Genomic DNA, 57671 nt, shown 5'->3' with positions numbered 1-57671 from the left:
TTTTTAAGACTTAACTTTGTCTGAATAAGTGGCGGAGCGGACGGGACTCGAACCCGCGACCCCCGGCGTGACAGGCCGGTATTCTAACCAACTGAACTACCGCTCCACTCAGGATTAACGTTCGTTCACAACGCTAACCTAAATTGGAAGCCTGGCGATGTCCTACTCTCACATGGGGAGGCCCCACACTACCATCGGCGCTATTACGTTTCACTACTGAGTTCGGCATGGGATCAGGTGGGTCCATAATGCTATGGTCGCCAAGCAAAATTCTTACAATCTCGGAAAATCTGACTATGTTCTCGCACTACATTCAAGTGCTCATGGAGTCCTATAAAACCCCTTGGGTGTTGTATGGTTAAGCCTCACGGGCAATTAGTACAGGTTAGCTCAACGCCTCACAGCGCTTACACACCCTGCCTATCAACGTTCTAGTCTTGAACAGCCCTTCAGGATACTTAAAGTATCAGGGATGACTCATCTTGAGGCTCGCTTCCCGCTTAGATGCTTTCAGCGGTTATCGATTCCGAACTTAGCTACCGGGCAATGCGTCTGGCGACACAACCCGAACACCAGCGGTTCGTCCACTCCGGTCCTCTCGTACTAGGAGCAGCCCCTCTCAATCATCCAGCGCCCACGGCAGATAGGGACCGAACTGTCTCACGACGTTCTAAACCCAGCTCGCGTACCACTTTAAATGGCGAACAGCCATACCCTTGGGACCGACTTCAGCCCCAGGATGTGATGAGCCGACATCGAGGTGCCAAACACCGCCGTCGATATGAACTCTTGGGCGGTATCAGCCTGTTATCCCCGGAGTACCTTTTATCCGTTGAGCGATGGCCCTTCCATTCAGAACCACCGGATCACTATGACCTGCTTTCGCACCTGCTCGAACCGTCATTCTCGCAGTCAAGCGGGCTTATGCCATTGCACTAACCTCACGATGTCCGACCGTGATTAGCCCACCTTCGTGCTCCTCCGTTACGCTTTGGGAGGAGACCGCCCCAGTCAAACTACCCACCAGGCACTGTCCTCACCCCGGATAACGGGGCCAAGTTAGAACATCAACACTACAAGGGTGGTATTTCAAGGACGGCTCCACAGATACTGGCGTACCTGCTTCGAAGCCTCCCACCTATCCTACACATGTAGGGTCAATGTTCAGTGCCAAGCTGTAGTAAAGGTTCACGGGGTCTTTCCGTCTAGCCGCGGGGACGCAGCATCTTCACTGCGATTTCAATTTCACTGAGTCTCGGGTGGAGACAGCGTGGCCATCATTACGCCATTCGTGCAGGTCGGAACTTACCCGACAAGGAATTTCGCTACCTTAGGACCGTTATAGTTACGGCCGCCGTTTACCGGGGCTTCGATCAAGAGCTTCGACCTAAGTCTAACCCCATCAATTAACCTTCCGGCACCGGGCAGGCGTCACACCGTATACGTCATCTTTCGATTTTGCACAGTGCTGTGTTTTTAATAAACAGTTGCAGCCACCTGGTATCTGCGACTGCCGGCAGCTCCAAGAGCAAGTCTCTTCACCGCCAGCAGCGTACCTTCTCCCGAAGTTACGGTACCATTTTGCCTAGTTCCTTCACCCGAGTTCTCTCAAGCGCCTTGGTATTCTCTACCTGATCACCTGTGTCGGTTTGGGGTACGATTCCTTACTATCTGAAGCTTAGAGGCTTTTCCCGGAAGCATGGCATCAATGACTTCACTGCCGTAGCAGCTCGACATCGGGTCTCAGCCTGATGTATTCCCGGATTTGCCTAAGAATACAGCCTACACCCTTGAACCAGGACAACCGTCGCCTGGCCCACCTAGCCTTCTCCGTCCCCCCATCGCAATAGTAAGAAGTACGGGAATATTAACCCGTTTCCCATCGACTACGCCTTTCGGCCTCGCCTTAGGGGTCGACTCACCCTGCCCCGATTAACGTTGGACAGGAACCCTTGATCTTCCGGCGAGGAGGTTTTTCACCCCCTTTATCGTTACTCATGTCAGCATTCGCACTTCTGATACGTCCAGCAAGCCTTACGACTCACCTTCAACCGCTTACAGAACGCTCCCCTACCCAATACGCTAATGCGCATTGCCGCAGCTTCGGTGTATAGCTTAGCCCCGTTAAATCTTCCGCGCAGGCCGACTCGACCAGTGAGCTATTACGCTTTCTTTAAATGATGGCTGCTTCTAAGCCAACATCCTGGCTGTCTGAGCCTTCCCACATCGTTTCCCACTTAGCTATAACTTTGGGACCTTAGCTGGCGGTCTGGGTTGTTTCCCTCTCCACGACGGACGTTAGCACCCGCCGTGTGTCTCCCGGATAGTACTTACTGGTATTCGGAGTTTGCAAAGGGTTGGTAAGTCGGGATGACCCCCTAGCCTTAACAGTGCTCTACCCCCAGTAGTATTCGTCCGAGGCGCTACCTAAATAGCTTTCGGGGAGAACCAGCTATCTCCAGGTTTGATTGGCCTTTCACCCCTAGCCACAAGTCATCCGCTAATTTTTCAACATTAGTCGGTTCGGTCCTCCAGTAAGTGTTACCTCACCTTCAACCTGCCCATGGCTAGATCACCTGGTTTCGGGTCTAATCCCAGCAACTGCACGCCCAGTTAAGACTCGGTTTCCCTACGGCTCCCCTATTCGGTTAACCTTGCTACTGAAATTAAGTCGCTGACCCATTATACAAAAGGTACGCAGTCACCCCGAAGGGCTCCTACTGCTTGTACGTACACGGTTTCAGGTTCTATTTCACTCCCCTCACAGGGGTTCTTTTCGCCTTTCCCTCACGGTACTGGTTCACTATCGGTCAGTCAGGAGTATTTAGCCTTGGAGGATGGTCCCCCCATGTTCAGACAGGATATCACGTGTCCCGTCCTACTCGATTTCACTCGTTATGCGCCGTCGGCTACGGGGCTGTCACCCTGTATCGCCAAGCTTTCCAGCTTGTTCACCTGACGCAAGACTAGCTTAAGGGCTAATCCGGTTTCGCTCGCCGCTACTGCCGGAATCTCGGTTGATTTCTGTTCCTCGGGGTACTTAGATGTTTCAGTTCCCCCGGTTCGCCTCACAACGCTATGTATTCACGTTGTGATACTTGCTTATGCAAGTGGGTTTCCCCATTCGGAAATCCGAGAGTATAGTGATTCTTACCATCTCCTCTCGGCTTATCGCAGGTTAGCACGTCCTTCATCGCCTCTGACTGCCAAGGCATCCACCGTGTACGCTTAGTCACTTAACCATACAACCCCAAGAGGTTTCGTATGGCAAACAACCAAGGTTTTTCCATCTGAGTATTGATGGAATAGTTTTGCCGGACTCTTACACAAGACACTTGAATGTGTATTGCTTGAGAACTCGTTCTTCTTTCGAAGAACAATAATTCAATTATGAATTACTAGTCAGCTTTCCAGATTGTTAAAGAGCATGTGTTTCCATCAGGAACCACTTTCTAAACACACTCAGAAGAATGTTTTTAGAGAGTGGTGGAGCTAAGCAGGATCGAACTGCTGACCTCCTGCGTGCAAGGCAGGCGCTCTCCCAGCTGAGCTATAGCCCCAACGAAATCCGATATCATCACCACTGCCTCTGGGAGAAGAAGTGGTGGGTCTGAGTGGACTTGAACCACCGACCTCACCCTTATCAGGGGTGCGCTCTAACCACCTGAGCTACAGACCCGATACCGTATGTCTTTTACTATTAACCAAGCAATCTGTGTGGACACTGCATCAAATGAGCAGTCTATCGTTAAGGAGGTGATCCAGCCCCAGGTTCCCCTAGGGCTACCTTGTTACGACTTCACCCCAGTCATGAACCACACCGTGGTAAACGCCCTCCCGAAGGTTAAGCTATCTACTTCTGGTGCAGCCCACTCCCATGGTGTGACGGGCGGTGTGTACAAGGCCCGGGAACGTATTCACCGTGGCATTCTGATCCACGATTACTAGCGATTCCGACTTCATGGAGTCGAGTTGCAGACTCCAATCCGGACTACGACATACTTTCTGGGATTCGCTCACCATCGCTGGCTGGCCGCCCTCTGTATATGCCATTGTAGCACGTGTGTAGCCCTACTCGTAAGGGCCATGATGACTTGACGTCGTCCCCACCTTCCTCCGGTTTATCACCGGCAGTCTCCCTGGAGTTCCCACCCGAAGTGCTGGCAAACAAGGATAAGGGTTGCGCTCGTTGCGGGACTTAACCCAACATTTCACAACACGAGCTGACGACAGCCATGCAGCACCTGTCTCACGGTTCCCGAAGGCACTCCTCTATCTCTAAAGGATTCCGTGGATGTCAAGAGTAGGTAAGGTTCTTCGCGTTGCATCGAATTAAACCACATGCTCCACCGCTTGTGCGGGCCCCCGTCAATTCATTTGAGTTTTAATCTTGCGACCGTACTCCCCAGGCGGTCTACTTAACGCGTTAGCTCCGAAAGCCAGAACTCAAGGTCCCAACCTCCAAGTAGACATCGTTTACGGCGTGGACTACCAGGGTATCTAATCCTGTTTGCTCCCCACGCTTTCGCATCTGAGCGTCAGTCTTTGTCCAGGGGGCCGCCTTCGCCACCGGTATTCCTTCAGATCTCTACGCATTTCACCGCTACACCTGAAATTCTACCCCCCTCTACAAGACTCTAGCCTGCCAGTTCAAAATGCTGTTCCGAGGTTAAGCCCCGGGCTTTCACATCTTGCTTAACAGACCGCCTGCATGCGCTTTACGCCCAGTAATTCCGATTAACGCTCGCACCCTCCGTATTACCGCGGCTGCTGGCACGGAGTTAGCCGGTGCTTCTTCTGCAGCTAACGTCAAAGATATACGCTATTAACGTACACCCCTTCCTCACTGCTGAAAGTACTTTACAACCCGAAGGCCTTCTTCATACACGCGGCATGGCTGCATCAGGGTTTCCCCCATTGTGCAATATTCCCCACTGCTGCCTCCCGTAGGAGTCTGGACCGTGTCTCAGTTCCAGTGTGGCTGATCATCCTCTCAGACCAGCTAGGGATCGTCGCCTTGGTGAGCCGTTACCCCACCAACTAGCTAATCCCACCTGGGCTAATCCTGACGCGAGAGGCCCGAAGGTCCCCCTCTTTGCTCCGAAGAGATTATGCGGTATTAGCTATCGTTTCCAATAGTTATCCCCCACATCAGGGCATATTCCCAGGCATTACTCACCCGTCCGCCGCTCGCCGCCCATAATTTCCACCGAAGCTTCTATTATGTCGCTGCCGCTCGACTTGCATGTGTTAGGCCTGCCGCCAGCGTTCAATCTGAGCCATGATCAAACTCTTCAATTCAAGTTTTGGCTCAATGAATACTGATTGTTCCAACCGAAGTTGAAACGAATTGACTGTGCCAAATAATAAGTAAACTTAGTATTTGTATTGGTCACTCAGTTCATTGATAAATCTTTTTGACTAATCATTTCACGAGTGCCCACACAGATTGCATGGTCAAATTGTTAAAGAACGTTGACTTTCAATGCCTTAGCACTGTGTGCATCAGCAAGTCAGGTGGCGTATAATACGCTTTTCTGATGTCCAGTCAAGATAAAATTTTCAACTTTTTCATTGCCTCAATGGAAAAGCAAAAACCCTATGTTGACTCCGCTCACATCCTGTCCGGTTTGAGCGAAAGAAAAGCCCGTTGTTGCCAACGGGCTTCCTGAAATCAAAGCCTGGCGATGTCCTACTCTCACATGGGGAGGCCCCACACTACCATCGGCGCTATTACGTTTCACTACTGAGTTCGGCATGGGATCAGGTGGGTCCATAATGCTATGGTCGCCAAGCAAAATTCTTACAATCTCGGAAAATCTGACTATGTTCTCGCACTACATTCAAGTGCTCATGGAGTCCTGTAAAACCCCTTGGGTGTTGTATGGTTAAGCCTCACGGGCAATTAGTACAGGTTAGCTCAACGCCTCACAGCGCTTACACACCCTGCCTATCAACGTTCTAGTCTTGAACAGCCCTTCAGGATACTTAAAGTATCAGGGATGACTCATCTTGAGGCTCGCTTCCCGCTTAGATGCTTTCAGCGGTTATCGATTCCGAACTTAGCTACCGGGCAATGCGTCTGGCGACACAACCCGAACACCAGCGGTTCGTCCACTCCGGTCCTCTCGTACTAGGAGCAGCCCCTCTCAATCATCCAGCGCCCACGGCAGATAGGGACCGAACTGTCTCACGACGTTCTAAACCCAGCTCGCGTACCACTTTAAATGGCGAACAGCCATACCCTTGGGACCGACTTCAGCCCCAGGATGTGATGAGCCGACATCGAGGTGCCAAACACCGCCGTCGATATGAACTCTTGGGCGGTATCAGCCTGTTATCCCCGGAGTACCTTTTATCCGTTGAGCGATGGCCCTTCCATTCAGAACCACCGGATCACTATGACCTGCTTTCGCACCTGCTCGAACCGTCATTCTCGCAGTCAAGCGGGCTTATGCCATTGCACTAACCTCACGATGTCCGACCGTGATTAGCCCACCTTCGTGCTCCTCCGTTACGCTTTGGGAGGAGACCGCCCCAGTCAAACTACCCACCAGGCACTGTCCTCACCCCGGATAACGGGGCCAAGTTAGAACATCAACACTACAAGGGTGGTATTTCAAGGACGGCTCCACAGATACTGGCGTACCTGCTTCGAAGCCTCCCACCTATCCTACACATGTAGGGTCAATGTTCAGTGCCAAGCTGTAGTAAAGGTTCACGGGGTCTTTCCGTCTAGCCGCGGGGACGCAGCATCTTCACTGCGATTTCAATTTCACTGAGTCTCGGGTGGAGACAGCGTGGCCATCATTACGCCATTCGTGCAGGTCGGAACTTACCCGACAAGGAATTTCGCTACCTTAGGACCGTTATAGTTACGGCCGCCGTTTACCGGGGCTTCGATCAAGAGCTTCGACCTAAGTCTAACCCCATCAATTAACCTTCCGGCACCGGGCAGGCGTCACACCGTATACGTCATCTTTCGATTTTGCACAGTGCTGTGTTTTTAATAAACAGTTGCAGCCACCTGGTATCTGCGACTGCCGGCAGCTCCAAGAGCGAGTCTCTTCACCGCCAGCAGCGTACCTTCTCCCGAAGTTACGGTACCATTTTGCCTAGTTCCTTCACCCGAGTTCTCTCAAGCGCCTTGGTATTCTCTACCTGATCACCTGTGTCGGTTTGGGGTACGATTCCTTACTATCTGAAGCTTAGAGGCTTTTCCCGGAAGCATGGCATCAATGACTTCACTGCCGTAGCAGCTCGACATCGGGTCTCAGCCTGATGTATTCCCGGATTTGCCTAAGAATACAGCCTACACCCTTGAACCAGGACAACCGTCGCCTGGCCCACCTAGCCTTCTCCGTCCCCCCATCGCAATAGTAAGAAGTACGGGAATATTAACCCGTTTCCCATCGACTACGCCTTTCGGCCTCGCCTTAGGGGTCGACTCACCCTGCCCCGATTAACGTTGGACAGGAACCCTTGATCTTCCGGCGAGGAGGTTTTTCACCCCCTTTATCGTTACTCATGTCAGCATTCGCACTTCTGATACGTCCAGCAAGCCTTACGACTCACCTTCAACCGCTTACAGAACGCTCCCCTACCCAATACGCTAATGCGCATTGCCGCAGCTTCGGTGTATAGCTTAGCCCCGTTAAATCTTCCGCGCAGGCCGACTCGACCAGTGAGCTATTACGCTTTCTTTAAATGATGGCTGCTTCTAAGCCAACATCCTGGCTGTCTGAGCCTTCCCACATCGTTTCCCACTTAGCTATAACTTTGGGACCTTAGCTGGCGGTCTGGGTTGTTTCCCTCTCCACGACGGACGTTAGCACCCGCCGTGTGTCTCCCGGATAGTACTTACTGGTATTCGGAGTTTGCAAAGGGTTGGTAAGTCGGGATGACCCCCTAGCCTTAACAGTGCTCTACCCCCAGTAGTATTCGTCCGAGGCGCTACCTAAATAGCTTTCGGGGAGAACCAGCTATCTCCAGGTTTGATTGGCCTTTCACCCCTAGCCACAAGTCATCCGCTAATTTTTCAACATTAGTCGGTTCGGTCCTCCAGTAAGTGTTACCTCACCTTCAACCTGCCCATGGCTAGATCACCTGGTTTCGGGTCTAATCCCAGCAACTGCACGCCCAGTTAAGACTCGGTTTCCCTACGGCTCCCCTATTCGGTTAACCTTGCTACTGAAATTAAGTCGCTGACCCATTATACAAAAGGTACGCAGTCACCCCGAAGGGCTCCTACTGCTTGTACGTACACGGTTTCAGGTTCTATTTCACTCCCCTCACAGGGGTTCTTTTCGCCTTTCCCTCACGGTACTGGTTCACTATCGGTCAGTCAGGAGTATTTAGCCTTGGAGGATGGTCCCCCCATGTTCAGACAGGATATCACGTGTCCCGTCCTACTCGATTTCACTCGTTATGCGCCGTCGGCTACGGGGCTGTCACCCTGTATCGCCAAGCTTTCCAGCTTGTTCACCTAACGCAAGACTAGCTTAAGGGCTAATCCGGTTTCGCTCGCCGCTACTGCCGGAATCTCGGTTGATTTCTGTTCCTCGGGGTACTTAGATGTTTCAGTTCCCCCGGTTCGCCTCACAACGCTATGTATTCACGTTGTGATACTTGCTTATGCAAGTGGGTTTCCCCATTCGGAAATCCGAGAGTATAGTGATTCTTACCATCTCCTCTCGGCTTATCGCAGGTTAGCACGTCCTTCATCGCCTCTGACTGCCAAGGCATCCACCGTGTACGCTTAGTCACTTAACCATACAACCCCAAGAGGTTTCGTATGGCAAACAACCAAGGTTTTCCATCTGAGTATTGATGGAATAGTTTTGCCGGACTCTTACACAAGACACTTGAATGTGTATTGCTTGAGAACTCGTTCTTCTTTCGAAGAACAATAATTCAATTATGAATTACTAGTCAGCTTTCCAGATTGTTAAAGAGCATAACGCAAAAGCGTTAATCAATAACTGACGTTATTCATTAGCACTCTTGCCGTTCTTTCACATATTAACCAGGCAATCTGTGTGGACACTGCATCAAATGAGCAGTCTATCGTTAAGGAGGTGATCCAGCCCCAGGTTCCCCTAGGGCTACCTTGTTACGACTTCACCCCAGTCATGAACCACACCGTGGTAAACGCCCTCCCGAAGGTTAAGCTATCTACTTCTGGTGCAGCCCACTCCCATGGTGTGACGGGCGGTGTGTACAAGGCCCGGGAACGTATTCACCGTGGCATTCTGATCCACGATTACTAGCGATTCCGACTTCATGGAGTCGAGTTGCAGACTCCAATCCGGACTACGACATACTTTCTGGGATTCGCTCACCATCGCTGGCTGGCCGCCCTCTGTATATGCCATTGTAGCACGTGTGTAGCCCTACTCGTAAGGGCCATGATGACTTGACGTCGTCCCCACCTTCCTCCGGTTTATCACCGGCAGTCTCCCTGGAGTTCCCACCCGAAGTGCTGGCAAACAAGGATAAGGGTTGCGCTCGTTGCGGGACTTAACCCAACATTTCACAACACGAGCTGACGACAGCCATGCAGCACCTGTCTCACGGTTCCCGAAGGCACTCCTCTATCTCTAAAGGATTCCGTGGATGTCAAGAGTAGGTAAGGTTCTTCGCGTTGCATCGAATTAAACCACATGCTCCACCGCTTGTGCGGGCCCCCGTCAATTCATTTGAGTTTTAATCTTGCGACCGTACTCCCCAGGCGGTCTACTTAACGCGTTAGCTCCGAAAGCCAGAACTCAAGGTCCCAACCTCCAAGTAGACATCGTTTACGGCGTGGACTACCAGGGTATCTAATCCTGTTTGCTCCCCACGCTTTCGCATCTGAGCGTCAGTCTTTGTCCAGGGGGCCGCCTTCGCCACCGGTATTCCTTCAGATCTCTACGCATTTCACCGCTACACCTGAAATTCTACCCCCCTCTACAAGACTCTAGCCTGCCAGTTCAAAATGCTGTTCCGAGGTTAAGCCCCGGGCTTTCACATCTTGCTTAACAGACCGCCTGCATGCGCTTTACGCCCAGTAATTCCGATTAACGCTCGCACCCTCCGTATTACCGCGGCTGCTGGCACGGAGTTAGCCGGTGCTTCTTCTGCAGCTAACGTCAAAGATATACGCTATTAACGCATACCCCTTCCTCACTGCTGAAAGTACTTTACAACCCGAAGGCCTTCTTCATACACGCGGCATGGCTGCATCAGGGTTTCCCCCATTGTGCAATATTCCCCACTGCTGCCTCCCGTAGGAGTCTGGACCGTGTCTCAGTTCCAGTGTGGCTGATCATCCTCTCAGACCAGCTAGGGATCGTCGCCTTGGTGAGCCGTTACCCCACCAACTAGCTAATCCCACCTGGGCTAATCCTGACGCGAGAGGCCCGAAGGTCCCCCTCTTTGCTCCGAAGAGATTATGCGGTATTAGCTATCGTTTCCAATAGTTATCCCCCACATCAGGGCATATTCCCAGGCATTACTCACCCGTCCGCCGCTCGCCGCCCATAATTTCCACCGAAGCTTCTATTATGTCGCTGCCGCTCGACTTGCATGTGTTAGGCCTGCCGCCAGCGTTCAATCTGAGCCATGATCAAACTCTTCAATTCAAGTTTTGGCTCAATGAATACTGATAAATTGACTGTGGATACTTAAAGTATCTTTGGCCACTCAGTTCATTGATAAATCTTTTTGACTAATCATTTTACGAGTGCCCACACAGATTGCATGGTCAAATTGTTAAAGAACAATGCTGACTCAGTAGCGACATTCGCTGTCGTGTTCCGTGTCAGTGGGGTCGCATTATAGAGACTTCGATCACGTTGGCAAGCGGTAATTTGAAATAAATTTGTCATTTTCGCACAACCGAACAATTAACGATCAATTACGGCACTTTTCGCTGCAAATCAGATCATTCCTTCGCTATTCTCATTTCAAATAAGAAAGAGAAGGCTGTCCTAATGTCATCAAATCCGCTGCGTTTCTATAAAGGAAGCGCCCCAGAAAAACCGGCCAGTGCTTATGTTGATGGCTCTTCCGTCTTAGTCGGGGCTATCACCCTGGGAGAAGATGCCAGTATTTGGCCTCTTGTTGCTGCCAGAGGTGATGTAAACAACATCACTATTGGTGCCCGAACCAACATTCAGGATGGAACTGTCCTACATGTCAGTCGCAAAACGATTGAGAATCCTGAAGGCCATCCCCTTATTATAGGCGAGGATGTGACTATCGGTCATAAAGCGATGCTTCATGGCTGCAGAGTAGGGAACCGGGTATTGGTGGGGATAGGGGTTATCATTCTTGATGGCGCAGTCATTGAAGATGATGTCATCATCGGTGCCGGTAGCTTGGTTCCACCAGGCAAACATCTGAAAAGTGGTTATCTTTATCTGGGCTGTCCAATTAAAAAAGCCCGCCCCTTAAGTGATAAAGAGCGGGCTTTTCTGCCGACATCAGCCGATAACTATGTCCGACTGAAAAATGAATATCTGGCCGAACTATAGTTCGGTCAGCCGATTTCAATATCGCCGTCTTGATTAAAGTCTTCGTCTTCAATCATCTCTTCAGCCAATTCTTCCAGATCAAAGCGATAAACAGAAAAGGCAGAAAGGATATCGGCTTCCTCTGTCAGAGGCTTATCCGCTTTCTTTTGCAGCCAGCCCAGGCTGACCCAACAGGTGATCAAAGCGCCGGCCTGCTGAGCAGGGAAGTTCACGGCTTGTCTGTTGCTATCCCAAAGTTGAATATCGGCAAATAAGATATCTTGATTCATATTTATTCCTGCATGATACGGCGCAGTTCTCGTTGTACTTGTTTGGCTCCCGGGCGCAACCCGCGCCACAACATAAAACTTTCTGCCGCCTGACCGACAAGCATACCGAGACCATCAAGTGTCATTACTGCACCCAAATCCTGAGCCCATTGATTAAAAGTCGTGGTCGCCGAATCATATACCATGTCATAACAGGTAACATTCGGCGTAATAAGCTGTTCTGATATACCAGGCAGCTGGCCACTCAGACTAGCTGAAGTCGAATTAATGATCACATCAAACACCGGCGCATCCAAATCATTTAACGCTGAAGCTTCCACCTGACCGTATGGGAAAAACAGCCCGGCTAATTGCTCAGCTTTAGACAAGGTTCGGTTAGTTATGGTCAACTGCGCAGGCTGCTGAGCCAACAACGGTAATATTACACCTCGAGCCGCACCGCCTGCACCAATCAATAAAATTCTTTTTCCCTTCAGTTCAACCTGATGCTGAATTAAATCCTGCACCAGACCTTCACCATCAGTGTTATCTCCGAGAATTACGCCATCATCAAGCTTTTTAAGGGTATTGACGGCACCAGCCAGTTTAGCGCGCTCAGTAAGTTGAGTCGCGTAGCGGAAAGCCTCTTCCTTGAAAGGAACGGTAATGTTACAACCACGCCCGCCCGAAGAGAAAAAATCATCCGCCGCGGCTTGAAAACCACCTAAAGGAACAAGCTGAGCTTCATAAGTCATCGTCTGAGACGTCTGGCGGGCAAACAAGGTATGGATTAAAGGAGATTTACTCTGGGCAATCGGGTTGCCGAAAACAACGTACTTATCCATGAGGCTATTCCAGATAACAAGAATTTCAAAAAGATAGGATCAATTCATCGACCCTATCACTGCCCTTTATTCAGCACAAATAGTTATCATCCGTTACCAGTCCCGAGGGTGAAGGTAATTATCATAAAGATCAGCTTCAGCACTGCCAGGTTCAGGCTGGTAACCATACTCCCAGCGAACTAACGGCGGCATCGACATCAAAATCGACTCAGTCCGGCCACCGCTTTGCAGACCAAACAGCGTCCCGCGATCATAAACCAGGTTGAATTCGACATAACGCCCGCGACGATAGAGCTGGAATTCTCGCTCTCTATCACCATACGGGGTAGGGTGACGCTTTTCGACAATCGGTAGGTAAGCATCCAAGTAACCATTGCCAACTGCTTTTATATAGCAGAAACACTTCTCAAATCCCCAGTCGTTGAGATCATCGAAAAATAAACCACCGACACCGCGGGTTTCATTACGATGAGGAAGGTAGAAGTACTTATCACACCACTCTTTATGCTGCTGATAAACATCATCGCCGTAAGGTGCACAAATGGCCTTAGCCGTATCGTGCCAATGCCGGCAATCCTCAGCAAACGGGTAGAACGGTGTAAGGTCAAAGCCACCACCGAACCACCAAACCGGTGCCTCGCCTTCTTTCTCGGCAATAAAGAAACGAACATTAGCATGCGAAGTCGGTGCATAGGGGTTATTCGGATGGATGACTAAAGAGACTCCCATGGCCTCAAAACTTCGCCCAGCCAGCTCCGGACGGTGCGCCGTCGCAGATGCCGGCATCTTAGTACCAAACACATGCGAGAAATTCACTCCGGCCTGCTCAAACACCCGCCCTTGGCGCAAAACACGACTGCGTCCGCCGCCACCCTGTTCACGTTCCCATTGGTCCTGTTCAAAAATCGCTTCACCGTCTTGCTGTTCAAGCGCCTGACAAATGCGATCCTGAAGTTCGAGTAGAAATGCCTTTACCGCTTGTTTGCTGACTTCTTGCATAATAGTTTTATCCTTGGCGGAACACTTTCCCTGTGATGGCATCGCGAATTTCAGACGGGTTATCACGACCACCGGTTTCACCCTGCAGGATCGCAGGTAAAAACTCGCCCAGTTGCTGTTTCACTTCTTCCGCAGTACGCCCCGGCTCCTGACCTGTTAAATTGGCGCTGGTCGAGGTTAACGGCTTACCAAACTGGCGGCACAACTCTTGAACCAGTGGATGGTCTGTCACCCGAACGGCAATCGTATCGAACTGACCGGTCAAAAATTTAGGCACGCCTGGTTTGGTCGGCATCACCCAGGTAACAGGTCCCGGCCAAGTCGCCCGGATCCGCTGCATTTGCTCATCAGTCAGTTGGCTGTCATCAACATAAGGTGCCAGCTGCTCAAAATCAGCCGCAATCAGGATCAAGCCTTTTTCAACCGGACGCTGCTTGAGCGCCAGAAGTTTCATAACCGCTTGCTCATTATCAGGATCACAGCCAACCCCAAACACAGCTTCAGTAGGATAGGCGATAACGTCACCTTGCTTCAGAGCAGCAACAACTTGCGATAGATTTTCCACTTTACCCTCAATTTATAATCATGGCAGATGCCAGATTTAACTATTTGTTTACCTATCATACAGAGTCAAGTGTCTTAACTCTACGCGGATAATACAATGAAACAAAACCACCAACGCAAACGTTTGCGTTGGTGGTTGAACGTCGTATAATGCACGCAACAAAACTCATGCCTTCATTTTATAAGCAACCCAAAGGAGATCGGGATGAAAGTCGGGATTATCATGGGCTCAAAGTCTGACTGGCCAACCATGCAACATGCCGCTGAAATGCTGGAACGCTTCAATATTCCTTATGAAACCAAAGTGGTGTCTGCTCACCGAACTCCTCATCTGCTGGCTGAATATGCCGAAAACGCCCAGTCTCGCGGCATAAAAGTAATCATCGCCGGAGCCGGCGGTGCCGCTCACCTACCGGGAATGACAGCGGCTTTTACCAGCCTGCCGGTATTGGGCGTTCCCGTACAATCTCGCGCCCTGAAAGGCATGGATTCATTACTCTCCATTGTTCAGATGCCCAAAGGCGTTGCTGTCGGCACCCTGGCGATCGGTGAAGCAGGGGCCGCCAATGCCGGACTACTGGCCGCCCAGATCATCGGCACCCAGGACAGTGAAGTAATGGCAGCTATCGACACTTTCCGCAAAGAGCAGACAGATACTGTTCTCAGCAACCCGAATCCGGCAGAGGATGCGAAATAATGAAAGTCTTAGTACTTGGAGCCGGGCAGCTGGCTCGAATGATGGCGCTGGCCGGTGCACCTCTGAATATCGAAGTACTGGCTTACGATGTCGGCTCGGGTCAGGTTGTCCATCCTCTGACCCAGCAACTGATGATGAAAGGACTGGATACTGCAGTGACCTATACCGATGTGATCACCGCAGAGTTTGAGCATATTCCCCACAACATTCTTGAGGTCTGCGAGGCCAGCGGCAAACTACAGCCAACAACCCAAGCAATTAAAGCCGGCGGTGACCGGCGGCTGGAAAAAAACCTACTTGATCGCGCCAGCGTTGCCAGTGCCCGCTATCAGATAATCAACAATCGCGATGATCTGGAACAGGCAGTCAATACTGTCGGCATTCCAATGGTACTCAAAGGTGCGCTGGGCGGATATGACGGAAAAGGGCAGTGGCGCTTCACTTCCGTCGAACAAGCAGATCAACTATGGCAAGAAATCAGCCCATTCCTTGCTGCAACCCCAGATCAGGCTATTGTGGCAGAGGAGTTTGTTTCTTTTGACCGTGAAGTCTCCCTGATCGGTGCCCGGGGCAAAGATGGTAGCATCGCCGTCTATCCACTGACGGAAAACATCCACCACAACGGGGTACTAAGCCTTTCAGTAGCCAGCAAAACAGACAGCCAGATACAATCACAAGCTGAAACCATGTTTAAAGCAGTAGCTGAAACCCTGAATTATGTGGGAGTCCTGGCTATCGAATTTTTCGATGTCGGCGGGAAATTGCTGGTTAACGAAATTGCTCCGCGAGTCCACAACTCAGGTCACTGGACCCAACAGGGTGCCGAAACCTGCCAGTTTGAAAACCACCTGCGGGCTGTATGCGGATTACCTTTAGGCAATACCACACTGCTGAGATCAACCGCCATGGTCAATATTCTGGGTGAGGACAATCTGGCAGATGAAATTCTGTCTCTGCCGCAGTGCCATGTTCACTGGTACGGCAAAGAAAAACGTCCGGGACGAAAAATGGGGCACATCAATGTCTGCGCCAATTCATTGGATGAATTAAATGCAAAACTGAGCGAGTTGGCGGTTTACCTCGATCCTGCAGCATTCCCGGTACTCTGTAAATAAACCATATAAACAAGGCCAGCATCTCTGCTGGCCTTGTTTTTCAATTCCACAACTTCGCACTAACGAAGTGTTATTCCTGATAAGCGTGACATTTTCTGTCGGCACACTGCTGTTTGGTACCACTGGCCAGCTTCTTTTCGATCAACAATCCAAAGCCACATGACTGGCATTCACCGACAATCGGCTTATTGTTAATGGCAAAACGACAAGACGGGTATTGATCACAGGCATAGAATACCTTGCCATAACGCGATTTTCTTTCGATCAAATGCCCCTTACCGCATTCCGGACAAGTCAGCTTGGTATCTTCCGCCTTTTTCTCCGGTGACTCAATGTGCTGGCAGTCAGGATACCCAGCACAACCGATAAACATACCGTATCGCCCCTGGCGTAGTAGCAGCTCACAACCACAGTCAGGACAAGGTTTACCGAGATATTTCACGATATGACCATCGTTCTGGCTGAGTGACTTAATGTAATCACAGGCAGGGTAGGCAGCACAGCCTAAAAACGGACCGCGTTTGCTGTTACGAATAACCAGCTCAGAGCCACACTTCGGACAGGTTTGCTCCTGATCCAAAGCATGCTCATGGGCTGAGAATAATTGCTCGTTAATTTTTCCGGACATACAACTCTTTCATTCGCATCCTCAAGGGATGCGATTAATGGATATAACCGTCTTCAGCGCCGTAAAGGAGCTCTTCCATCTGGCTGTAAGCACTTTCATTGCCCGGCGCATTAAACAGCACCATCAGGATAATCCATTTCAGATCATCGAGGTTAAAATCGGCAGTCTCAAGCTCCATTACGCGGTCAATCACCATTTCGCGCGTATCGGCACACAGAACATGGATTTGCTCAAGATAAGTCAGAAAGCCCCGGCAAGATGTATCAAGCCGTGCCATTTCCTGAGCTGTATATACACGAATAGAAGTGACGGCACTGTTATTCATGTACGGTGTGTCTTCAGTGTCTTGCAATGCAGCCAGCTTCTCTAACCATGTCAGAGCTTTATAGATATCTTCCTGATGAAAGCCAGCACGCAGCAATTCATCTGAAAGTTCGTCCTGATCCACCAACAGCTCAGCATCGCTGTGGATATAGGTTTCAAACAGGTACATTAAGATATCCATCATAACTAGCCCCTCCTCGTTCTGATATAGCCACCGGGCACTGCTCTGACTGCACCGCACAATTCCAGTTCCAATAGTTGCATCATAACTTGATGTACGGGCAGTTTACAGCGTTCAGCAACTACATCTACGGGTGTTGCTTCATTGCCTACGTTAGCCAACAGCATGGAAAATGGCAATTCTTCATTTTCAGGTTGTGGCAACGACGAGTTTAACTGGTTGTTTTTCACACACTCCGTTAAGACACCTACCTCATCAAATATATCGACCGGGCTTTCTACCAATTTAGCACCAGATTTAATTAATGCATTACAACCACGGCTTCCGGGGTAATGGATTGAGCCGGGCAAGGCAAAAACTTCACGCCCTTGTTCAAGCGCATAGCGGGCAGTAATAAGCGAACCACTTTTTTCCGCCGCCTCTATTACCAATACGCCAACAGACAAACCACTGATCACTCGATTACGCCGTGGAAAGTTCTGCGGCCTCGGCCTTTCATCCGGCCAGAACTCAGAAACGAGCGCGCCTTGTTCCACTATTTGCGAAGCCAGCTCCCGATGTCGGGCAGGGTAGATCTGATCTAACCCAGAGCCCAGCACCGCAATTGTCGCTCCGCCATTTTTCAACGCACCATAATGGGCCTGGCCATCAACTCCCAGCGCCAGCCCGCTGGTTACCACATAATTTGCCGCCACCAAAGAAGCCGCAAACTCATAAGCAGACTCGCGACCGTCAATACTGGCCGAGCGACTGCCAACTATAGCCAGTTGCGGCTCATGTAACCAATGTGGCTCCCCCCGAACAAACAGTAACGGTGGTGCCGAGGCGATTTCTTTGAGTAATGAAGGATAATGAGGCGAGTCTAACGTTAAGATAGTCTGATTAGGCTGCTCAGCCCAGGCCAGACAACGTTCAATATGGCGTAAGCGAGGCTGGTGGAGACGAGTGATCTGAGCCGGCTTAAGCCCTATCGCCATCATCTGCTCAGCCGGCATCTGACACAGTTGCGGAGGCGTACCATGCCGCAATAATTGGCTGATCCGATATCCCCCTAAATAAGGAACATCAACCAATGTCAGCCAATACGCCAAATCACTCATGACACCAGTCCGAATCAGAGTCAAAGCGAAACGGTTTTCGGCGGCAATGCCAACACACCGGCGCGGAAGGGCTCACTGGCACGGGTGACAACCGCCAAGCTAAAGTGCTCATAAGGACGAATTACCATTACCTCACCTATCGGTACATCACTGAGCTGATAATGACCGAAACGCAGGCTGGCATCTTTATAGTGATAATCACCTTTCACCCCTTTTACCACCGCCCCGGAGCGGTATAGCTGAAGCACATTTCCGGCAACCAACCTGTCAAGAAGGCCACGGTCAATCACCACCACCTCAGAGGTCGCAATATAATGATGACCTTCCAGCTGTCCCAGAACCTTAGCCGCAATCTTCTGTGGCGGCGGTGACGGAACAAAACTCAAATCCAGCTCTGCACCGGGAAGCGGAGCCGGCAGTAATACATCATTCTGACGGACTTCTTCACGAAGCTTATTCACCGTCACCCGGCTAATCCCATCTTGATGCGCAGTGACGGTAACCCGGGCAATTTCTTTCAGAGCCACGGCCTGCCTGCGCACCTTCGGTTTACCTTCGTCAGTTTGCTGCAGACGATTAAATTCAGCATCCGGTCGGTATACCCACCACTCTTCTTTCAGATCCAAGGCAGTGTCGATCCAAACCGAATCTCCCGGTGACATATAACCTTTATTACTGCTATTACCCAGTACCCGGGGCAGGCGCTCAAGCTTACCCGGAGCAAGCAGCTTATGCTCAGCGAGGTAAGGCAACATCAACGATTCAGGCAGTGTGGTGATTGGGGAGCGTTTGACGCGAATACTGGGCGACAGTTTGACCGACTTTTTCACCCGGAGCCGGGGCTGGCCGTCAACCCATACCAGGTGCAGTCTGTCTCCAGGATAAATCAGGTGTGGATTCTTTATATAAGAATTGGCTTCCCATAACTTAGGCCATAACCAAGGGTTTTCCAGGAAATGTTCTGAGATATCCCATAGGGTGTCACCTTTTACCACTGTATAAACAGACGGAATATCTTTCTTGATGACAGGCCGGGACGGTTCGGCCCAGCTAAACGGTACAAATAATAACGCGATATATAAGACAAGCTGCCTCATGTCATGCCTTCCCTGCACAAATCCCGGCGAAGTGGATCTTTCTCAGCATAGATCCACCAATGAAACTCATCATTAAAACAGACACAAATACAGCGCCGGTTAAAGCTGAGACAGGCAGGTTGTCACTGCTGTAAAACGATGTCCATGCACACAACCAGCCATTCAACGGCTTTTCGGCTAGCTTCACTGTTTCCCGAATCACCTTTCATCACAGCCAGAACAAGTTTGCTCTCAGTTAACAGTTTCTAAGACGCCAAATCACTCTGACAGTGCAACGCCAGGTTGACAGTTCCCCGGACAAGGGCTACCAAATCAGGCCAAGTGCTGTTATTTGATCTTTAAAATGACTAGAATTAGAGCAAACAAGCTACGTTAGTTTTTAGCACAGTCTATTTTTTTACGAGTACCTATGTCTGTATTGCAAGTTTTAACATTCCCTGATGAGCGCCTGCGTACCGTTGCCAAGCCGGTAGAAAAGGTTACACCTGAGATCCAGAAAATCGTCGACGACATGCTTGAAACCATGTACGACGAAGAAGGGATCGGCCTTGCTGCTACCCAGGTTAACGTTCATCAGCGCATTGTAGTTATCGACCTGTCTGAAGAACGCAATCAGCCTATGGTACTTATCAATCCGGAAATCACCGACAAGCGCGGTGAAGACGGTATTGAAGAAGGCTGCCTGTCTGTTCCCGGTGCCCGTGCCCTGGTGCCGCGTGCCGCAGAAGTCTCCGTCAAGGCGCAGGACCGTGACGGTAATGAATTTACCTTTGACGCTGAAGATCTGCTGGCTATCTGTGTCCAGCATGAGCTTGACCACCTTGAAGGCAAGCTGTTTGTTGACTACCTGTCGCCGCTAAAGCGCCAGCGTATTAAGCAAAAAATGGAAAAACTGAAGCGTTTCAACGAAAAAAACCAATAATATAGAGGTTACCTTGAGCAAACCGTTACGTATTGTATTTGCTGGTACCCCAGACTTCGCCGCCCGTCACCTGGCGGCGTTGTTGTCTTCACAGCATGAAGTTATCGCCGTTTACACCCAGCCGGATCGCCCGGCGGGCCGCGGTAAAAAATTAACGGCCAGTCCGGTGAAAAATATCGCCCTTGAGCATGATATCCCGGTTTACCAGCCAGCATCACTGCGCAATGAAGAAGCCCAGCAAGAGCTGGCAGCGTTGAATGCCGATATCATGGTAGTTGTAGCCTACGGCCTGCTGCTGCCGACTGAAGTACTGGAAACACCGAAACTGGGCTGTATCAACGTCCATGGTTCCATCCTGCCTCGCTGGCGCGGCGCGGCTCCAATCCAGCGTTCTATCTGGGCCGGTGATAAAGAGACCGGTGTGACCATCATGCAGATGGACAAAGGTCTGGATACCGGCGACATACTGAAAATTGCCACTCTGCCAATTGAAGCGACCGACACCAGTGCCACTATGTATGAAAAACTGGCCGAGCTGGGTCCGGATGCCCTGATTGACTGCCTTGGTGACATTGCCGACGGTACGGCTGTACCAGAAAAACAAAACGACGATTTGGCCAACTACGCCAAAAAGCTGAGCAAAGAAGAAGCGAAAGTCGACTGGTCGATGGACGCCGCTGCCATTGAACGCTGCATCCGCGCATTCAACCCATGGCCAATGAGCTACTTCGCAGTTGCCGAGCAAAACATCAAAGTATGGAAGGCCGAAGTAGAAGGCGATAACCTGGGTAAAGCTCCGGGGACAATTCTGGCTGCCGACAAACACGGCATTCTGGTCGCTACCGGCGAAGGTGCACTACGCCTGACCGAGCTGCAACCTCCGGGCAAAAAAGCCATGAAAGCGCAGGATCTACTGAACTCGCGCCGTGAATGGTTTGATCCCGGCACCAAACTGTAATGACCGAGCCAGTGCTTGCACTGGCTTTTCTTTTCCGCCTATGGAAATGAAACGATGATTGCTGCGAATGCCACAGACTCATCACCGAAGTGCATTCGCAAATATAACTTCAGGAAATACGAATGAACGTAAGAGCCGCTGCAGCCAAGGTTGTTTATCAGGTTGTTGATCAGGGCCAATCCCTGTCCAACGCCCTGCCAGCTGCCCAGCAAACGATCCGAGACCGAGACCACGCCCTGCTGCAGGAAATCTGCTACGGCGTCCTGCGCTGGCTGCCACGACTGGAATCCATCACCAACCAGCTGATGGACAAACCGCTAAAAGGCAAACAGCGTGTTTTCCATCACCTAATCCTGGTCGGCCTGTACCAGTTGGGTTACATGCGCATTCCGGCCCATGCTGCCGTTGCCGAAACAGTTAACGCCACCAAGAACCTGAAAAAGCCTCAGCTTCGTGGCCTGCTCAATGCGGTACTGCGTAATTACCAGCGCCAACAGGAAGCACTCGATGCTCAAGCGCAAAGCCACGATGCCGGCCGTTACGGTCACCCAGGCTGGTTGCTTAAGCTGCTGAAAGAAAGCTACCCGCAACAATTCGAAGCCATTGTCGATGCCAACAATACCAAGGCACCGATGTGGCTGCGCGTTAACCGCCGCCACCACACCCGTGATGAATACCGGGAACTGCTGAACCAGGCTGGCATCGAAACCGATATTCACCCGGAAGCCCAGGATGCCCTGCGTCTGCTGGCTCCTTGTGATGTCAGCAAGCTACCTGGCTTTGCCGACGGCTGGGTATCAGTCCAGGATGCGGCAGCTCAGCTGTCTGTTGAATACCTGGCACCACAAGCTGGTGAACTGATCCTGGACTGCTGTGCCGCGCCAGGCGGTAAAACAGCCCATATTATGGAGCGTCAGCCGGACACCCAAGTGGTTGCCATCGACTGCGACGAACAACGTCTGGCCCGTGTTCATGAAAACCTGCAGCGCCTGAACCTGAAAGCCCAGGTACTGTGTGCCGACGCCCGCTACCCGCAACAATGGTGGCAAGGTGAACAGTTCGACCGTATCCTGCTGGATGCACCATGTTCGGCTACCGGCGTGATCCGCCGTCACCCGGATATCAAATGGCTACGCCGCGCCGATGACATCGACGCTCTGGCTCTGCTTCAGGCGGAAATTGTCGATGCCATGTGGCAACAGCTAAAGCCGGGCGGTACTCTGGTTTACGCAACCTGTTCAATCACACCGCAGGAAAACTGCAATCAGGTCAAAGCCTTCCTGACTCGTACCACTGATGCAGAACTTATCGGCAGTGACATTGAGCAGCCGGGCCGTCAGATCCTGCCGGGCGAACATGACATGGACGGTTTTTATTACGCCGTTATCCGAAAAGCTCAATAGAAAAACCTGAATCTTTTGCAATCTGAGTTTCCTAGGATGGCCTACGGCCACAAGCGTAGTAACCTTAAGCAGAATAAATAATCAGGCATATATGCTATGAAAATTATCATCCTTGGCGCTGGCCAGGTCGGCGGTACACTGGCCGAAAACCTGGTTGGTGAAAACAACGACATCACCATCGTTGATAAAGATCCTGAACGCCTGCGCGAATTGCAGGACAAGTACGATCTGCGTGTCGTACAGGGTTTTGCCAGTCACCCCCGAACCCTGAGAGATGCCGGTGCACAGGATGCCGACATGCTGGTTGCCGTCACTAACTCTGACGAAACCAACATGATTGCATGCCAGATTGCTTTTACGCTGTATAACACCCCGAACCGGGTAGCCCGTATCCGTTCGCCGGAATACCTGCGAGAAAAAGAGCAGCTGTTCCAGTCGGATGCGGTGCCGGTCGATCACCTGATCGCTCCGGAAGAGCTGGTTACCGGCTATATCCAGCGCTTAATAGAATACCCAGGCGCACTGCAGGTTGTCGGTTTTGCCGAAGACAAAGTCGGTCTGGTTGCGGTTAAAGCTTATTACGGCGGTCCGCTGGTTGGTAACGCCCTGTCGGCATTGCGCGAGCACATGCCGCACGTTGACACCCGGGTTGCCGCAATTTTCCGTCAGGGCCGTCCAATCCGCCCGCAGGGAACCACCATTATCGAAGCCGATGACGAAGTCTTCTTCGTTGCTGCCAGCAACCACATTCGTTCAGTGATGAGTGAGCTGCAGCGATTGGAAAAACCGTACAAGCGCCTGATGATTGTCGGTGGCGGTAACATCGGTGCTGGCCTGGCCCGTCGCCTGGAACAAAACTACAGCGTCAAACTGATTGAGCGAAATCCGGAGCGGGCAGAAAACCTGTCTGAGATGCTGGAAAACACCATCGTCTTTTGTGGTGATGCGTCCGATCAGGAGTTGCTGAGCGAAGAACACATCGAACAAATTGACGTGTTCATTGCAGTCACCAACGACGATGAAGCCAACATCATGTCAGCGATGCTGGCAAAACGGATGGGGGCCAAGAAAGTCATGGTACTGATCCAGCGTGGTGCTTATGTCGATCTGGTGCAAGGCGGTACTATCGATATAGCGATTTCTCCGCAGCAAGCTACCATCTCGGCCTTGCTGACCCACGTCCGTAAAGCCGATATCGTCAATGTATCCTCGCTGCGCCGCGGTGCAGCCGAGGCCATCGAAGCTATTGCCCATGGTGACGCCACCACATCAAAAGTGGTTGGCCGGGCCATCGGTGATATCAAACTGCCGCCGGGTACCACTATCGGTGCTGTGGTTCGTGGCGATGAGGTTCTTATTGCCCACGACCGTACTGTTATCGAGCAGAATGATCACGTCGTGATGTTCCTGGTCGACAAGAAATATATCCCAGACGTAGAGCGCCTGTTCCAACCGAGTCCGTTCTTCCTGTAATAGTTATGGTCAATTACCGTCCCATTTTATTTGTCATAGGGCTGGTCTTATCCAAGATCGCCCTGTTTATGTATGTCCCGACTCTGGTGGCCTTTTTCACCGGGACCGGGGGATTCATTGACTTTGCCACCGCCGTCCTAATCACCCATTCAGTGGCCTTCCTGTGCCTGACTTTCGGCCGGACAGCCGAATTCAAACTGGGGGTTCGGGATATGTTCATGATCACCACCTTGGTGTGGACCATCGCCAGTGCCTTTGCCGCGCTGCCGTTTGTATTTATCAACCACATCAGCTTTACCGATGCATACTTCGAGACCATGTCAGGGATCACCACCACAGGTTCCACCGTGCTGAGCGGGCTTGATGACATGGCACCGAGTATCCTGCTGTGGCGTTCTACGCTGCAATGGCTCGGCGGTGTCGGTTTTATCGTGATGGGGGTAGCCATCCTGCCGATGCTGAACGTCGGGGGTATGCGCCTGTTCCAGACTGAATCATCGGACTGGTCAGATAAAAGTTCACCGCGTACCAAGAACGTGGCCAAGAACATCGTTAATGTCTACCTGACCCTGACTCTGCTGTGTATCCTCGGTTACATGATGGCGGGAATGAACACTTTCGATGCGATCAACCACGCCTTTACAACCCTGTCGACTGGCGGTTATTCGACCTCTGACGGCTCCATGAACCACTTTTCCAATGCTGCCCACTGGGTCGCTATCGTGTTCATGTTTGCCGGCGGCCTGCCATTTTTACTGTTTGTTCAGGCGCTGAGAAAGAAGGAAGCCACGGCCTTGTTCAGCGATGCCCAGGTTCGTGGTTTCACCTTATTGGTATTAGGTTCCGGCCTGGCGGTTGCTTTGTGGCTGACTTGGGAGCTGGGCTATGCCTTCAGCGATGCCTTCAGGGTTTCACTGTTCAACATTATCTCAGTGGTTACCACAACCGGTTTCGGTTTGGATGATTTCACCTCCTGGGGACCGTTCCCTACCATCATCTTCGCCTTTATCATGCTGGTTGGTGGCTGTTCTGGCTCGACGGCCGGCGGGATCAAGATTTTCCGTTTCCAGGTTGCCTTTGCCCTGTTGCGAAAACAAATGATGCAGCTGATCCATCCGTCCGGGGTGTTTATCCAACGCTATAACGGCCGCCCGGTAACAGACGGCATTGTCCGTTCTGTGGTTGCCTTTGCCCTGACGTTCATTATCACCATTGTTCTGGTAGCCGCGGCTCTCGGCATGATGGGACTGGATCCGATCACCTGTATTACCGGTGCAGTCACTGCGGTGGCCAACGTCGGCCCGGGAATGGGCGAGGTCATCGGCCCGACAGGTAACTTTGCGACTCTGCCTGATCTGGCCAAGTGGACCTTAAGTTTCGGTATGCTAATGGGAAGACTGGAAATCCTGACTGTTCTAGTGGTTTTCTTCCCGGCCTTCTGGCGCAACTAAGCCAAATGAGAAAGACAAAAAAGAGAGCCTCGGCTCTCTTTTTTATTTGGTTTTACAAGCTAATTCAGCTTAAACCGGATGGACATAAAGATAAATTGCCAGGAAGTGACAGACCGTCCCGCCAAGTACAAACAGGTGCCAGATAGCATGGTTATAGGGCACCTTCTCATTGACGTAAAACACAACCCCCAGTGAATAAATGATGCCACCGACCGCCAGTAGAACCAGCCCGCCAGTCGATAACGACAACGCCAGCTGATAAATCGCCACTAGGGAAAGCCAGCCCATCGTCAGGTATGTTGCCAGCGACAAGCGCTTAAAGCGATAAACGAAAATAATCTTCAGCACAATCCCTACCAATGCTATACCCCAAATCACCGCCATTAACGTAATCGCCAATGGCGTTCGTAAGGTGATAAGCAGGAAAGGGGTATAGGTACCAGCAATCAACAAATAGATGGCACAGTGGTCAAAGGTTTTGAGTGCCCGCTTGGCCCGCTCAAACGGGATCGCATGGTACAGAGTTGAAGCCAGGTAGAGCAGTATCATGCTGCCGCCATAGATACTCAGGCTGGTAATACTCAACGCATCCGCATTGGCATCCAGGGCCTGGTTCAGCAACAGCACCAGTCCGACGATGCCGAAAATCATTCCTAATCCATGGCTGATGCTATTCGCTACTTCCTCTGCGACTGAGTACTCAGACTCAGCCGCTGCAACACTCTTGGCCATCTTTTTTGCCTTCCCAGAATAGAGTTAATGCTCAATAGATAAGCAGTATGGCACATTTGGCTTACATGTGTAAGCTGAAAATGAAAAATAAATGTAAATTATTCTTATTGTAATCGGGTCGTAAGAAGTGGGAGAAAAAAGAAACGGAGCCAAAGGCTCCGTCTTATTGAAGTGTTCGTTAAGAGATAGCTGATTACTTCAGCAAATCAATGGCTGCCTGACGGGCCGCATCAGGATCGCGGGCCATGATACCGTCGACAATGCGCTGGTGAATATCCAATTTAAGCAGGCGGTCACGGGTGATCACCCGGAAATAGTTTTCAAATACCGCCTTGAAAAGATTACCAAACGGACTGATAAAGTGGTTACCCGAAGCAAAATAGATCAACTGATGGAATCGAGTATCCACATCAATCCATTTTTCCTGATCAAACGAGTCACCCAGCAGGTACATCTCATCCATCAGGGCTTGTAGCGCCGCCCGGTCTTCATCGGAAGCATGAATTGCCGTTAATGCTGCCGCTTCCGGTTCCAAAGTCAGTCGTACACGCTGAAACTCTTCTACTAACTCATTGTGGTGATCAAAGCTCAACCATGCCAGCAAGTCCTGATCCAGGTAATTCCAGTTACGCTTAGGCAGTACTCGGGTACCGATACGCGGACGCGGCAAAACCATCCCTTTGGCTGCCAGCATCTTAATCGCTTCACGAACCGCTGTTCGGCTAACGCCGTACATCTCGCCCAATTCCATTTCACCCGGCAAAATGTCACCCGGCATAATTTCACCACGTAAAATACGCTGGCCCAACGACTCTGCCAATTTGTAAGATAAATTGCGATTAGTCACTAACCGCTGCTGATCCCGCTCCATTCATTCCCTCCCGGGCTATTTTTATAATAGTTACCAGCTCTACACGCATTAGACCATAAAGCATCTGCCGATAAACGGCTGATCTTCACAGATGACGATGAGGTTAACATTTTCTTAGCCTTTCCCCATCCGATTCAGACTGATGCATAAGCTCAGCTGGCTATTATTTGCTCGACTTTGCCCTCTGTTGTTGCTATTCTCGCGGCGAAAAAAACAACTAACCTGATATTTCCGCACAGGATCGGCATCGCCAGCAAAAACACAAACTGCGGATATATCTTTATTAATTATTGGCCACGGATGCGCCTGACAATAGGTGAATCATGCGCCCTTCATCTCCAATCAGGTATGCCACTTCCCGCCGCAGCCCGGCGCGGTTACGTGCAACTTCTCACGCTCCTACTTTCAAGGCAAAACCGGCATCTCAGCCAGTCGCTGATGTGCATACGCTAACCACGGCAGAACCGGTTATCACTCAGCAAAGTTCAGCGAAAGAACACGCAGCCTGATCCCCCTGTACACCGAAGATAATACCTAAGGCAGCATCTGGCTGCCTTTTGTTTATCTCCGGCTTCTGTTTCTTCATCTTATTAACGTGATGCTTCGCGGTGTTTGTATCATGCTCCGGTTTGGGTTAATTTACCCCCAATAAAAATGATGACTATAGAATCGCCAACGATTCAACCAGCCTTAAATTGTGGAGTTAACTATGAAAACCCATCGCGTCAACGAACTGATTGAACTACTGCATCCGGAATGGCAAAAAGATCCGGATCTGAACCTGGTAGAGTTCCTGTTGAAACTAGCCGCAGAAGCCAAGTATGACGGCAAACTGGAAGATCTGACCGATGATGTGCTGATCTACCATCTGAAAATGCGCAACAGCGACAAAGACGAAATGATCCCGGGCATTGCTAAAGACTGTGAAGAAGACTTCAAAACCGCAATCCTGCGCGCCCGCGGCATTATCAAGTAACACCGAGTTCAGGCCGGGCAACCGCTCACATGCCCGGCCAACGTCCCCTCTATTCTTCCACCGCATACTTTCCGTCACGGCCAGCCGTCACTCCGACGCTCAAATTATGACCGCGTTAAATTTATAACAAAAACGCACGTTATATAATCAGCCGATAACATATAGCCGTCAATTACAACATTATAGTCCCGGCAATGTACCGGACTGCACCCCTACTATAGTTAATGGATGGGGTAACCCAAGGAAAGTAATGTCATGAGCCAAGAGAAAATCGACATCAAGGATGTCACGCCCAAGCAATTTAACCCCAAAACCCACAAAGGCGGCTCAGATCGCTTCAACCCAGGTAATCGCATCTACGTCCGTGCCGCCAAAGGTATCTACCAGCGTCTGAGAAAAAAAATGGGCTGGGTACTGATGCTTTTATTTATGGGAACGCCCTGGATCCCGTATGGCGATCGCCAGGCCATTCTGCTTGATATCGGCCAACAACAATTCAACTTCTTCGGCACCACATTGTGGCCCCAGGATCTGACCCTGCTCGCCACCTTATTTATGATTGCGGCCTTCGCCCTGTTTTTTGTCACCACTTTTCTCGGCCGAGTCTGGTGTGGTTATTTCTGCCCGCAAACCGTGTGGACCTTTATCTACATCTGGTTTGAAGAAAAGCTCGAAGGTCCGGCGAATAAAAGGCGTAAACAAGACAGCATAAAACTGACCGGCAAGTTGCTTGGCAGAAAGATCATCAAACATGCCGCCTGGCTGACTGTGGCCCTGGCAACCGGCCTGACTTTTGTCGGTTACTTCCTGCCAATTCGTGCGCTGGTTGCCGACTTTTTTACTTTTGATGCCAGCTTCTGGGCTGGCTTCTGGGTCTTGTTTTTTACCGGCTGTACCTATGCCAATGCAGGCTGGATGCGCTCCATCGTCTGTATTCACATGTGTCCGTATGCCCGTTTCCAGTCCGCAATGTTCGACAAAGACACCTATATTGTCGGCTACGATGTCAGTCGCGGCGAAGCCCGTGGGCCGCGCCCGCGCAAGAAAGATCCGAAAGAACTCGGCCTCGGTGACTGTATTGACTGCAACTTATGTGTTCAGGTTTGCCCGACCGGGATCGATATCCGCGATGGCCTGCAGTATGAATGCATCAACTGTGGTGCCTGTGTCGATGCCTGCGATGAAACTATGGTGCGGATGGGGTATGAAAAACGCCTGATCAGCTACACCACAGAACACAAGCTGGAAGGTCACAATACCCATGTTATGCGTCCGAAACTACTTGGCTACGGTGCCGTGATGGCGGCGATGATCGGCCTGTTCTTCTTCCTGCTGGCCTCGGTTCAGCCAATGGGACTGGATGTGATCCGGGACCGCAACCAGTTGTTTAAGATCAACAGTGAGGGGCTAGTTGAAAATACCTACACCCTGAAACTCCTGAACAAAACCCAGCAGCCTGCTGTTTATACACTGAGGGCTGAGGGGTTAGAAGCAATTGAATGGTATGGCCCGCAACAAGTAACAGTCGATGCCGGAGAAGTCTACACTCTGCCAGTCAGCCTCGGGATTGATCCGTATCTGCTCACCTCTCCGATAGCCGATATCACTTTTGTGATGGAAAAACAGAATGACAGTGAAAATACGACTGTTAGAACAGAAAGCCGTTTTATCGGAGAACTGCGCTAACAGCTAGAACGTTAAGTTCAGGAAAGCAAAGGGCCGATAACGGCCCTTTTTTATTATGGTGATATACTGACAGCCAAATCTTACAGGCTGCGGAATTTGTCACATGACACAACAAGATGGTTTTAGTTTTTCAGATCTGACTCCGGATCTGCTGCTGGATGCGCTCGACAGCATCGGCGTTCGAGCTGAGTCCGGGCTTTTGCCACTCAACAGCTACGAAAACCGGGTTTACCAGTTCAGTGCCGAAGACGGCGCACGGTATGTCGCCAAATTCTACCGGCCACACCGCTGGAGCTGTGAACAAATCCAGGAAGAACATGACTTCACCCAGGAACTGCTCGAACAGGATATTCCGGTCGCTGCCCCAATCACCTTCGAAGGCCAGACCCTGCATCACTTTCAGGAACACCGCTTTGCCCTGTTTCCGAGCCTGGGCGGCCGCCAATTCGAAGTCGATAACTTTGACCAGCTGGAGTGGGTAGGGCGCTACCTTGGCCGGATTCACCGAGTCGGCCAGCGCCAAGCTTTTAAACACCGTCCGACCATCGGCCTGACCGAATACCTGCACCAGCCGCGCCAGATTCTGGAAAACGCCGATTTTATTCCCGAGCACCTGAAAACCGTCTTTTTTGCCGATCTCGACATGCTGATCCGCGAACTGGAGCAACACTGGTACAGTGACTGGCAACCACTGCGCCTTCATGGCGACTGCCACCCGGGCAACATCCTCTGGCGTGACGGCCCGCTATTTGTCGACCTGGACGATGCCCGCAATGGCCCAGCAGTTCAAGATTTATGGATGCTGCTCAACGGCGAGCGCCACGACCAGCTGGCACAACTGGATACCGTGCTGGAAGCCTATGGTGAATTTGCCGATTTCAATCACAAAGAATTGCAACTTATTGAGCCTTTACGCGGTCTTAGAATGGTGCACTATATGGCTTGGCTGGCAAAACGCTGGGAAGATCCTGCGTTTCCACGCGCTTTCCCGTGGTTTGCCGACGCAAAATACTGGGAAGGACAGGTACTGGCCTTCAAGGAGCAACTGGCCGCATTAAATGAACCACCATTGCAACTGATGCCGCAGTGGTAACATACTAATTACACTAACGGAATATAACCCGGGGTTATTTCAGTCCACATTGAGGGAGTATCTCGAAACATGTTTAAGAAACTCTTTGCGCTAGCAAGCGTCGTCTTACTGTCCTTTTCAGTTCAGGCGGCAAAATTTACTGAAGGTGACTACTACAAGGTACTGGATACACCAAAGTCCAGCAGCCCTCTGGTCACCGAGTTTTTCTCATTTTACTGTCCGCACTGTTTCCGGTTTGAATCAACAATCCGAGCTCTGAAAAAGACACTGCCAGACAATGCCAAACTGCAGAAGAACCATGTTTCCTTCATGGGCGGCCCGATGGGTAAATCCATGAGCAAAGCCTACGCCACGTCAGTAGTCCTTGGCGTTGAAGACAAAATTCTGCCAGTGATGTTCACCCGCATCCACACCATGCAGAAACCACCGCGCAACGATCAGGAAATCCGCCAGATCTTTATCGACGAAGGCGTCGATGCCAAAGACTTCGACGGTGCGTTCAACAGCTTTGCGGTTAATTCCATGGTCAACCGTTTCAACAAAGCCTTCCAGGACAGCGGCCTTTCCGGTGTACCGGCACTGATCATCAACAACAAGTACCTGCTAAAGACAGACAAAATCAAGTCGATGGATGAGTACTTTGAGCTGGTTAACTACTTGCTGAAAAAGTAAGATTATTATCAATAAAGAGTAAGGGCCCAAGCGGCCCTTCTTTTTTGTCTGTCAGACTGACCAGATACTAAAGGATATAAAGGTGGAAAAAATACTGATCAGTGCCTGCTTGTATGGCAAGGCTGTTCGTTATGACGGCAAAGATAACTTTCTTGCCCACCCTCAGCTTCAACAATGGAAACAGCAAGGCAGGCTGGTCGTGGTTTGCCCCGAAGTCAGCGGCGGCTTAGCCACTCCGCGCCCACCAGCAGAAATTCAGGCTGACGGCACAATCCTGACCGTTGATGGTAACGATGTGACCACAGCATTCAATTGCGGCGCAGAAGAAGCCGCTGTACTTTGTCGCCAGCACAAAATCAAATTGGCCCTTCTGAAAGAAAACAGCCCTTCATGTGGAAGCCATGCGATTTATGACGGCCAATTCAACGGCACCAAAATTCCGGGAGAAGGGAAAACCACCTCAGCCCTAAAGCTATTAGGGGTAAAAGTCTTCAATGAAAGCCAAATCGACGAGCTGGCCAAAGCCTTAACAACATCGGAATATTGAAACGCACTGCATGCGGACTCCTGTAACTAGATCATCTGAGCCGTCAGCTGCTTCATCAACCGATCCATGGCGCGGTAGCCCAGCGCCTCGGCCAGATGTCCCCGTTCTATTTGCTCACAGCCAGACAGATCCGCAATTGTTCTGGCAACTTTGATAATACGGTGATAGGCACGGATCGACAGCCCAAGCTGGTGCAGGGCGTTTTCAAGAAATTCAGCATCTGCCTTTTGCAACTCGCAATAGCGATCCAGTTCCCGGGTTGAGAGCAGGGCATTAACCTTACCGCTTCGGGCCTGCATATCCTGCCGGGCCTGAAATACCCGCTGGCGGATCACCGTACTCGGTTCGCCCCGATCGCCACCTTCGGCTAAAGTGCCCCGCGGCAAGGCCGGAATTTCTATCGACATATCAAAACGATCGAGCAAAGGTCCGGACAAGCGCCCGAGATAGCGCAAAATAGCCTGAGGATTAGTCCGGCTCTGATTTCCTTCATAGTATCCAGTCGGACTGGGATTTAGCGCCCCGATCAACTGAAACCGCGCCGGAAAACAGGTTTTGCTGGAGGCGCGGGAAATCACTATCTCCCCAGACTCCAGCGGCTCACGCAGCGAGTCGAGTGTTTTACGTTCAAACTCCGGCATTTCATCAAGAAACAACACGCCGTTGTGGGCCAGTGAAATCTCTCCGGGCCGGGGGATCGAACCGCCACCCACCAGCGCCGCCATAGAACTGGAATGATGTGGCGTCCGGAACGGCCGTTGCCGCCAGTTCCCCTCATGCAGGCTCTGCTGGGTCAGTGAAGTCACAGCCGCTGTCTCCAACGCTTCTTCAACACTCATCTCCGGCAGCAGGTCACACAACCGCGACGCCAGCATGGTTTTACCGGTTCCCGGCGGGCCGATAAACAACAGGTTATGTCCGCCGGCTGCGGCGATTTCCAGCGCCCGTTTCCCTTGCTGCTGGCCGATAATGTCCTGCATATCACGCTCAGATCCGGAGGGATTTGTCTCTGTCTGTTGTTGACTACGACAATAAAGTTCCAGCTGTTGTTGCCCGCATAACTGACCACATACAGCCAACAAATCCTGAGCTGATTTATGGATACCCCGACCGACCAGTGCCAACTGATCACCGTTTGCATTCGGGGCGATCAAACAACGCCCGGCCTGTTTGGCAGCCAGTGCTGCGGGCAGGGCGCCTTTCACCGGCCGTAAATCCCCAGAAAGCGCCAACTCCCCTAAAAATTCATAATCTTGTAGCTTATTTGTCGGTATCTGCCCGGACGCTGCCAAGATACCTAATGCAATCGGTAGGTCAAAACGCCCCCCTTCTTTGGGCAAATCAGCCGGAGCTAAATTGACAGTGATCCGCCGAGACGGAAATTCAAAATTAGCATTAACAATCGCACTGCGCACCCGATCCCGCGCTTCTTTGACGGTGGTTTCCGGCAGGCCCACTAAAGTTAATGCTGGCATTCCGTTACTGATGTGGACCTCAACGGTCACCGGTGGCGCATCTACACCAACACAAGCCCGGCTGTGAACTATTGCAAGAGTCATCCTGTCCTTTCCTTGTGAATTATCATCCAATGAACGGATAAAATAATATCAAATCGATATCATATTGATTGCCGTTATGCAGATTCCCTGAAAATTATTCTGAAGTTTTTACTTGTCATGCGAGCCATGTCTGTGTTAACTCTAAAAAGAGCAACAAATAAACAATAAATTAAGACAGTCAGAAAATGCCATTTAACGCTAAAGCTATCTCTCTCATTATCAACGTCATCGTGGTGATTATTTCACCGCGAGAGGGGCTGGCAGGCGTAAAATAGCGACAAACACAACACACGCAAGAAAGCCCCCGCACCCAACCGGTCCGGGGGCTTTTTTTTACACATAATTCGAAAATATGCCGACATAACCACCAGAAACTATGTCAGCAAATCGCAAGCAAGGAAGGGAGCAGCGATGACAGGAGCAGAATTAGTTGTTACAGCGCTGCAGCAGCAGGGGATCTCTACGGTATTTGGCTACCCGGGTGGTGCCATAATGCCAATCTATGATGCTCTGTATGACGGCGGTGTCGACCACATCCTGTGCCGCCACGAGCAGGGCGCAGCCATGGCTGCCATCGGCTATGCCCGCGCCACCAGCGGCATCGGTGTCTGCCTGGCCACATCAGGGCCGGGTGCCACAAACCTCATCACCGGGCTGGCGGATGCCATGCTCGACTCTGTTCCTGTGGTTGCCATCACCGGCCAGGTTGCCAGCCCGCTGATCGGCACAGATGCTTTTCAGGAAGTCGATATTCTAGGCATGTCCCTTTCATGTACCAAGCACAGCTACCTAGTTACCCGCCACGAAGAGCTGGCATCGGTTCTTGCTGAAGCATTTACCGTTGCCACCAGCGGCCGCCCCGGACCTGTGCTGGTTGATATCGCCAAAGATGTTCAGTTAGCCACCGTCGATACCCCTGTCCAGCCGCTCCAGCTTGCTCCTGAATACCCGGCCGTGGATGAAACTGAACTGAGCAAAGCCCGGGCCTTACTGGCAGAAAGCCGCAAACCGATGCTGTATGTCGGTGGCGGGGTACCATTGGCAGGTGCGGTAGATACTGTGCGTGAATTTCTGGCTGTGACCAATATCCCGTCAGTTTCCACCCTGAAAGGACTAGGCTCTGTTGATGCCAGCCACCCTTATTTCCTGGGTATGCTGGGTATGCACGGAACCAAAGCGGCTAACTTGGCCGTTCAGCAATCCGATCTTTTAATCGCTGTCGGCGCACGATTCGATGACAGAGTAACCGGCAAACTCGATACCTTTGCCCCGGATGCCAAAGTCATCCACATGGATATAGATGCCGCGGAGTTCGGCAAACTGCGCCAACCGGATGCGGCGCTACGCGGCGACCTGAACCAACTGCTACCACTACTGGCCCAGGAAAAATCAGTTACTGCCTGGCGCGAACAGGTACAAGAACTGAAACAGGCCCACGGCTGGCGTTACGACCATCCGGGTGAAGCTATCTATGCCCCGCTGCTGCTGAAGCAACTGTCGGACATGATCGATGATTCCACCATCATCGCGACAGATGTCGGCCAGCATCAGATGTGGGTGGCCCAGCACGTCAGCCACCGCCGTCCGGAAAACTACCTGACCTCAGCAGGTCTCGGCACCATGGGCTTCGGCCTGCCAGCAGCCATAGGTGCCAAACTGGCCCGCCCTGAAGATCAGGTGGTTCTGGTTTCCGGTGACGGCTCATTCATGATGAACGTTCAGGAGCTGGGCACGATTCGCCGCCGCCAACTGCCAGTCAAAATCATCCTGCTGGATAACCAGCGCCTGGGGATGGTTCGCCAATGGCAGGAGCTGTTTTTCGACGGTCGCTACAGTGAAACCAACCTGTCGGATAACCCGGATTTCATCACCCTTGCCAGTGCCTTCGGTATCCCGGGTCAAACCATTACCCGCAAAGAGGAAGTGGAGCCGGCACTGCAAACCATGTTAGAGAGCAAAACAGCTTACCTGCTGCATGTTGCTATCTCAGAGGAAGAGAACGTCTGGCCACTGGTTCCGCCAGGGGCTGCCAACCAAGATATGATGGAGAACTAAGCATGAACCAGCACACCTTAGCGATACAGGCAGCCTGCCGCCCGGAACTGTTAGAGCGCGTTTTACGCATCACCCGCCACCGCGGATTCATGGTAAAACACTTTAATATGACGCAAAGTGACGATAACCAATCTATAGATATAGAAGTAACCGTTAGCAGTGAACGCCCGATTGCCAACCTGTCACAACAGCTGGACAAACTATGGGATGTCACTGGAGTGGAAGTACTACAGCAGCAAAAACAACAAGCAACTGCATAAAAAAGGATTATAAAATGGCAAATACCGCTGATTACATTTGGTTCAATGGTGAGCTAGTTCCATGGCAAGATGCCAAAGTACACGTACTGACCCACGCGATGCATTACGGCACTTCTGTCTTTGAAGGGATCCGCTGTTATGAAACTCCGAACGGCCCGGTTGTGTTCCGCCATCAAGAGCACATGGCACGCCTGAAAGACTCCGCCAAAATCTACCGTTTTCCGATCCCTTATTCTGTTGATGAACTGATGGAAGCCTGCCGCGAGACCCTGCGCGCTAACAAGCTTTCTTCAGCCTATATCCGCCCGCTGGGCTATGTTCCGAATGTCGGCCTTGGTGTCTGCCCGCCGCCGGAAACAGAAATGGACCTGATCATTGCCGCATTCTCCTGGGGTTCATACCTTGGCGAAGAAGCCCTAGCCAATGGCGTCGATGCCATGATTTCAAGCTGGAACCGCGCTGCGCCAAATACCATTCCGACTGCCGCCAAAGCCGGCGGTAACTACCTGTCATCCCTGCTGGTCGGTGGCGAAGCCCGCCGCCACGGCTATGCTGAAGGTATTGCCTTGGATGTCCGCGGTTACCTGTCCGAAGGAGCAGGGGAAAATATCTTTGTCGTGCGCAACGGTGTGATTTCCACCCCGCCGGCCACCAGCGCTATCCTGCCGGGGATCACCCGCGACTCCATCGTGACTCTTGCCAAAGAACTGGGCTACGAAATCCGTGAAGAAAACATTGCCCGCGAAGCCCTGTACCTGGCCGACGAAGTATTCATGACAGGAACAGCAGCAGAAATTGTGCCGGTGCGCAGCGTCGATCAGATCACTGTCGGCGAAGGCAAACGCGGCCCGATCACCGAACACATCCAGTCAACCTTCTTCGGCCTGTTCAACGGCCAGACCGAAGACAAGTGGGGCTGGCTCGATCCGGTATACCCGGAATCAGCTCAGTAAAACACACTCATTACCGCGGCACGGGACTGGCCCCGGGCCGCCGATAAAAGGAATTAGATATGCCCAAGTACCGTTCAGCTACCACAACCCACGGCCGTAATATGGCTGGTGCCCGTGCCCTGTGGCGCGCCACAGGTGTGAAGGAAGAAGATTTCGGCAAGCCGATTATTGCCGTGGTTAACTCTTTCACTCAGTTTGTTCCCGGCCATGTTCACCTGAAAGATCTGGGCCAGCTGGTTGCCAGGGAAATAGAAGCCGCAGGCGGGATCGCCAAAGAGTTCAACACCATTGCGGTGGATGACGGTATAGCCATGGGCCACGGCGGGATGCTGTATTCACTGCCTTCCCGTGAACTGATCGCCGACTCGGTCGAGTACATGGTCAATGCCCACTGTGCCGATGCCATGGTTTGTATCTCCAACTGTGACAAAATCACCCCGGGAATGCTGATGGCTTCAATGCGCCTCAATATCCCGGTCATTTTTGTTTCCGGCGGCCCAATGGAAGCGGGCAAAACCAAGCTGTCCGATAAGATCATCAAGCTGGATCTGGTTGACGCCATGATCCAGGGTGCCGATCCGACGGTATCCGATGAACAAAGCGAGCAGATCGAACGCTCTGCCTGCCCGACATGCGGCTCCTGCTCGGGCATGTTTACCGCTAACTCGATGAATTGCCTGACTGAAGCACTGGGCCTGAGCCAGCCGGGTAACGGTTCACTACTGGCAACCCATGCCGACCGCAAACAGCTGTTTCTGAATGCAGGCAAACGTATCGTCGAACTAACCAAGCGTTATTACGAGCAGGATGATGCTAGCGCCCTGCCACGCAATATCGCCACCAAACAAGCCTTTGAAAATGCCATGGCGCTAGATATCGCGATGGGGGGCTCAACCAATACCGTCCTTCACCTGCTGGCTGCGGCTCAGGAAGGCGAGGTGGATTTCACCATGGAAGACATCGATCGGATGTCTCGTAGGGTACCGCACCTGTGCAAAGTAGCCCCGTCAACCCAGCAATATCATATGGAAGATGTGCACCGTGCCGGCGGAGTCTACGGCATCCTGGCCGAGCTAAACCGCGCCGGGCTGCTTCACAGCGATAGTCGTAACGTCCTGGGCCAGAGCTTTACCGAAACACTAGCCGAATTTGATGTCGCTACCACTGATTCCGAAGAGGTAAAGCGCTTCTACCGTGCAGGCCCTGCCGGCATCCGCACCACAGAGGCTTTTTCTCAGGACTGCCGCTGGGACAGCTTAGATAGCGATCGCCAATCCGGCTGTATCCGCAGTAAAGAACATGCATACAGCCAAGACGGTGGTCTGGCTGTGCTATCGGGCAACATGGCCGTTGACGGCTGTATCGTCAAAACCGCCGGAGTAGATGAGAGCTGCCTGACCTTTACCGGCCCGGCTATCGTATTCGAAAGCCAGGAAACCGCAGTAGAAGGGATTCTGGGTGGCAAAGTCAAAGCCGGTGATGTAGTGATCATCCGCTACGAAGGCCCGAAAGGCGGACCAGGCATGCAGGAAATGCTGTACCCAACCACATACCTCAAATCCATGGGGCTGGGCAAAGAGTGTGCGCTCATCACCGACGGTCGTTTCTCCGGAGGTACCAGTGGCCTGTCCATCGGTCATGTTTCCCCAGAGGCAGCTAACGGCGGCACCATCGGCCTGATCGAAGACGGCGATATTATTGCCATTGATATCCCGAACCGCTCGATTGCACTTCAGGTAGATGAAGCCACCTTGTCTACCCGTAGAGAAGCGGCCAACCAGCGCGGCTGGAAACCGGTTGATCGCCAGCGTGACGTGTCATTTGCCCTGCGGGCTTATGCCAACCTGGCCACCAGCGCCGATAAAGGGGCTGTCCGTGACAAAACCAAGCTAGAAGGATAGGAATGATGAGCGAAGTGAAACGGGCCGAAGATGTAGCGCTATTAAGCGGAGCCGACTACCTTCGCGATATTCTTCGGGCTCCGGTATACGAGGTGGCTCAGGTCACCCCATTACAGGCCATGGAGCGCCTCGGCGCCCGGATCGGCAATAATGTTCAACTCAAACGAGAGGACCGCCAGCCGGTCCACTCCTTCAAGCTGCGCGGTGCCTATAACATGATGTCGCAGCTAAGCGAAAGCCAGCGCCGCGCCGGGGTAATTGCGGCTTCAGCCGGGAATCACGCCCAGGGGCTAGCCATGTCGGGCAAGCACCTCGGAGTCAATGCCACCATAGTTATGCCCCGGACAACCCCGGATATCAAAGTCGATGCCGTTCGAAGTTTTGGTGGTAACGTCGTGCTGCATGGTAGCAACTTTGATGAAGCCAAGACCCATGCCGAAGAGCTGGCCCGCCAGCACGGCTTAACCTTTATCCCGCCTTTCGATCACCCGTCAGTGATTGCCGGGCAGGGCACCATCGGCATTGAGCTGGTACAGCAAAACGGCCACCTCAACTATGTTTTTGTCCCTGTCGGAGGCGGTGGTCTGGCTGCAGGGGTTTCTGTGTTACTCAAGCAGTTACTGCCTGAAATCAAGGTGATCGGTGTCGAAGCCGAAGATTCCGCCTGCCTAAAGGCCGCTCTGGATGCCGGCAAACCGGTCGCACTCGGTCAGGTCGGGATGTTTGCTGACGGGGTGGCGGTGAAACAGATTGGAGCTGAAACCTTCCGCCTGTGCCAGCAATATCTGGATGATGTCATCACGGTGAGCAGCGATGAAATCTGCTCAGCGGTAAAAGATATCTTCGAAGACACCCGGGCCATCGCCGAACCGTCCGGTGCCCTGTCGCTGGCAGGACTTAAAAAATATGCTGAACAACACCAGCTGAAAGATAAGCAGATGGCGGCAATCCTGTCCGGTGCCAATCTTAACTTCCACAGCCTGCGCTATGTCTCGGAACGCTGTGAGCTGGGTGAGAAGCGGGAAGGCCTGCTAGCCGTCACCATACCGGAACGTCCCGGCGCTTTTCTTGATTTCTGCCATATCCTCGGAGGGCGGGCCGTCACCGAATTCAATTACCGCTATAACGATGACACGCTGGCAAATGTTTTTGTCGGGGTACGGCTGATGCAGGGACAGGAAGAGCTGGAAGGTATCATCCAGGATCTGCGCAAAGCCGGTTATCCGGTTGTCGACCTGTCGGATGACGAGATGGCCAAAGTCCACGTCCGCTATATGATTGGCGGACGACCGCCAAAGCCACTTAAAGAAAGGTTATACAGCTTTGAGTTTCCGGAATACCCGGGGGCATTGATCAAGTTCCTCAACACATTGGGAACCCATTGGAACATCAGCCTGTTTAATTACCGCAACCACGGTGCCGATTACGGTCGCGTGTTATGTGGCTTTGAATTGGAAGAAAAAGACTTGCTGTCCTTTACCAGCCACTTGCGAGAACTGGGCTATCACTGGAAAGACGAAACCGACAACCCGGCCTATAAGTTCTTCCTTGCTCAATAAGCAGCGCTACATAAATGAGAAAAGCAGCCGATGGCTGCTTTTCTTTTAGGGGTTCTTCATTAATTTTAACTGCTCGATATAGCACGTCATCAGGCCAATATGATGCTCCAGCAACTCCGCTCTGACGTTATCTGGCACCTGGATAAAAAGATCAACCAAGTGGCGGAGATCATCATGCTCATCAACGGTATCGGGGATCAGATCCTGCTCAATAAACCAGCCTAACGGCCGGCCTGTGATCTTTGCAATTTTGACCAGGGTAGTCACCCTTGGCTCGGTTTTGCCTGATTCCAGATCTAGATAGGTTTGCCTTGCCATATCAAGGTGCTTAGCCATAGCAACCTGAGACAGCGCTTTCCACTCTCTGGCATCTCGGACCCTCGCTGCAATATGCGATTTTGAGTTTTCCATTTATGCACCATCTGTTGAGTGTTACCAAAATTAACCTGTTTTCTTGCTTTTCGATTGCGCAGAAAGGGCATCAACAGCGAAAGAAAACAGGAAATTATCCAACAGAAAAGCACAAGTTCACGACCGTTCACTTAATTTTTGTGAAACAAAGCAACTGATGTCAGCCAAAGCAGACAATTGATTCAAAAAGGGTAAATAATTGCATACAAGTTCAATGCAATACATTGCTTTACCGATAAGTTGACCGGATTACTTATCCTTTTGAGTCAGCGCTCGGGTGTACTCGGCCATAAAGCTGGCAAGGTTAATACTTTGCTGGAGAATAACATTTCGAGCTGAATGTGGAAGCCGACTGAAGTATTGCAGCAGACGATCAATTTCTTCTTTGTATTCACTCTCAAGGATTTCGATCCCTTCATCACCGTAGACAAACCAGGTGAGGGGACGCTCAGTAATTTCTGAAATTTCGGACAGTAAGCGTACTTTGGGTTCTGTTTTACCGGTTTCCAGATCAAGGTAGGTCTGCCTGGCAACTCGGAGCTGCTGAGCCATGTGGACTTGGGTCAGGCCCTTCCACTCCCGGGCCTCCTTAATGCGAGCGGCAATTTTTGCTTTTGGATCTGTCATGTCTAACCTCCAATACAGGTATTAATGAAGACTGCCTAACTTTCATTCCTAGGATGCACAACATGAGCCAACTTTCACAAAGCTAAATTAACAATTATATTTCAATACTTTAAGGTGAAATCTTACACCTCATTTTGTATTTTGATTCGCAGTTCGTAATACACAACTGCTGATATTTTTATTTCGCAATAAACGCGTCATCATTGTCTAGAGAGTAGACTTTTCCTCTTCCAAATACGACAAAAGGCGCCATAATCGGCGCCCTTTCTCATTATTGAGACTTTACTCAATATATCTTATTCAACGGTTACCGCTTTAGCCAGGTTACGCGGCTGATCCACGTCGGTACCTTTGATCAGTGCAACATGGTAAGACAACAGCTGCATAGGAACGGTGTAGAAAATAGGTGCGATAATGTCATCAACACGCGGCATGGTAATGATCTTCATGCCTTCACTCTCTTCAAAGCCAGCTTCACTATCGGCGAAGACGTACAGCAGACCACCACGGGCGCGAACTTCTTCAATGTTTGACTTCAGCTTCTCCAGCAGGTCGTTAGTCGGTGCCACAACGATGACCGGCATATCCGCATCAATCAGTGCCAGCGGACCGTGTTTTAGTTCACCAGCAGCATAAGCTTCTGCGTGGATGTAAGAGATCTCTTTCAGCTTCAGGGATGCTTCTACCGCAATCGGGTAGAACTCACCGCGGCCCAGGAACAGAGCGTGGTGCTTGTCAGCAAAGTCTTCTGCCAGTAGCTCGATAGGCTTGTCGAACGCCAGCGCTTTTTCAATCTGAACCGGTAGCTGGTGCAGAGATGCAACGATTTCTTTCTCTTTCGCTTCATCAATCAGGCCTTTCTCTTTACCCAATGCAGTTACAAACATCAGCAGTGTCACTAGCTGGGTTGTGAAAGCTTTGGTAGATGCCACACCGATTTCAGTACCGGCACGGGTCATAAACGCCAAATCTGATTCACGCACCAACGATGAACCGGCAACGTTACAGATCGTCATCGCTGACATGTAGCCTTTTTCTTTTGCCAGACGAAGCGCAGCCAGAGTATCGGCGGTTTCACCAGACTGCGACAGGGTGATCAGCAGGCTGTTCGGACGGGTAACAAACTTGCGGTAACGGAACTCAGAGGCAATCTCGACATCACAGCTTACGCCAGTCATGGCTTCAAACCAGTAACGAGCGACCATACCGGCATTGTAAGAAGTACCACAAGCCACGATCTGAACGTGCTCAACATTAGCCAGGATATCTTTGGCACCATTACCAATGCTCTCAACAATCACAGAATCATTGCTGATACGGCCTTCCATGGTGTTGCTCAGCGCCGCTGGCTGCTCGTAAATTTCTTTTTGCATGTAATGGCGGAACTGGCCCTTGTCAGCCGCATCCTGCTGCAGGTTAGACTCATGAACTTCGCGCTCAACAGCCTGGCCTTTTTCATCAAAGATGTTCACTTCACGACGGGTAATTTCAGCTACATCGCCTTCTTCCAGGAAGATAAAGCGACGAGTAACGTTCAGCAGTGCCAGCTGATCTGATGCCAGGAAGTTCTCGCCGACACCCAGACCGATAACCAGTGGACTGCCTGAACGAGCCACTACCACACGCTCAGGATCACGACGATCCATCACTACCGTACCGTAAGCACCTTCCAGCTGAGCAACGGTCTTTTGCACGGCTTCCAACAGAGTAGAAGCGCTGCGCAGTTCCCACTCAACCAAGTGAGCAATTACTTCGGTATCAGTCTGAGACACAAATGTATAACCACGCTCAATCAGCATTGCACGCAGTTCTTCATGGTTTTCAATGATGCCGTTGTGAACCAGGGCAATATTCTCACCGGACATATGCGGGTGAGCATTGGCTTCAGACGGTTCACCGTGAGTTGCCCAGCGAGTGTGTGCAATACCGGTACCGCCAACCAGGTGTGAACTTTCTACCGCATCTGCAAGTTCCTGAACTTTACCCAAGCGGCGAACACGCTGCAGATTGCTCTGAGCATCAACCACTGCTACACCGGCTGAGTCATAACCTCGGTATTCCAGACGACGCAGGCCTTCTACCAAAATTTCAGCCACATCACGTTGTGCTACTGCACCAACAATTCCACACATTTTGTGTCTCTCCTAAATTTTATTCCGCCGTGGTACAGATCACCTGTACCCCGTGCTGTTCAATCTGTTGTTTTGCTTCGCCACTCAAACCATCATCCGTGATCAGGGTGTGGATGTTGCTCCAGGGCAGCTCCAAGTTCGGGATCTTACGGCCGACTTTGCTTGACTCCACCATCACCACCACTTCACGGGATACCTCAGCCATCACCCGGCTAAGGCCAACCAATTCATTAAAGGTAGTGGTACCGCGTGCAATATCAATGCCGTCGGCACCGATAAACAGCTGGTCAAAATCATACGAACGCAAAACGGATTCTGCGACCTGCCCCTGGAATGCTTCAGAGTGCGGGTCCCAGGTCCCGCCGGTCATCAGCAGGGTAGGCTCATTTTCAAGCTCATTGAGGGCATTGGCTACATTGAGGGAGTTAGTCATCACTATCAGTCCCTGCTTCTCACCCAGCAGGCTAATAAGGCTCGCAGTGGTGCTGCCACTGTCGATAATAATCCGGTTATGATCCCTGATCCGGGCTGCAGCCGCTTTGGCGATAGCTAACTTACGAACCGAAACATTTTCTTCAACATCGCCGACAATTTCGCTCGGCATGGCCACAGCTCCGCCATAACGACGCAATAACTGACCGGTATTTTCCAGCGCAGCAAGGTCTTTCCGAATAGTCACTTCAGAAGTGGCGAAAAACTTTGCCAGCTGATCAACGCTGACTTCGCCTTGTTCATTCACCATTGCCACAATAGCATGGCGACGTTGTTGGGTGTTTCGCTTTGACATTTATTACGAACTGATACCATTAAGTTTCGAACTGAAACTAATACTATCAGATCAAAACTTTCATGATCAATGTAGTGTAATTAATTTTCTAAAGAAAAGAAGGGAGAAGAAAGAAGCAATATTCCCCGGATACAATAAAGGCAAGGAGAGCCCTTGCCTTTAAAAAGTGTCAGTAAGCTATGTTACTTCTTCACCGGACGTTTCCAGCCCTTGACTGTACGAGCTGGAGCGCGAGTGATCACTAACTCACCTTCGCCCACATCACGGTTAATGGTCGCACCGGCACCGATAGTTGCACCTTTCGCTACTTTCACCGGCGCAATCAGCTGGGTGTCTGAACCGACAAACACATCATCGCCAATCTCAGTCTTAAACTTATTTGCACCGTCGTAGTTACAAGTGATAGTACCAGCACCGATATTCACTCGATCACCAATTTCAGCGTCACCCAGGTATGTCAAGTGGTTAGCCTTAGAGCCCTGACCCAAACGGGCTTTCTTCATTTCCACAAAGTTGCCGACATGGGAGTCACCCACCAGCTCAGCGCCCGGACGCAGGCGGGTAAACGGACCAACGGTACAGTCTTCACCGACAGTCGCCCCTTCAATTACGCTGTACGGACGGATCAGCGTATTATCATCAATCTCACAGTCCTTCAGTACCGAGCCAGCACCGATCACCACGTTATCACCAAGAGAAACACTGCCCTCGATAATCACATTAACATCAATCTCTACGTCACGGCCGCACTGCAGCTCACCCCGCAGGTCAAAACGGGCAGGATCGCGCAACATTACGCCTTGCTCCAGCAGACGTTCAGCCTGCATTGCCTGATAAGCACGCTCCAGTTTTGCCAACTGAATACGGTTGTTCACACCTTCAACTTCGATAGCTTTTGCCGGGTGCACAGCTTCTACTGCACGGCCTTCTTCGTGGGCAATCGCAATAATATCTGTCAGGTAGTATTCGCCCTGAGCATTGTCATTTTTAAGCTGTCCCAACCAGCGTTTCAGATCGCCACCGTTAGCGACCATCACACCGGTATTGATTTCTTTGATCAGCTTCTGCTCTTCAGTTGCATCTTTCTGCTCAACAATCGCGACAACCGGACCGTTACGACGAACGATACGGCCATAGCCAGTCGGATCATCCAATACCACGGTCAAAAGAGCAATACCGCCTTCTGGCTGGGCATCAAGCAGGTTGTCCAGCGTTTCAGCACTGATCAGCGGCACATCACCGTACAGGATCAACACTTTTTCATCATCGGCCAAATCAGGACATGCCTGATTCACCGCATGACCGGTACCCAGCTGCTCGGCCTGCAGTATCCAGTTTACCGATTCCTGCTCCAGGGCCGCTTTCATCTGATCACCACCATGGCCGTAAACCAGGTGGATATTATTCGCGCCCAGCCCGCTGCAGGTATCAATCACATGTTTAACCATTGGCTTGCCAGCCAGGGTATGCAGTACCTTTGGAAGGTTGGAGTACATACGGGTTCCTTTGCCCGCAGCCAGGATCACAGCACTGAAGCTCATGATAAGGTATCCTTCTTGATGCATAGATTATTCATAACTGCCCCGCATTGTATCGGTTCAGCAACCGGGGTTTAAGGGAAATCGTTTATTTTTTGCAAGTAATAACTCGCTTAACAGACATAAAAAAAGCGACCCGTGGGTCGCTTTTTTGCGTCATGCGCCTGATTAACGCGCTTTTTTCGTCAGCTCGATAACACGAAGCTGAGCGATCGCTTTAGCCAGGTCACTGGCCGCTTGAGCAAAGTCGATATCGCCATGCTGGTTGTGGATACGCTCCTCAGCCTGACGTTTCGCTTCTTCCGCCTTGGCAGCATCCAAATCTTCACCACGGATTGCGGTGTCAGCCAGCACAGTTACTGAACCTGGCTGAACTTCAAGCATACCGCCAGAAAGATAGATAACTTCTTCCTCACCGTGTTGCTTAACGATTCGAATCATACCTGGCGTGATAGCGGTCAGCAGCGGTGTGTGTCCTGCGTGAATACCCAGTTCACCTTCGCTACCGGTCACCTGAACGTTTTCAGCACGACCAGAGAACAGTTTTTTCTCTGCGCTTACTACGTCTAGATGGAAGGTTATCGCTGCCATGTCGCCTCCTACTCAGCTTAAAGCTTCTTAGCTTTTTCCAATACTTCTTCAATCGCGCCGCAGTACATAAATGCCTGCTCTGGGATATCGTCGTATTCACCAGCCAGAAGGCCTTTGAAGCTGCGTAGCGTATCTTTCAGCGGTACGTAAATACCAGGCTGACCTGTGAAGACTTCTGCTACGTGGTAAGGCTGAGTCAGGAAACGTTCAATCTTACGTGCACGAGATACAGTTTGCTTATCTTCTTCAGACAGCTCGTCCATACCCAGGATTGCGATGATATCTTTCAGCTCTTTATAGCGCTGCAGAGTACTCTGAACGCCACGTGCGATATCATAGTGCTCCTGGCCAACCACTAGCGGATCAAGCATACGAGATGTTGAATCCAGTGGGTCGATCGCTGGGTACAGACCCAGAGATGCGATCTGACGAGAAAGTACAACTGTCGCATCAAGGTGGGCAAACGTTGTTGCCGGTGATGGGTCAGTCAAGTCATCCGCAGGTACGTATACCGCCTGTACAGAAGTGATAGAACCGCTCTTCGTAGAGGTAATACGCTCCTGAAGAACACCCATCTCTTCTGCTAGAGTTGGCTGGTAACCTACCGCTGAAGGCATACGGCCTAGTAGTGCCGATACCTCTGTACCCGCAAGGGTATAACGGTAGATGTTATCGATGAACAGCAATACGTCACGGCCTTCATCACGGAACTTCTCAGCCATAGTCAGGCCAGTCAGAGCAACACGCAGACGGTTACCTGGTGGCTCGTTCATCTGACCGTAAACCATTGCTACTTTAGATTCTTCAGGCTTCTCAACGTTAACAACGCCAGCTTCCTGCATCTCGTAGTAGAAGTCGTTACCTTCACGGGTACGCTCACCAACACCGGCAAATACTGACAGACCAGAGTGCTGGATTGCGATGTTGTTGATAAGTTCCATCATGTTAACGGTCTTACCTACACCCGCACCACCGAACAGGCCGATTTTACCACCCTTAGCGAATGGACAAATCAGGTCGATAACCTTAACACCTGTTTCCAGTAGCTCAGTCGCGTTTGACTGATCTTCGTAGCTTGGCGCTTCACGGTGAATAGAGTAACGCTCTTTCTCACCGATATCGCCACACTCATCAATTGGCTGACCCAGAACGTTTACGATACGTCCTAGTGTTTCAGTACCAACTGGAACTTGAATTGGGTTGCCTGTGTTCACAACAGACAGACCGCGACGCAGGCCATCAGAAGTACCCATAGCGATACCACGAACAACACCGCCACCTAGCTGCTGCTGCACTTCCAGCACTAGCGTGCCGTTCTCTTTCGCATCAACATGTAGGGCGTCGTATACCTGTGGTACTGAGTCCTGTGGAAACTCTACGTCGACTACCGCACCGATGATCTGTACGATCTTACCTGTAGCCATCGTTAATCCTCTAAACTTAAAAATTCTTTGCCTTAAACAGCAGCTGCACCAGAAACGATCTCTGACAGCTCTTGTGTAATCGCGGCCTGACGGGCCTTGTTATACACAAGCTGCAGATCATTAATCAGGTTACCTGCATTATCTGTTGCTGCTTTCATCGCAACCATTCGGGCCGCCTGCTCACAAGCAAGGTTCTCGACCACACCCTGGTAAACCTGAGATTCGGCGTAGCGAACCAACAGGGTATCCAGCAGGGCTTTTGGCTCGGGCTCATAAATGTAGTCCCAAGAGTGGTTGCGCTGCATTTCTTCGTCATCAGACTTAGGCAAAGGCAGCAATTGATCGATCACTGGTTCCTGAACCATGGTGTTTACAAACTTGTTGTAAACCAGGTACAGGCGATCCAATTGGCCTTCATCATATTTCTTCAGCATTACGCCGACAGTACCGATCAGCTCATCAACCGATGGGTTGTCACCCAAACCGGAAACTTGAGCCGCCACTTTACCGCCGTAGCTGTTAAAGAATGCTGTCGCTTTGGCACCAACCAGCGCCATCTCAACTTCAGCACCCTGATCTGACCATGATTTGATGTCTGCAATGGCTTGCTTGAACAGGTTAATGTTCAGGCCGCCACACAGGCCACGGTCAGTAGAAACAATGATGTAACCAACGCGCTTGGCTTCGCGTTCCTCAAGATAAGGATGCTTATACTCAAGGCTACCAAGGGCGATATGACCGATCACTTTGCGCATAGTTTGTGCGTATGGGCGTGATGATTCCATCGCGTCTTGCGTCTTACGCATTTTCGACGCGGCAACCATCTCCATCGCTTTAGTGATCTTCTGAGTGTTTTTAACACTACCGATCTTGTTACGAATCTCTTTTGCGCCGGCCATCGTTACTCTCCGTTAGTAGGTGATCGCGGACGATCACCAACCAATTACCAAGTCTGGGTAGCTTTGAAATCTTCAACCAGTTTCACGAACTGAGTTTCGATTTCATCGTTCCAAGCACCCGCTTCATCAACCTGAGCCATCAGCTCAGCATAGTGACCTTTGGCATAAGAAAGCAACGCAGCTTCGAAATCAGCTAGCTTGCTCAGGTCAACATCGACCAGGTAGCCTTTTTCTGCAGCGAAAATAACCAGGCTCTGCTCGAATACAGACATTGGTGCGTACTGCTTCTGCTTCATCAGCTCAGTTACTTTCTGACCGTGATCAAGCTGTTTCTTAGTTGCATCATCAAGGTCAGAAGAGAACTGGGCAAACGCCGCAAGTTCACGGTACTGTGCAAGAGCGGTACGGATACCACCAGACAGTTTCTTCATGATCTTGGTCTGCGCAGCACCACCTACACGAGATACAGAGATACCTGGGTCAACCGCTGGACGGATACCGGCGTTGAACAGCTCTGTCTGCAGGAAGATCTGGCCATCGGTAATAGAGATAACGTTGGTCGGTACGAATGCCGATACGTCACCCGCTTGGGTTTCGATGATAGGAAGAGCAGTCAGGGAACCTGATTGACCTTTCACTTCACCGTTAGTGAAATGCTCTACGTAGTGTTCGTTTACACGAGCTGCACGCTCTAGCAGACGAGAGTGTAGGTAGAATACGTCACCTGGGAATGCTTCACGACCTGGTGGACGGCGTAGCAGTAACGAGATCTGACGGTAAGCTACAGCCTGCTTAGACAGGTCATCGTATACGATCAGTGCATCTTCACCGCGATCACGGAAGTATTCACCCATTGCACAACCGGCGTATGGTGCCAGGTACTGCAGGGCAGCTGCTTCAGAAGCCGATGCGACAACAACGATAGTGTTTTCCAGTGCACCGTGCTCTTCCAGTTTGCGCACTACGTTAGCGATAGTTGACGCTTTCTGGCCGATAGCAACGTAAACAGAGTAGATACCAGAGTTTTTCTGGTTAATGATGGCATCGATCGCCATTGCTGTTTTACCAGTCTGGCGGTCACCGATGATCAGCTCACGCTGACCACGGCCGATTGGCACCATTGAGTCAACCGCTTTGTAGCCAGTCTGTACAGGCTGGTCAACAGATTTACGGTCGATTACACCCGGTGCGATAACTTCTACAGGAGAGAAAGTATCAGTTTCAATCGGGCCTTTACCATCGATAGGCTCACCCAGGGTGTTTACCACACGGCCTAGCAGTGCGCGGCCTACTGGTACTTCAAGGATACGACCAGTACCGGTAACTTTCATGCCTTCCTGAAGGTCAGCATATGGACCCATTACAACCGCACCAACCGAGTCACGCTCAAGGTTCAGTGCCAGTGCATAACGGCCACCTGGGATTTCAATCATTTCACCTTGCATTACATCTGCAAGGCCATGGATACGAATGATACCATCGCTTACTGATACGATAGTACCTTCGTTACGCGCTTCACTCGCAACGTCGAATTTCTCGATACGCTGCTTGATCAGTTCGCTAATTTCCGTGGAATTAAGTTGCATGCTCCAATTCCCCAAATCAAGACTGCAAAGCATCGCTCAGGCGGTTTAGTTTACCGCGTACTGAGTTGTCGATGATCAAGTCTCCAGCTCTAATCACAACCCCGGCAATCAGGGTCTCGTCTACACTGCAGTTCAGCTTCACTTTACGTTCAAGACGCTCTTCCAGTTTCGTGCTGATTGCTTCAAGTTGGCTATCGTCCAGGGCAACCGAAGAGGTTACAAAGGCATCAATAGTTTTCTCATGCTCGCTTTTCAGCAGCAGGAACTCATCACAAACAGCAGGAAGTACTTTCAGACGTCCGTTTTCTGCCATCACTTTTACCAAGTTCTGGCCGAACTCATTGAGTTGTTCACCGCATACTGACAGAAAGATTTCAGTCAGTTTATCGGCAGCAAAACCGCCATCAAGGATGTCCTTGATAGTGTCGTTTTTTGCTACCTCGGCAGTGAAGGCAAGCATTTCAGCCCACTGGGCCAGCTCACCTTTTTCAACCGCAAAGTCAAAGGCTGCTTTAGCGTAGGGGCGTGCGATAGTAGTCATTTCCGACATGTGCTTGCCCCTTTAATTACAGTTCTGCAGTGACTTTGTTAAGAAGATCAGCATGAGCGTCTTTATCAATAGAACGCTCAATGATTTTCTCAGCACCAATCACAGCCAGAGTTGCAACTTGTTTACGTAGATCATCACGTGCGCGGTTACGTTCAGCTTCGATCTCAGCAAGACCTTGGGCTAGAATTTTGTCACGCTCAGCTAAGGCTTCCGTCTTCGCTTCGTCAATGATCTGAGCTTTGCGCTTGTTCGCTTGCTCTACGATCTCAGTTGCAGTACGTTTTGCTTCTTTCAATTGATCAGAAGCATTCGCCTGCGCTAGGTTCAGGTCTTTGGCAGCACGATCAGCGGCTGCCAAACCGTCAGCAATTTTCTTCTGACGTTCTTCAATCGCTTCCATGATTGGTGGCCATACATATTTCATGCAGAACACCACGAATAGGAAAAACGCGATTGCCTGTCCCAGCAAAGTTGCATTCATATTCACAACTGCATCTCCTTAGAAAGGGTTGCTAGGGATCCGTTCGTTCTTTTAATTAACCAGCTAGTTGGCCAACGAATGGGTTTGCGAATGTGAATAGTAGAGCGATTACGATACCGATCATTGGAACCGCATCAAGCAGACCTGCAATGATGAACATCTTAACTTGCAGCATTGGAGCCATTTCTGGTTGACGTGCAGCACCTTCAAGGAATTTACCACCTAGAAGTGCGAAGCCGATCGCTGTACCCAGTGCAGCAAGACCTACAATGATGCCCACGGCAATTGCAGAAAAGCTTAGTAAAGTTTCCATCACTATCTCCAGTTTATAGTTGTCGGCTAAAGTGCCAGTAAAAAAAAGAATAATTTACAAATATCGCTAATGATTGTCTTCATGCGCCTGAGACAGGTACACAATAGTCAACATCATAAACACGAATGATTGAATTGTAATGACCAGGACGTGGAAAATAGCCCACGGTAACGAGCCTAGCCATTGAGCCCACCACGGCATCAGTGCCGCGATAAGGATAAACACCACCTCACCAGCAAACATGTTACCGAACAAACGCATACCCAGTGAAATAGGCTTCGCCAGCAGCGAAACTACTTCAAGAAGTAGGTTGAACGGAATCATGACCGGATGATTGAACGGATGAAGAGCCAGTTCTTTAGCAAAGCCGCCAAGGCCTTTGATTTTGATGCTGTAGTAGATCATCAAAGCAAAAACACCCAACGCCATTGCCATGGTGATGTTGACATCAGCACTCGGTACTACCTTAAGGTAAGGAATACCTAACCAGTGCTCCGCCGGATACGGAAGAAAATCAATTGGCACCAAGTCCATGATATTCATCAGCATAATCCAACAGAAAATGGTCAGAGCCAGAGGGGCAATCAGCTTATTGCGGCCATGGAAGGTTTCCTTAACGCTACCGTCAACGAACTCAACCATAATTTCCACAAAACACTGTAGCTTTCCTGGAACTCCTGATGTCGCTGTTTTCGCTGCCTTGCGGAAAAGACCTAGAAAGATCAATCCCGTTAGGACAGAGAAAAACAGGCTGTCTATATGAACCGTCCAGAATCCCTCACCGACTGACAAGTTTGTCAGGTGGTGAGTGATGTAGCCTGACGGCGTTAGCGCTTCACCTGGCGCAGCCATAACTCATCCTATTTGTTGTTGTTAATGAATAAAACCGGCCCAAAGATATTAATACCGAGTGCCAGCAAATAGGTCAGTTTGAGGGGAACAAGTTCCACCTCGACATACAGGTAGACAATAGCAAAAAGGATGACCGTAATGAGGATTTTCAGCACTTCCCCGCCATAGAATGACGCCATGATCAGCCGCGCCTTTCGGGCACCGCTGAACAGAAATGCACACTTAGCAAAGACAGCATTGGCGATCACAAAGATGCCGCCGCCGAGTAGTGCGGAGATTCCCCAGTCAACATTGACAGCAAACACTGCCATAATTGCCGTTGTTAAAACGACGCCAGATTGAAGTAACAGCAACCTTTTCGCCAATTGGCGTCCCGGTCTAACTAGCGCCGATACCATGTATTCGTTCCTCGAGTCCGTTCCACTACACACAAACGTCGTGCTGGGAAAACTGCGAAAATTATACGGTGGATCAGATTGAATGCAATCTAATCACATTAAAAAAAAGTGTTAGATTTTACAACACAATAACCTGATCACGTCATTGTCATCATTGCAATTAAATATGTTCGACAGGGGTCACATTTCATGACCAAACATTGCAATGAATTGCTTCAGTTTGTCGGCTTCGTCAAAGCTGAAAACGATTTTGCCTTTACCATTTTTCTGCTGGCTAATCGCAACTTGAGTGCCAAAATGTTCGCAGAGATGGTTCTCAGCCGCTTCCAGCACAGGATTTACCGCTTTCACCTTCGCGGGTTCTGCCGGCGTCAACATCTTCTTGACCAGCTTTTCTGTATCGCGAACGGTTAACATTTTTGCTACAACCGCCTGAGCCGCTTCAAATTGAGCTTCGCCTTCCAGAGCCAACAGGGCACGGGCATGGCCCATTTCCAGCTGACGCTGTTCAACCATACGTTTTACTGGCTCTGCCAGTTGATTCAGTCGAAGTAGATTAGACACGGTTGTGCGTGACTTACCGACTGCTTCGGCGACCTGCTGGTGGGTTAGTGAAAACTCACTCTGCAGTCGCTCCAGTGCCTGTGCCTCTTCAATGGCGTTAAGATCCTCACGCTGGATATTTTCAATCAGCGCAATCGCCACCGTGGCACGGTCATTCACATCCTTAATGATACAAGGGACTTTCTGAAGCCCAGCTTGACGAGCAGCTCGCCAGCGGCGTTCGCCGGCAATGATCTCGAATTGTTGCGGTGCAATTTCCCGTACCACAATCGGTTGGATAACCCCTTGGGCACGGATGGAGTCTGTCAACTCGGCCAGAGCTTCATCCGACATATCTTTGCGGGGTTGAAACTGGCCAGGCTGCAGCATATGAACCGATAAATCTTGTAGCCGTCCTTCGGCTGACAGGCTTTGTGCCTTGTCGGCACTTTTCTGTTTTGCTTGTGCTACCGAGCTGGTTGCCAGCAGCGCATCAAGGCCTTTACCCAGGCCTCGCTTACTCATGTTCATTGTTTACCCTTATGCATCCACGGTACCGGCACTGCGCTCCATCTCATCACGGCGGATAATCTCGCCGGCGAGCGCAAGGTAAGCCTTAGCACCGCTAGAATACTTGTCATAGTACATCGCCGGGCGACCATGGCTCGGAGCCTCGGCCAGACGGACATTTCGTGGAATCACGGTACGGTAGACTTTCTCGCCAAAGTGCTTTTTCAGCTGTTGCGACACTTCGTTCGCCAGCCGGTTACGCGGGTCGTACATAGTACGCAGCAGACCTTCAATCTTGAGATCGGCATTCACCACCGCAGTCAGCTTACTGATGGTATCCATCAAGGCAGTCAGGCCTTCCAGCGCAAAGTATTCACACTGCATAGGGACAAGTACAGAATCTGCAGCTGTCATTGCGTTGATTGTAAGAAGGTTTAATGCAGGAGGACAATCGATAAAGATGAAATCATAGTTATCACGAACTGCCTCTAAAGCATTACGCAGGCGCACTTCGCGAGCAAAGACTTCCATGAGTTTGATTTCGGCGGCGGTCACATCGCCATTGGCGGCAATCAGATGATAGCCGCCCGTGGTTTCTGAGATCACCACCTCGTCGAACGGGGTTTCTTCGACCAGAAGATCATAAGCTGTCGCGTCGACCTGGTATTTATCAACGCCGCTGGCCATAGTGGCATTTCCCTGCGGATCCAGATCGATAATCAGGACCTTACGCTGTGTAGCGGCCAGTGATGCCGCAAGATTGACGCAAGTCGTGGTTTTACCCACGCCCCCTTTCTGGTTAGCAACAGCTATAACTCTTCCCACGAAAAAACCTCATCAATTAACCCTTTGCCGTCAAGATTACTAGATGACGCTCACCATCTAACTCAGGGACTTGCAAAGATTTGACTTCGCTCACAGAACACCACTCTGGAAGTTCTGCCACTTCTTGTTGATTAAATTGTCCTTTAAGCGCCATAAAACAGCCGTCTTCCGTCGGCAAATGATGGCACCAGGACACCATATCGTTCATTGATGCAAAGGCACGGCTCAGTACGGCATCAAAGCCCTGCTCAGGCTGGAATTCTTCAACCCGGCTCTGTACCGGGGTGACATTGCCGATCTTCAGTTCGAAAATCACCTGGCGGATAAAGCGGATCCGTTTGCCCAGGCTATCTAGCAGGGTAAATTCCTTGTCCGGATTCATGATAGCCAGCGGGATGCCAGGCAGGCCAGGGCCGGTACCAACATCGATAAAGCGCTCACCGCGAAGGTGAGTGCTTACCACTATACTATCCATGATATGTTTCACTAACATCTCATCGGGATCGCGAACAGAGGTCAAATTATACGCTTTGTTCCACTTATGCAGCAGGCCAACATAGCCAACCAGCTGCTCAAGTTGTTGTTCTGTGACCTCAAGGTCAGTTTGCGCAATTAGCTGCGCCAAACGCTGTTTCACTGATGACTCCTATTCGCCTTTCTTCAGCATGCCTTGTTTTTTCAGGTAAACCAGCAGCAGTGAAATCGCTGCCGGGGTAATGCCCGAGATACGCGACGCCATACCGATGGTTTCCGGCTTGGCATCGTTCAGTTTAGCGATCACCTCGTTAGAAAGGCCTTTCACCAGGCTGTAGTCCAAATCCAATGGTAGCTTGGTTTTTTCATGACGCAGGGATTTTTCGACTTCGTCTTTCTGGCGATCGATGTAACCCTGGTATTTCACCTGAATTTCCACCTGCTCACGCGCCTGTGCATCATCGTGGGCCGGAGCAAAAGCTTCAATTGCAGTCAGCTGCTCATAAGTCACTTCCGGACGACGCAGAAGATCTTCACCGTTGGCTTCACGGGTGATCGGTGTCTTGAGGATCTTATTCAGCTCCTCGACATGATCCGAGTTCGGCGTGATCCAGATGTCTTTCAGACGCTGGCGTTCCTGCTCCATATTTTCGATCTTCTGGTTGAAGCGCGCCCAGCGCTCATCGTCAACCAGACCAAACTCGCGACCGATTTCGGTCAAACGCAAATCTGCGTTGTCTTCACGCAGCAGCAGACGGTATTCGGCACGGGAAGTAAACATGCGGTACGGCTCTTTGGTGCCCATAGTCGACAGATCGTCAATCAGTACCCCCATGTAGGCCTGATCACGACGTGGGCTCCAGCCTTCACGGTCTTGTGACAGCAATGCGGCGTTCATACCGGCGAGCAAGCCCTGAGCCGCAGCTTCTTCGTAACCTGTGGTGCCGTTGATCTGACCAGCAAAGAACAGGCCGTGGATAAACTTGGTCTCAAATGTCTGTTTCAGATCGCGCGGATCAAAGAAATCATACTCAATTGCATAACCCGGACGCACAATAGCGGCATTTTCAAAGCCCTTCATCGAACGGACGATCTGCATCTGCACATCAAACGGCAGACTGGTGGAAATACCATTCGGGTAAAGCTCATGCGTTGTCAGGCCTTCCGGCTCGATGAAAATCTGATGGCTGTTCTTGTCAGCAAAACGCATCACTTTGTCTTCAATTGACGGACAGTAGCGCGGACCAATACCTTCAATCACACCTGAGTACATTGGGCTGCGATCCAGGTTATTACGGATCACGTCATGAGTCTGCTCATTGGTGTGAGTAATAAAACATGGGATCTGACGCGGATGATCCGACGATTTACCCATAAACGAGAACAATGGGGTCGGGTTATCACCATGTTGCGCCTGTAGCTGGCTGAAATCAACAGTACGGGCATCAATACGTGGTGGTGTGCCTGTCTTCAGGCGATCAACTCGGAACGGCAGTTCACGAAGTCGGTTAGCAAGCGCGATCGACGGTGGATCCCCGGCGCGGCCACCGCTGTAGTTTTCCAGACCGATATGGATCTTACCGCCAAGGAAGGTACCGACAGTCAGCACCACGGCTTTAGCGCGGAACTTCAATCCCATTTCCGTTACCACACCGACAACACGATCATTGTCGACGATCAAGTCATCCACGGATTGCTGAAACAGCATCAGGTTTGGCTGGTTTTCCAGTTTTTCACGGACAGCGGCCTTGTACAATGCGCGGTCGGCCTGGGCACGGGTTGCACGAACCGCCGGGCCTTTTGAAGAGTTCAGGGTACGGAACTGGATCCCGCCCTTATCGATCGCCTGGGCCATCAAACCACCCAGGGCATCCACTTCTTTAACCAGGTGTCCTTTCCCGATCCCGCCAATTGCCGGGTTACATGACATCTGCCCCAGCGTATCAATATTGTGCGTCAGCAGAAGGGTTTTTTGTCCCATTCGGGCAGCGGATAATGCGGCTTCAGTACCGGCATGACCACCACCAACCACGATGACATCAAAATTTTCCTGGTAAAACATGAAACTACCTCAGGTATGAAAATCGCCAGTGAGTTATCTACGAGCAAAGGTGGATCATTCTATCCTTTTTCTGGGAAAGAGAGAATCTTTCCTGAAGATCATTTGATCAAGAGAAAAGTGAGAATTAAATATATATAAGATCTTTTAAAGAGATCTTCTGTTAGATCTATTATATAGATCGCACGATCGTGTGGATAAGTGATAAATGATCCTAATGATCATGAGGTTAGCGAGGATCATTAGTTGTGGAACAGCATAGATCTTCGTTGGGATTTGCTGGGAT

48 protein-coding genes, 3 tRNA genes and 6 rRNA genes are annotated in these 57671 nt (G+C 50.9%); 19 read left to right on the top strand and 38 right to left on the bottom strand.

What is annotated here, in order from left to right; all coding sequences use genetic code 11:
• Nucleotides 1–29: 29 nt before the first annotated feature.
• From AACQ93_RS00285 to AACQ93_RS00245, 9 genes are all read right to left on the bottom strand, one after another.
• Nucleotides 30–106, bottom strand: a tRNA-Asp gene (locus AACQ93_RS00285).
• Between the two features lie 43 nt (nucleotides 107–149).
• Nucleotides 150–265: ribosomal RNA gene (rrf, locus tag AACQ93_RS00280) — 5S ribosomal RNA — on the bottom strand.
• Nucleotides 266–354: 89 nt separating this feature from the next.
• Nucleotides 355–3242 (bottom strand): 23S ribosomal RNA (locus tag AACQ93_RS00275).
• Nucleotides 3243–3484: 242 nt separating this feature from the next.
• Nucleotides 3485–3560 (bottom strand) — tRNA-Ala (locus tag AACQ93_RS00270).
• Between the two features lie 42 nt (nucleotides 3561–3602).
• A tRNA-Ile gene (locus AACQ93_RS00265) sits at nucleotides 3603–3679 on the bottom strand.
• Nucleotides 3680–3749: 70 nt separating this feature from the next.
• Nucleotides 3750–5301: ribosomal RNA gene (locus AACQ93_RS00260) — 16S ribosomal RNA — on the bottom strand.
• Nucleotides 5302–5679: 378 nt separating this feature from the next.
• A 5S ribosomal RNA gene (rrf, locus tag AACQ93_RS00255) occupies nucleotides 5680–5795 on the bottom strand.
• 89 nt (nucleotides 5796–5884) lie between these two features.
• Nucleotides 5885–8772 (bottom strand): 23S ribosomal RNA (locus tag AACQ93_RS00250).
• 298 nt (nucleotides 8773–9070) lie between these two features.
• A 16S ribosomal RNA gene (locus AACQ93_RS00245) occupies nucleotides 9071–10622 on the bottom strand.
• Together the 16S, 23S and 5S rRNA genes with 3 tRNA genes alongside form the textbook arrangement of a ribosomal RNA operon.
• A gap of 351 nt (nucleotides 10623–10973) precedes the next feature.
• Here AACQ93_RS00245 and AACQ93_RS00240 point away from each other — a divergent pair.
• Entirely contained in the window at nucleotides 10974–11516 is a 543-nt protein-coding gene (locus tag AACQ93_RS00240) for a gamma carbonic anhydrase family protein (RefSeq protein ID WP_064601520.1), read from the top strand.
• Nucleotides 11517–11521: 5 nt separating this feature from the next.
• Here AACQ93_RS00240 and AACQ93_RS00235 read toward each other — a convergent pair whose 3' ends face one another.
• The 4 genes from AACQ93_RS00235 to tsaC all read right to left on the bottom strand — a co-directional run bounded on the left by AACQ93_RS00235 (nucleotide 11522) and on the right by tsaC (nucleotide 14173).
• Entirely contained in the window at nucleotides 11522–11785 is a 264-nt protein-coding gene (locus AACQ93_RS00235) for a DUF1488 family protein (RefSeq protein ID WP_064601519.1), read from the bottom strand.
• A 2-nt stretch (nucleotides 11786–11787) separates the two neighbouring features.
• Complete coding sequence (aroE, locus tag AACQ93_RS00230; protein WP_064601518.1) at nucleotides 11788–12609, bottom strand: shikimate dehydrogenase; 822 nt, start codon at nucleotides 12607–12609, stop codon at nucleotides 11788–11790.
• Between the two features lie 93 nt (nucleotides 12610–12702).
• Entirely contained in the window at nucleotides 12703–13608 is a 906-nt protein-coding gene (gene hemF, locus AACQ93_RS00225) for an oxygen-dependent coproporphyrinogen oxidase (protein ID WP_064601517.1), read from the bottom strand.
• A 7-nt stretch (nucleotides 13609–13615) separates the two neighbouring features.
• On the bottom strand, nucleotides 13616–14173 hold the full coding sequence (gene tsaC, locus AACQ93_RS00220) for an L-threonylcarbamoyladenylate synthase type 1 TsaC (RefSeq protein ID WP_064601516.1): 558 nt from the start codon (nucleotides 14171–14173) through the stop codon (nucleotides 13616–13618).
• A 204-nt stretch (nucleotides 14174–14377) separates the two neighbouring features.
• Here tsaC and purE point away from each other — a divergent pair, with 204 nt between their 5' ends.
• Both purE and AACQ93_RS00210 read left to right on the top strand, forming a co-directional pair.
• Nucleotides 14378–14869 carry a 5-(carboxyamino)imidazole ribonucleotide mutase gene (gene purE / locus AACQ93_RS00215; RefSeq protein WP_064601515.1) on the top strand — a complete coding sequence of 164 codons (492 nt, stop codon included), beginning with the start codon at nucleotides 14378–14380 and terminating at the stop codon, nucleotides 14867–14869.
• On the top strand, nucleotides 14869–15984 hold the full coding sequence (locus AACQ93_RS00210; protein WP_064601514.1) for a 5-(carboxyamino)imidazole ribonucleotide synthase: 1116 nt from the start codon (nucleotides 14869–14871) through the stop codon (nucleotides 15982–15984). The genes purE and AACQ93_RS00210 overlap by 1 nt, the downstream gene beginning before the upstream one ends.
• Nucleotides 15985–16054: 70 nt before the next feature.
• Here AACQ93_RS00210 and AACQ93_RS00205 read toward each other — a convergent pair whose 3' ends face one another.
• The 4 genes from AACQ93_RS00205 to AACQ93_RS00190 are packed head-to-tail and all read right to left on the bottom strand — an operon-like array spanning nucleotide 16055 to nucleotide 19314.
• Nucleotides 16055–16612: a DNA topoisomerase family protein gene (locus AACQ93_RS00205; protein WP_064601513.1), complete on the bottom strand. Its 558-nt coding sequence runs from the start codon at nucleotides 16610–16612 to the stop codon at nucleotides 16055–16057.
• Between the two features lie 34 nt (nucleotides 16613–16646).
• Nucleotides 16647–17120, bottom strand: coding sequence for a DUF494 family protein (locus tag AACQ93_RS00200; RefSeq protein ID WP_007471407.1), 474 nt, complete (start codon nucleotides 17118–17120; stop codon nucleotides 16647–16649).
• A gap of 2 nt (nucleotides 17121–17122) precedes the next feature.
• Nucleotides 17123–18217 carry a DNA-processing protein DprA gene (dprA, locus tag AACQ93_RS00195; RefSeq protein WP_064601512.1) on the bottom strand — a complete coding sequence of 365 codons (1095 nt, stop codon included), beginning with the start codon at nucleotides 18215–18217 and terminating at the stop codon, nucleotides 17123–17125.
• 20 nt (nucleotides 18218–18237) lie between these two features.
• Nucleotides 18238–19314: a LysM peptidoglycan-binding domain-containing protein gene (locus tag AACQ93_RS00190; RefSeq protein WP_064601511.1), complete on the bottom strand. Its 1077-nt coding sequence runs from the start codon at nucleotides 19312–19314 to the stop codon at nucleotides 18238–18240.
• A 409-nt stretch (nucleotides 19315–19723) separates the two neighbouring features.
• Between AACQ93_RS00190 and def the strand changes: the two genes are divergently transcribed.
• The 5 genes from def to AACQ93_RS00165 all read left to right on the top strand — a co-directional run bounded on the left by def (nucleotide 19724) and on the right by AACQ93_RS00165 (nucleotide 25521).
• Complete coding sequence (gene def / locus AACQ93_RS00185) at nucleotides 19724–20236, top strand: peptide deformylase (protein WP_064601509.1); 513 nt, start codon at nucleotides 19724–19726, stop codon at nucleotides 20234–20236.
• Between the two features lie 13 nt (nucleotides 20237–20249).
• Nucleotides 20250–21194, top strand: coding sequence for a methionyl-tRNA formyltransferase (gene fmt, locus AACQ93_RS00180; RefSeq protein WP_064601508.1), 945 nt, complete (start codon nucleotides 20250–20252; stop codon nucleotides 21192–21194).
• Between the two features lie 122 nt (nucleotides 21195–21316).
• A complete protein-coding gene (gene rsmB, locus AACQ93_RS00175) occupies nucleotides 21317–22597 on the top strand; it encodes a 16S rRNA (cytosine(967)-C(5))-methyltransferase RsmB (protein WP_064601507.1) in 1281 nt (426 codons plus the stop codon).
• A 96-nt stretch (nucleotides 22598–22693) separates the two neighbouring features.
• Entirely contained in the window at nucleotides 22694–24070 is a 1377-nt protein-coding gene (gene trkA / locus AACQ93_RS00170) for a Trk system potassium transporter TrkA (RefSeq protein WP_007471400.1), read from the top strand.
• A gap of 5 nt (nucleotides 24071–24075) precedes the next feature.
• Nucleotides 24076–25521 (top strand): TrkH family potassium uptake protein, encoded by a 1446-nt coding sequence (locus AACQ93_RS00165; protein ID WP_064601506.1) that lies wholly within the window; start codon nucleotides 24076–24078, stop codon nucleotides 25519–25521.
• A 69-nt stretch (nucleotides 25522–25590) separates the two neighbouring features.
• Here AACQ93_RS00165 and trhA read toward each other — a convergent pair whose 3' ends face one another.
• Nucleotides 25591–26253, bottom strand: a complete 663-nt coding sequence (gene trhA, locus AACQ93_RS00160) for a PAQR family membrane homeostasis protein TrhA (protein ID WP_064601505.1) — start codon at nucleotides 26251–26253, stop codon at nucleotides 25591–25593.
• A gap of 193 nt (nucleotides 26254–26446) precedes the next feature.
• Nucleotides 26447–27124, bottom strand: coding sequence for a FadR/GntR family transcriptional regulator (locus tag AACQ93_RS00155; RefSeq protein ID WP_064601504.1), 678 nt, complete (start codon nucleotides 27122–27124; stop codon nucleotides 26447–26449).
• 323 nt (nucleotides 27125–27447) lie between these two features.
• On the opposite strand from AACQ93_RS00155, the gene AACQ93_RS00150 reads away from it, so the two are divergent.
• The 6 genes from AACQ93_RS00150 (at nucleotide 27448) to AACQ93_RS00125 (ending at nucleotide 32098) form a co-directional block, all read left to right on the top strand.
• Nucleotides 27448–27633: a hypothetical protein gene (locus AACQ93_RS00150; protein WP_007471389.1), complete on the top strand. Its 186-nt coding sequence runs from the start codon at nucleotides 27448–27450 to the stop codon at nucleotides 27631–27633.
• Between the two features lie 200 nt (nucleotides 27634–27833).
• The gene (locus tag AACQ93_RS00145) at nucleotides 27834–28100 is read left to right on the top strand and encodes a YihD family protein (RefSeq protein ID WP_007471387.1); all 267 of its coding nucleotides are present in this window, start codon (nucleotides 27834–27836) and stop codon (nucleotides 28098–28100) included.
• 255 nt (nucleotides 28101–28355) lie between these two features.
• The gene (gene ccoG / locus AACQ93_RS00140; protein ID WP_064601503.1) at nucleotides 28356–29786 is read left to right on the top strand and encodes a cytochrome c oxidase accessory protein CcoG; all 1431 of its coding nucleotides are present in this window, start codon (nucleotides 28356–28358) and stop codon (nucleotides 29784–29786) included.
• A gap of 103 nt (nucleotides 29787–29889) precedes the next feature.
• Entirely contained in the window at nucleotides 29890–30879 is a 990-nt protein-coding gene (locus tag AACQ93_RS00135) for a serine/threonine protein kinase (protein ID WP_064601502.1), read from the top strand.
• A gap of 69 nt (nucleotides 30880–30948) precedes the next feature.
• Nucleotides 30949–31551 carry a DsbA family protein gene (locus AACQ93_RS00130; protein WP_007471381.1) on the top strand — a complete coding sequence of 201 codons (603 nt, stop codon included), beginning with the start codon at nucleotides 30949–30951 and terminating at the stop codon, nucleotides 31549–31551.
• Nucleotides 31552–31633: 82 nt separating this feature from the next.
• Nucleotides 31634–32098 (top strand): DUF523 domain-containing protein, encoded by a 465-nt coding sequence (locus tag AACQ93_RS00125; protein ID WP_064601501.1) that lies wholly within the window; start codon nucleotides 31634–31636, stop codon nucleotides 32096–32098.
• Between the two features lie 26 nt (nucleotides 32099–32124).
• Here the strand turns inward: AACQ93_RS00125 and AACQ93_RS00120 are convergent, their stop codons facing one another.
• Nucleotides 32125–33657, bottom strand: a complete 1533-nt coding sequence (locus AACQ93_RS00120) for a YifB family Mg chelatase-like AAA ATPase (protein ID WP_064601500.1) — start codon at nucleotides 33655–33657, stop codon at nucleotides 32125–32127.
• A gap of 411 nt (nucleotides 33658–34068) precedes the next feature.
• Between AACQ93_RS00120 and ilvG the strand changes: the two genes are divergently transcribed.
• The 5 genes from ilvG to ilvA are packed head-to-tail and all read left to right on the top strand — an operon-like array spanning nucleotide 34069 to nucleotide 40385.
• Nucleotides 34069–35712, top strand: a complete 1644-nt coding sequence (gene ilvG / locus AACQ93_RS00115; protein WP_064601499.1) for an acetolactate synthase 2 catalytic subunit — start codon at nucleotides 34069–34071, stop codon at nucleotides 35710–35712.
• A 2-nt stretch (nucleotides 35713–35714) separates the two neighbouring features.
• Nucleotides 35715–35972: an acetolactate synthase 2 small subunit gene (ilvM, locus tag AACQ93_RS00110; RefSeq protein WP_007471375.1), complete on the top strand. Its 258-nt coding sequence runs from the start codon at nucleotides 35715–35717 to the stop codon at nucleotides 35970–35972.
• Between the two features lie 14 nt (nucleotides 35973–35986).
• Nucleotides 35987–36925: a branched-chain amino acid transaminase gene (locus AACQ93_RS00105; protein WP_007471373.1), complete on the top strand. Its 939-nt coding sequence runs from the start codon at nucleotides 35987–35989 to the stop codon at nucleotides 36923–36925.
• Between the two features lie 59 nt (nucleotides 36926–36984).
• The gene (gene ilvD, locus AACQ93_RS00100) at nucleotides 36985–38826 is read left to right on the top strand and encodes a dihydroxy-acid dehydratase (protein WP_007471371.1); all 1842 of its coding nucleotides are present in this window, start codon (nucleotides 36985–36987) and stop codon (nucleotides 38824–38826) included.
• Between the two features lie 5 nt (nucleotides 38827–38831).
• Nucleotides 38832–40385, top strand: coding sequence for a threonine ammonia-lyase, biosynthetic (gene ilvA, locus AACQ93_RS00095; RefSeq protein ID WP_064606420.1), 1554 nt, complete (start codon nucleotides 38832–38834; stop codon nucleotides 40383–40385).
• A gap of 45 nt (nucleotides 40386–40430) precedes the next feature.
• Here the strand turns inward: ilvA and AACQ93_RS00090 are convergent, their stop codons facing one another.
• The 18 genes from AACQ93_RS00090 to mnmG form a co-directional block, all read right to left on the bottom strand.
• Nucleotides 40431–40796, bottom strand: a complete 366-nt coding sequence (locus tag AACQ93_RS00090) for a helix-turn-helix domain-containing protein (protein ID WP_007471367.1) — start codon at nucleotides 40794–40796, stop codon at nucleotides 40431–40433.
• Between the two features lie 249 nt (nucleotides 40797–41045).
• Nucleotides 41046–41423 carry a helix-turn-helix transcriptional regulator gene (locus AACQ93_RS00085; RefSeq protein ID WP_007471363.1) on the bottom strand — a complete coding sequence of 126 codons (378 nt, stop codon included), beginning with the start codon at nucleotides 41421–41423 and terminating at the stop codon, nucleotides 41046–41048.
• 296 nt (nucleotides 41424–41719) lie between these two features.
• Nucleotides 41720–43555, bottom strand: a complete 1836-nt coding sequence (glmS, locus tag AACQ93_RS00080) for a glutamine--fructose-6-phosphate transaminase (isomerizing) (protein ID WP_064601498.1) — start codon at nucleotides 43553–43555, stop codon at nucleotides 41720–41722.
• A gap of 19 nt (nucleotides 43556–43574) precedes the next feature.
• Nucleotides 43575–44342 carry a DeoR/GlpR family DNA-binding transcription regulator gene (locus tag AACQ93_RS00075; protein ID WP_064601497.1) on the bottom strand — a complete coding sequence of 256 codons (768 nt, stop codon included), beginning with the start codon at nucleotides 44340–44342 and terminating at the stop codon, nucleotides 43575–43577.
• 182 nt (nucleotides 44343–44524) lie between these two features.
• The gene (gene glmU / locus AACQ93_RS00070; RefSeq protein ID WP_064601496.1) at nucleotides 44525–45883 is read right to left on the bottom strand and encodes a bifunctional UDP-N-acetylglucosamine diphosphorylase/glucosamine-1-phosphate N-acetyltransferase GlmU; all 1359 of its coding nucleotides are present in this window, start codon (nucleotides 45881–45883) and stop codon (nucleotides 44525–44527) included.
• A gap of 165 nt (nucleotides 45884–46048) precedes the next feature.
• Nucleotides 46049–46471, bottom strand: coding sequence for a F0F1 ATP synthase subunit epsilon (locus AACQ93_RS00065; RefSeq protein ID WP_007468760.1), 423 nt, complete (start codon nucleotides 46469–46471; stop codon nucleotides 46049–46051).
• Between the two features lie 17 nt (nucleotides 46472–46488).
• A complete protein-coding gene (gene atpD / locus AACQ93_RS00060) occupies nucleotides 46489–47895 on the bottom strand; it encodes a F0F1 ATP synthase subunit beta (protein WP_007468747.1) in 1407 nt (468 codons plus the stop codon).
• A gap of 32 nt (nucleotides 47896–47927) precedes the next feature.
• The gene (atpG, locus tag AACQ93_RS00055) at nucleotides 47928–48794 is read right to left on the bottom strand and encodes a F0F1 ATP synthase subunit gamma (protein ID WP_007468745.1); all 867 of its coding nucleotides are present in this window, start codon (nucleotides 48792–48794) and stop codon (nucleotides 47928–47930) included.
• Nucleotides 48795–48838: 44 nt separating this feature from the next.
• The gene (gene atpA, locus AACQ93_RS00050) at nucleotides 48839–50380 is read right to left on the bottom strand and encodes a F0F1 ATP synthase subunit alpha (protein ID WP_064601495.1); all 1542 of its coding nucleotides are present in this window, start codon (nucleotides 50378–50380) and stop codon (nucleotides 48839–48841) included.
• Nucleotides 50381–50396: 16 nt separating this feature from the next.
• Nucleotides 50397–50930, bottom strand: a complete 534-nt coding sequence (atpH, locus tag AACQ93_RS00045) for a F0F1 ATP synthase subunit delta (RefSeq protein WP_064601494.1) — start codon at nucleotides 50928–50930, stop codon at nucleotides 50397–50399.
• 16 nt (nucleotides 50931–50946) lie between these two features.
• Nucleotides 50947–51417, bottom strand: a complete 471-nt coding sequence (atpF, locus tag AACQ93_RS00040; RefSeq protein ID WP_007468739.1) for a F0F1 ATP synthase subunit B — start codon at nucleotides 51415–51417, stop codon at nucleotides 50947–50949.
• A gap of 49 nt (nucleotides 51418–51466) precedes the next feature.
• Nucleotides 51467–51724: a F0F1 ATP synthase subunit C gene (atpE, locus tag AACQ93_RS00035; protein ID WP_005302247.1), complete on the bottom strand. Its 258-nt coding sequence runs from the start codon at nucleotides 51722–51724 to the stop codon at nucleotides 51467–51469.
• 66 nt (nucleotides 51725–51790) lie between these two features.
• Nucleotides 51791–52576, bottom strand: coding sequence for a F0F1 ATP synthase subunit A (gene atpB / locus AACQ93_RS00030; protein WP_007468733.1), 786 nt, complete (start codon nucleotides 52574–52576; stop codon nucleotides 51791–51793).
• 8 nt (nucleotides 52577–52584) lie between these two features.
• A complete protein-coding gene (locus AACQ93_RS00025; protein ID WP_007468731.1) occupies nucleotides 52585–52974 on the bottom strand; it encodes a F0F1 ATP synthase subunit I in 390 nt (129 codons plus the stop codon).
• A 180-nt stretch (nucleotides 52975–53154) separates the two neighbouring features.
• Nucleotides 53155–54042, bottom strand: a complete 888-nt coding sequence (locus tag AACQ93_RS00020; protein WP_036801142.1) for a ParB/RepB/Spo0J family partition protein — start codon at nucleotides 54040–54042, stop codon at nucleotides 53155–53157.
• Between the two features lie 15 nt (nucleotides 54043–54057).
• Nucleotides 54058–54852 carry a ParA family protein gene (locus tag AACQ93_RS00015; RefSeq protein WP_007468728.1) on the bottom strand — a complete coding sequence of 265 codons (795 nt, stop codon included), beginning with the start codon at nucleotides 54850–54852 and terminating at the stop codon, nucleotides 54058–54060.
• Between the two features lie 16 nt (nucleotides 54853–54868).
• Nucleotides 54869–55489 (bottom strand): 16S rRNA (guanine(527)-N(7))-methyltransferase RsmG, encoded by a 621-nt coding sequence (gene rsmG, locus AACQ93_RS00010; RefSeq protein WP_007468726.1) that lies wholly within the window; start codon nucleotides 55487–55489, stop codon nucleotides 54869–54871.
• Nucleotides 55490–55498: 9 nt separating this feature from the next.
• Nucleotides 55499–57388 carry a tRNA uridine-5-carboxymethylaminomethyl(34) synthesis enzyme MnmG gene (mnmG, locus tag AACQ93_RS00005; RefSeq protein WP_064601493.1) on the bottom strand — a complete coding sequence of 630 codons (1890 nt, stop codon included), beginning with the start codon at nucleotides 57386–57388 and terminating at the stop codon, nucleotides 55499–55501.
• Nucleotides 57389–57671: the final 283 nt, after the last annotated feature.

The sequence above is a fragment of the Photobacterium sp. J15 genome, from assembly GCF_963870815.1.
In the GTDB taxonomy this organism is placed as follows: domain Bacteria; phylum Pseudomonadota; class Gammaproteobacteria; order Enterobacterales; family Vibrionaceae; genus Photobacterium; species Photobacterium marinum.
The sequence above is the reverse complement of the archived record's forward strand: the minus strand, read 5'-3'. Positions and strand labels throughout refer to the sequence as shown.

Bases quoted from the DNA above. Each gene is read 5' to 3' on its own strand.
- AACQ93_RS00240 (WP_064601520.1), top strand. From the start codon at position 10,974: ATGTCATCAAATCCGCTGCGTTTCTATAAAGGAAGCGCCCCAGAAAAA.
- AACQ93_RS00235 (WP_064601519.1), bottom strand. From the start codon at position 11,785: ATGAATCAAGATATCTTATTTGCCGATATTCAACTTTGGGATAGCAAC.
- aroE (WP_064601518.1), bottom strand. From the start codon at position 12,609: ATGGATAAGTACGTTGTTTTCGGCAACCCGATTGCCCAGAGTAAATCT.
- hemF (WP_064601517.1), bottom strand. From the start codon at position 13,608: ATGCAAGAAGTCAGCAAACAAGCGGTAAAGGCATTTCTACTCGAACTT.
- purE (WP_064601515.1), top strand. From the start codon at position 14,378: ATGAAAGTCGGGATTATCATGGGCTCAAAGTCTGACTGGCCAACCATG.
- AACQ93_RS00210 (WP_064601514.1), top strand. From the start codon at position 14,869: ATGAAAGTCTTAGTACTTGGAGCCGGGCAGCTGGCTCGAATGATGGCG.
- AACQ93_RS00205 (WP_064601513.1), bottom strand. From the start codon at position 16,612: ATGTCCGGAAAAATTAACGAGCAATTATTCTCAGCCCATGAGCATGCT.
- AACQ93_RS00200 (WP_007471407.1), bottom strand. From the start codon at position 17,120: ATGATGGATATCTTAATGTACCTGTTTGAAACCTATATCCACAGCGAT.
- dprA (WP_064601512.1), bottom strand. From the start codon at position 18,217: ATGAGTGATTTGGCGTATTGGCTGACATTGGTTGATGTTCCTTATTTA.
- AACQ93_RS00190 (WP_064601511.1), bottom strand. From the start codon at position 19,314: ATGAGGCAGCTTGTCTTATATATCGCGTTATTATTTGTACCGTTTAGC.
- def (WP_064601509.1), top strand. From the start codon at position 19,724: ATGTCTGTATTGCAAGTTTTAACATTCCCTGATGAGCGCCTGCGTACC.
- rsmB (WP_064601507.1), top strand. From the start codon at position 21,317: ATGAACGTAAGAGCCGCTGCAGCCAAGGTTGTTTATCAGGTTGTTGAT.
- trkA (WP_007471400.1), top strand. From the start codon at position 22,694: ATGAAAATTATCATCCTTGGCGCTGGCCAGGTCGGCGGTACACTGGCC.
- AACQ93_RS00165 (WP_064601506.1), top strand. From the start codon at position 24,076: ATGGTCAATTACCGTCCCATTTTATTTGTCATAGGGCTGGTCTTATCC.
- trhA (WP_064601505.1), bottom strand. From the start codon at position 26,253: ATGGCCAAGAGTGTTGCAGCGGCTGAGTCTGAGTACTCAGTCGCAGAG.
- AACQ93_RS00155 (WP_064601504.1), bottom strand. From the start codon at position 27,124: ATGGAGCGGGATCAGCAGCGGTTAGTGACTAATCGCAATTTATCTTAC.
- AACQ93_RS00150 (WP_007471389.1), top strand. From the start codon at position 27,448: ATGCGCCCTTCATCTCCAATCAGGTATGCCACTTCCCGCCGCAGCCCG.
- AACQ93_RS00145 (WP_007471387.1), top strand. From the start codon at position 27,834: ATGAAAACCCATCGCGTCAACGAACTGATTGAACTACTGCATCCGGAA.
- ccoG (WP_064601503.1), top strand. From the start codon at position 28,356: ATGAGCCAAGAGAAAATCGACATCAAGGATGTCACGCCCAAGCAATTT.
- AACQ93_RS00135 (WP_064601502.1), top strand. From the start codon at position 29,890: ATGACACAACAAGATGGTTTTAGTTTTTCAGATCTGACTCCGGATCTG.
- AACQ93_RS00130 (WP_007471381.1), top strand. From the start codon at position 30,949: ATGTTTAAGAAACTCTTTGCGCTAGCAAGCGTCGTCTTACTGTCCTTT.
- AACQ93_RS00120 (WP_064601500.1), bottom strand. From the start codon at position 33,657: ATGACTCTTGCAATAGTTCACAGCCGGGCTTGTGTTGGTGTAGATGCG.
- ilvG (WP_064601499.1), top strand. From the start codon at position 34,069: ATGACAGGAGCAGAATTAGTTGTTACAGCGCTGCAGCAGCAGGGGATC.
- ilvM (WP_007471375.1), top strand. From the start codon at position 35,715: ATGAACCAGCACACCTTAGCGATACAGGCAGCCTGCCGCCCGGAACTG.
- AACQ93_RS00105 (WP_007471373.1), top strand. From the start codon at position 35,987: ATGGCAAATACCGCTGATTACATTTGGTTCAATGGTGAGCTAGTTCCA.
- ilvD (WP_007471371.1), top strand. From the start codon at position 36,985: ATGCCCAAGTACCGTTCAGCTACCACAACCCACGGCCGTAATATGGCT.
- ilvA (WP_064606420.1), top strand. From the start codon at position 38,832: ATGAGCGAAGTGAAACGGGCCGAAGATGTAGCGCTATTAAGCGGAGCC.
- AACQ93_RS00090 (WP_007471367.1), bottom strand. From the start codon at position 40,796: ATGGAAAACTCAAAATCGCATATTGCAGCGAGGGTCCGAGATGCCAGA.
- AACQ93_RS00085 (WP_007471363.1), bottom strand. From the start codon at position 41,423: ATGACAGATCCAAAAGCAAAAATTGCCGCTCGCATTAAGGAGGCCCGG.
- glmS (WP_064601498.1), bottom strand. From the start codon at position 43,555: ATGTGTGGAATTGTTGGTGCAGTAGCACAACGTGATGTGGCTGAAATT.
- AACQ93_RS00075 (WP_064601497.1), bottom strand. From the start codon at position 44,342: ATGTCAAAGCGAAACACCCAACAACGTCGCCATGCTATTGTGGCAATG.
- glmU (WP_064601496.1), bottom strand. From the start codon at position 45,883: ATGAGCTTCAGTGCTGTGATCCTGGCTGCGGGCAAAGGAACCCGTATG.
- AACQ93_RS00065 (WP_007468760.1), bottom strand. From the start codon at position 46,471: ATGGCAGCGATAACCTTCCATCTAGACGTAGTAAGCGCAGAGAAAAAA.
- atpD (WP_007468747.1), bottom strand. From the start codon at position 47,895: ATGGCTACAGGTAAGATCGTACAGATCATCGGTGCGGTAGTCGACGTA.
- atpG (WP_007468745.1), bottom strand. From the start codon at position 48,794: ATGGCCGGCGCAAAAGAGATTCGTAACAAGATCGGTAGTGTTAAAAAC.
- atpA (WP_064601495.1), bottom strand. From the start codon at position 50,380: ATGCAACTTAATTCCACGGAAATTAGCGAACTGATCAAGCAGCGTATC.
- atpH (WP_064601494.1), bottom strand. From the start codon at position 50,930: ATGTCGGAAATGACTACTATCGCACGCCCCTACGCTAAAGCAGCCTTT.
- atpE (WP_005302247.1), bottom strand. From the start codon at position 51,724: ATGGAAACTTTACTAAGCTTTTCTGCAATTGCCGTGGGCATCATTGTA.
- atpB (WP_007468733.1), bottom strand. From the start codon at position 52,576: ATGGCTGCGCCAGGTGAAGCGCTAACGCCGTCAGGCTACATCACTCAC.
- AACQ93_RS00025 (WP_007468731.1), bottom strand. From the start codon at position 52,974: ATGGTATCGGCGCTAGTTAGACCGGGACGCCAATTGGCGAAAAGGTTG.
- AACQ93_RS00020 (WP_036801142.1), bottom strand. From the start codon at position 54,042: ATGAGTAAGCGAGGCCTGGGTAAAGGCCTTGATGCGCTGCTGGCAACC.
- mnmG (WP_064601493.1), bottom strand. From the start codon at position 57,388: ATGTTTTACCAGGAAAATTTTGATGTCATCGTGGTTGGTGGTGGTCAT.